Annotated in this window: 41 protein-coding genes; 33 read left to right on the plus strand and 8 right to left on the minus strand. The window is 39.4% G+C overall.

Translation table 11 applies throughout. The features are described from left to right. Nucleotides 1-262: 262 nt before the first annotated feature. On the plus strand, nucleotides 263-652 hold the full coding sequence (locus GN217_RS15585) for an FxsA family protein (protein WP_156857579.1): 390 nt from the start codon (nucleotides 263-265) through the stop codon (nucleotides 650-652). Here the strand turns inward: GN217_RS15585 and ytvI are convergent. Beyond that, complete coding sequence (gene ytvI / locus GN217_RS15590; RefSeq protein ID WP_198042684.1) at nucleotides 649-1,761, minus strand: sporulation integral membrane protein YtvI; 1,113 nt, start codon at nucleotides 1,759-1,761, stop codon at nucleotides 649-651. The genes GN217_RS15585 and ytvI overlap by 4 nt on opposite strands. Before the next feature lie 271 nt (nucleotides 1,762-2,032). Between ytvI and citZ the strand changes: the two genes are divergently transcribed. The 14 genes from citZ (at nucleotide 2,033) to GN217_RS15660 (ending at nucleotide 19,840) form a co-directional block, all read left to right on the plus strand. Beyond that, the gene (gene citZ / locus GN217_RS15595; protein WP_156857581.1) at nucleotides 2,033-3,151 is read left to right on the plus strand and encodes a citrate synthase; all 1,119 of its coding nucleotides are present in this window, start codon (nucleotides 2,033-2,035) and stop codon (nucleotides 3,149-3,151) included. Nucleotides 3,152-3,230: 79 nt separating this feature from the next. Further along, complete coding sequence (gene icd, locus GN217_RS15600; protein ID WP_156857582.1) at nucleotides 3,231-4,499, plus strand: NADP-dependent isocitrate dehydrogenase; 1,269 nt, start codon at nucleotides 3,231-3,233, stop codon at nucleotides 4,497-4,499. Between the two features lie 227 nt (nucleotides 4,500-4,726). Beyond that, nucleotides 4,727-5,422, plus strand: coding sequence for a response regulator transcription factor (locus GN217_RS15605; RefSeq protein WP_156857583.1), 696 nt, complete (start codon nucleotides 4,727-4,729; stop codon nucleotides 5,420-5,422). Further along, nucleotides 5,419-6,780 (plus strand): two-component system histidine kinase PnpS, encoded by a 1,362-nt coding sequence (gene pnpS, locus GN217_RS15610; protein WP_156857584.1) that lies wholly within the window; start codon nucleotides 5,419-5,421, stop codon nucleotides 6,778-6,780. The genes GN217_RS15605 and pnpS overlap by 4 nt, the downstream gene beginning before the upstream one ends. A 121-nt stretch (nucleotides 6,781-6,901) precedes the next feature. Next, a complete protein-coding gene (gene polA / locus GN217_RS15615) occupies nucleotides 6,902-9,538 on the plus strand; it encodes a DNA polymerase I (RefSeq protein ID WP_156857585.1) in 2,637 nt (878 codons plus the stop codon). Between the two features lie 13 nt (nucleotides 9,539-9,551). Beyond that, a complete protein-coding gene (mutM, locus tag GN217_RS15620) occupies nucleotides 9,552-10,379 on the plus strand; it encodes a DNA-formamidopyrimidine glycosylase (protein ID WP_156857616.1) in 828 nt (275 codons plus the stop codon). Between the two features lie 13 nt (nucleotides 10,380-10,392). Beyond that, nucleotides 10,393-11,001 carry a dephospho-CoA kinase gene (coaE, locus tag GN217_RS15625; RefSeq protein WP_156857586.1) on the plus strand — a complete coding sequence of 203 codons (609 nt, stop codon included), beginning with the start codon at nucleotides 10,393-10,395 and terminating at the stop codon, nucleotides 10,999-11,001. A 174-nt stretch (nucleotides 11,002-11,175) separates the two neighbouring features. After that, entirely contained in the window at nucleotides 11,176-12,210 is a 1,035-nt protein-coding gene (locus GN217_RS15630; RefSeq protein ID WP_156857587.1) for a glyceraldehyde-3-phosphate dehydrogenase, read from the plus strand. A 458-nt stretch (nucleotides 12,211-12,668) separates the two neighbouring features. Beyond that, entirely contained in the window at nucleotides 12,669-13,151 is a 483-nt protein-coding gene (gene nrdR / locus GN217_RS15635; RefSeq protein WP_156857588.1) for a transcriptional regulator NrdR, read from the plus strand. A 16-nt stretch (nucleotides 13,152-13,167) separates the two neighbouring features. Continuing rightward, nucleotides 13,168-14,523, plus strand: a complete 1,356-nt coding sequence (locus GN217_RS15640) for a replication initiation and membrane attachment family protein (RefSeq protein ID WP_156857589.1) — start codon at nucleotides 13,168-13,170, stop codon at nucleotides 14,521-14,523. 25 nt (nucleotides 14,524-14,548) lie between these two features. Next, nucleotides 14,549-15,475: a primosomal protein DnaI gene (gene dnaI / locus GN217_RS15645; protein ID WP_156857590.1), complete on the plus strand. Its 927-nt coding sequence runs from the start codon at nucleotides 14,549-14,551 to the stop codon at nucleotides 15,473-15,475. Between the two features lie 697 nt (nucleotides 15,476-16,172). After that, entirely contained in the window at nucleotides 16,173-17,024 is an 852-nt protein-coding gene (ytxC, locus tag GN217_RS15650; protein WP_156857617.1) for a sporulation protein YtxC, read from the plus strand. A 357-nt stretch (nucleotides 17,025-17,381) separates the two neighbouring features. Further along, nucleotides 17,382-19,328, plus strand: coding sequence for a threonine--tRNA ligase (gene thrS, locus GN217_RS15655; RefSeq protein ID WP_156857591.1), 1,947 nt, complete (start codon nucleotides 17,382-17,384; stop codon nucleotides 19,326-19,328). A gap of 203 nt (nucleotides 19,329-19,531) precedes the next feature. Continuing rightward, on the plus strand, nucleotides 19,532-19,840 hold the full coding sequence (locus tag GN217_RS15660; protein WP_156857592.1) for a YlaH-like family protein: 309 nt from the start codon (nucleotides 19,532-19,534) through the stop codon (nucleotides 19,838-19,840). A gap of 10 nt (nucleotides 19,841-19,850) precedes the next feature. On the opposite strand, the gene GN217_RS15665 is transcribed toward GN217_RS15660, so the two are convergent. Further along, complete coding sequence (locus tag GN217_RS15665; RefSeq protein WP_156857593.1) at nucleotides 19,851-20,054, minus strand: YlaI family protein; 204 nt, start codon at nucleotides 20,052-20,054, stop codon at nucleotides 19,851-19,853. Between the two features lie 161 nt (nucleotides 20,055-20,215). Here GN217_RS15665 and GN217_RS15670 point away from each other — a divergent pair, with 161 nt between their 5' ends. Beyond that, on the plus strand, nucleotides 20,216-20,515 hold the full coding sequence (locus GN217_RS15670; protein ID WP_156857594.1) for a hypothetical protein: 300 nt from the start codon (nucleotides 20,216-20,218) through the stop codon (nucleotides 20,513-20,515). 48 nt (nucleotides 20,516-20,563) lie between these two features. Here GN217_RS15670 and GN217_RS15675 read toward each other — a convergent pair whose 3' ends face one another. Further along, nucleotides 20,564-21,157, minus strand: a complete 594-nt coding sequence (locus GN217_RS15675) for a YhcN/YlaJ family sporulation lipoprotein (RefSeq protein ID WP_156857595.1) — start codon at nucleotides 21,155-21,157, stop codon at nucleotides 20,564-20,566. A gap of 655 nt (nucleotides 21,158-21,812) precedes the next feature. Beyond that, nucleotides 21,813-22,295 carry a hypothetical protein gene (locus tag GN217_RS15680; protein ID WP_156857596.1) on the minus strand — a complete coding sequence of 161 codons (483 nt, stop codon included), beginning with the start codon at nucleotides 22,293-22,295 and terminating at the stop codon, nucleotides 21,813-21,815. A gap of 224 nt (nucleotides 22,296-22,519) precedes the next feature. Here GN217_RS15680 and GN217_RS15685 point away from each other — a divergent pair, with 224 nt between their 5' ends. From GN217_RS15685 to pyc, 3 genes are all read left to right on the plus strand, one after another. Further along, nucleotides 22,520-22,804, plus strand: a complete 285-nt coding sequence (locus GN217_RS15685; RefSeq protein ID WP_156857597.1) for an Fpa/YlaN family protein — start codon at nucleotides 22,520-22,522, stop codon at nucleotides 22,802-22,804. Nucleotides 22,805-23,010: 206 nt separating this feature from the next. After that, on the plus strand, nucleotides 23,011-24,204 hold the full coding sequence (ftsW, locus tag GN217_RS15690; protein WP_156857598.1) for a putative lipid II flippase FtsW: 1,194 nt from the start codon (nucleotides 23,011-23,013) through the stop codon (nucleotides 24,202-24,204). After that, nucleotides 24,182-27,622, plus strand: a complete 3,441-nt coding sequence (pyc, locus tag GN217_RS15695; RefSeq protein ID WP_156857599.1) for a pyruvate carboxylase — start codon at nucleotides 24,182-24,184, stop codon at nucleotides 27,620-27,622. Before ftsW ends, pyc begins: the two co-directional genes overlap by 23 nt. Nucleotides 27,623-27,664: 42 nt before the next feature. On the opposite strand, the gene GN217_RS15700 is transcribed toward pyc, so the two are convergent. Beyond that, complete coding sequence (locus tag GN217_RS15700) at nucleotides 27,665-28,612, minus strand: COX15/CtaA family protein (RefSeq protein WP_156857600.1); 948 nt, start codon at nucleotides 28,610-28,612, stop codon at nucleotides 27,665-27,667. Between the two features lie 441 nt (nucleotides 28,613-29,053). Between GN217_RS15700 and cyoE the strand changes: the two genes are divergently transcribed. The 6 genes from cyoE (at nucleotide 29,054) to ctaG (ending at nucleotide 35,003) form a co-directional block, all read left to right on the plus strand. Next, the gene (gene cyoE, locus GN217_RS15705; protein ID WP_156857601.1) at nucleotides 29,054-29,995 is read left to right on the plus strand and encodes a heme o synthase; all 942 of its coding nucleotides are present in this window, start codon (nucleotides 29,054-29,056) and stop codon (nucleotides 29,993-29,995) included. A 68-nt stretch (nucleotides 29,996-30,063) separates the two neighbouring features. Beyond that, on the plus strand, nucleotides 30,064-31,119 hold the full coding sequence (gene coxB / locus GN217_RS15710) for a cytochrome c oxidase subunit II (RefSeq protein ID WP_156857602.1): 1,056 nt from the start codon (nucleotides 30,064-30,066) through the stop codon (nucleotides 31,117-31,119). Nucleotides 31,120-31,215: 96 nt separating this feature from the next. After that, the gene (locus tag GN217_RS15715) at nucleotides 31,216-33,012 is read left to right on the plus strand and encodes a cytochrome c oxidase subunit I (RefSeq protein ID WP_156857618.1); all 1,797 of its coding nucleotides are present in this window, start codon (nucleotides 31,216-31,218) and stop codon (nucleotides 33,010-33,012) included. Between the two features lies 1 nt (nucleotide 33,013). Further along, nucleotides 33,014-33,658 carry a cytochrome c oxidase subunit 3 gene (locus GN217_RS15720; RefSeq protein ID WP_156857603.1) on the plus strand — a complete coding sequence of 215 codons (645 nt, stop codon included), beginning with the start codon at nucleotides 33,014-33,016 and terminating at the stop codon, nucleotides 33,656-33,658. Nucleotide 33,659: 1 nt separating this feature from the next. Then, nucleotides 33,660-33,983 carry a cytochrome C oxidase subunit IV family protein gene (locus GN217_RS15725; protein ID WP_156857604.1) on the plus strand — a complete coding sequence of 108 codons (324 nt, stop codon included), beginning with the start codon at nucleotides 33,660-33,662 and terminating at the stop codon, nucleotides 33,981-33,983. A gap of 123 nt (nucleotides 33,984-34,106) precedes the next feature. Continuing rightward, nucleotides 34,107-35,003: a cytochrome c oxidase assembly factor CtaG gene (gene ctaG / locus GN217_RS15730; protein ID WP_156857605.1), complete on the plus strand. Its 897-nt coding sequence runs from the start codon at nucleotides 34,107-34,109 to the stop codon at nucleotides 35,001-35,003. 72 nt (nucleotides 35,004-35,075) lie between these two features. On the opposite strand, the gene GN217_RS15735 is transcribed toward ctaG, so the two are convergent. Beyond that, nucleotides 35,076-35,453, minus strand: a complete 378-nt coding sequence (locus GN217_RS15735) for a YugN family protein (protein WP_156857606.1) — start codon at nucleotides 35,451-35,453, stop codon at nucleotides 35,076-35,078. Nucleotides 35,454-35,629: 176 nt separating this feature from the next. Between GN217_RS15735 and GN217_RS15740 the strand changes: the two genes are divergently transcribed. From GN217_RS15740 to coaD, 7 genes are all read left to right on the plus strand, one after another. After that, entirely contained in the window at nucleotides 35,630-36,691 is a 1,062-nt protein-coding gene (locus tag GN217_RS15740) for a CAP domain-containing protein (protein ID WP_156857607.1), read from the plus strand. Nucleotides 36,692-37,059: 368 nt separating this feature from the next. After that, nucleotides 37,060-37,470, plus strand: coding sequence for a spore coat protein YlbD (ylbD, locus tag GN217_RS15745; protein ID WP_156857619.1), 411 nt, complete (start codon nucleotides 37,060-37,062; stop codon nucleotides 37,468-37,470). An 11-nt stretch (nucleotides 37,471-37,481) separates the two neighbouring features. Continuing rightward, a complete protein-coding gene (locus tag GN217_RS15750) occupies nucleotides 37,482-37,718 on the plus strand; it encodes a YlbE-like family protein (RefSeq protein ID WP_156857608.1) in 237 nt (78 codons plus the stop codon). A gap of 57 nt (nucleotides 37,719-37,775) precedes the next feature. Beyond that, entirely contained in the window at nucleotides 37,776-38,216 is a 441-nt protein-coding gene (locus GN217_RS15755; protein WP_156857609.1) for a YlbF/YmcA family competence regulator, read from the plus strand. A gap of 363 nt (nucleotides 38,217-38,579) precedes the next feature. Beyond that, nucleotides 38,580-38,855 carry a YlbG family protein gene (locus tag GN217_RS15760; protein WP_156857610.1) on the plus strand — a complete coding sequence of 92 codons (276 nt, stop codon included), beginning with the start codon at nucleotides 38,580-38,582 and terminating at the stop codon, nucleotides 38,853-38,855. A gap of 615 nt (nucleotides 38,856-39,470) precedes the next feature. Continuing rightward, nucleotides 39,471-40,025: a 16S rRNA (guanine(966)-N(2))-methyltransferase RsmD gene (gene rsmD / locus GN217_RS15765; RefSeq protein ID WP_232334464.1), complete on the plus strand. Its 555-nt coding sequence runs from the start codon at nucleotides 39,471-39,473 to the stop codon at nucleotides 40,023-40,025. A gap of 14 nt (nucleotides 40,026-40,039) precedes the next feature. Further along, nucleotides 40,040-40,525 carry a pantetheine-phosphate adenylyltransferase gene (coaD, locus tag GN217_RS15770; RefSeq protein WP_156857612.1) on the plus strand — a complete coding sequence of 162 codons (486 nt, stop codon included), beginning with the start codon at nucleotides 40,040-40,042 and terminating at the stop codon, nucleotides 40,523-40,525. A gap of 38 nt (nucleotides 40,526-40,563) precedes the next feature. Here coaD and ylbJ read toward each other — a convergent pair whose 3' ends face one another. Continuing rightward, nucleotides 40,564-41,781, minus strand: coding sequence for a sporulation integral membrane protein YlbJ (gene ylbJ / locus GN217_RS15775; RefSeq protein ID WP_156857613.1), 1,218 nt, complete (start codon nucleotides 41,779-41,781; stop codon nucleotides 40,564-40,566). A 188-nt stretch (nucleotides 41,782-41,969) separates the two neighbouring features. Here ylbJ and GN217_RS15780 point away from each other — a divergent pair, with 188 nt between their 5' ends. Beyond that, entirely contained in the window at nucleotides 41,970-42,992 is a 1,023-nt protein-coding gene (locus tag GN217_RS15780) for a SepM family pheromone-processing serine protease (RefSeq protein ID WP_156857614.1), read from the plus strand. A gap of 200 nt (nucleotides 42,993-43,192) precedes the next feature. Here the strand turns inward: GN217_RS15780 and GN217_RS15785 are convergent, their stop codons facing one another. After that, a complete protein-coding gene (locus GN217_RS15785) occupies nucleotides 43,193-44,413 on the minus strand; it encodes a nucleotidyltransferase (RefSeq protein WP_156857615.1) in 1,221 nt (406 codons plus the stop codon). Nucleotides 44,414-44,624: the final 211 nt, after the last annotated feature.

A 44,624-nucleotide genomic window follows, 5' to 3' on the forward strand; every position in this document is an offset into this window, starting at 1 on the left:
GGAGCAGTCCAGACACCTCGAGACTCCTGCAGGAGGAAAGGCATAGGTGAGACCCCGCAGTACGCAAAGCGTACGAGGAGGCTCACCAGCCGCCTGCGGAAAGCGAGAGGTGTCTGGACTGCGGACCCAGGAAAGAGAGTTGCACTTACGCTGAATGAAAGTATAAACGATTTTGGATAAGTTCCATAAGGATTGGCTGGAAGGTTAAGGCTGTGAAAGCTGGTTCTATATCATAAAGTTAGCATGAAAGGTTGTGAAGAATATGCGAAATTTTTTAATTGGCTTTCTTTTATTCAGCTTGCTCGAAATCGGTTTACTCGTTTGGGTAGGCAGCCATATTGGAGTCTGGTGGGTGTTGTTCCTAATTGTAGGCACAGCTGCACTTGGACTTATTTTTGGTAGAATACAAGGATTTGAAACATGGAATCGGGCGCTCCGTTCCATGGAGAGACAAGAAGTACCGACCTCCGAAGTTACGGATGGCCTCTGCATTATTATTGGAGCTATTTTGCTAATTACACCAGGCTTTATCTCAGATGTAATCGGGTTGATTCTACTTATACCATTCACAAGAAATTTTCTTAAACGCAAAATTGCGAACATCCTTAATAAAATGGTGCAAAAAGGGGTCATTATTTATAGGAGGTTCTAAGTTTTCCCATTGACATAATGGATCAGCCAGCGGAAAAATCCGGAATCATACATCCCTTTAAACAGTACGATAAAAATCGGTGCAAGGATCAATCCGGCAAGCCCAAACATTTTAAGTCCGATGAAAGCGGCAATTAGCCAGGCGAGTGGATGGATTGCTAAATTCACCGAATAGATTTTCGGTTCGATTAATTGTCTTACAACGATTACGATGCCGTAAACAACTGCAAGTCCAATCGTCAGACTATAATTTTCTGATAAAAAAGAATAGCCGATCCACGGAATGAATAAAAGGCCTGTCCCAACGAAAGGAATCAGCTCGACTAATATCATAAATAAGGCAATCGTTAAAGCATGCTCGACTCCGATGAATAATAATCCGAAGAAAATGATATGAAAAGAAATCGTAATTAGAATGATTTGTGCCTTCACATAACCTAATGTTGATCGTTTCATATAATAAACAAGATGCTGCAGCCATTCACTCCATTTTTTCGGAACATGCCCTGCAAAGAATTCTTTCACACGGGGGAAATCTGCTGATAATAGGAAACTTGCAAATAAGATGAAGAAAGCGATGGCTAGCGATTCCGGGATTATCGCAAGGTTCCGCGGCACGGACAATAATAATTGTTGGAAGAAAACGCCAACGAGACTACCGAAATGTTGAAATAAATTGCTGAAATAATCTTGAATGAAGAGCTGGTCACTTGGGGAAAGTTCATTAAAAAATCGAAAGATCTGTTCATAAAGTGGTAAGATTGTCGTTTGGAAGTAATATTCCACAATCGCACCAAACTGATGAAACCGTTCTGGCAAAATTTCCGCTAGATAAGCAATCCCTTCATAAATCTCCGTTACAACAAGAAACAGTATTCCCACCAACAGAAACAATAAAATAAATAGAATAACGATACTAGCAAGCGGGCGAGGGAATTTAGCCTTTTGTTGTAGAAATTTTACAGCTGGTTCCATGGAAGATGTTAGCAAAAGAACGAGCGTGATCGGGAGAATGATTGAAAATGAGTAGCGGATAAGAAAAAAACCACCGATACAAACTAGTAAAATGATGCAGATTTTAAATATTTTTGTTAATATTGACTTGTCCATAGAAATCCCCCAAATCATTCTTTCTTTAAGATACTATGCCAGCAGGTGAAAAAATAAAACTGCAAAACGAGGAATTTAATGGCGTTTTTAAGTATTTAAGCACTTTCAATTCACTTTAACCGGCAATTACTATATAATTAATCTGGGGAAGACAATATTATATCGAATCAGCAATAGATAGGGTTCGGAAGGACTAGCTAAGCAAAAGAAAGCCATTACATATAATATTGTCATGGAGTGTATGAATATATAGAAAAGGAGAGGTTTAAGTATGACAACTACAAAGGGGTTAGAAGGTGTAGTAGCAGCCGAATCATCAATTAGTTCTATTATTGATGACCAACTTACATATGTTGGTATTCCAATTGATGACCTAGCAGAAAATGTGATCTTTGAAGAAGTGGTTTATCTACTTTGGCATTTAAAACTACCAAATAAGTCAGAATTAGAAGAATTACGTAAAGAACTAGTCGAGCATATGAAAGTTCCTGAAGGCTTAATTAATCATTTTAAATCTTATGACTTGAAAGCTGTTCATCCAATGGCAGCGCTCCGAACGGCAATTTCTTACATGGCGCTCAGCGATCCGGATGCCGATCAAGTTGACGCGGAAGCAAATATGAAGAAAGCAATTCGTATCCAAGGGAACATGGGCGCAATTGTGACAGCGTTCGCAAGACTCCGTAAAGGGGAAGAACCTGTTCAGCCGAAACCGGAGTATACATTTGCTGAGAACTTTATTTACATGCTGAATGGCAGAGATCCGAAAGATATTGAAATAGAAGCAATTGACAAAGCGCTTGTTCTTCATGCTGACCATGAACTTAATGCATCGACATTTACAGCTCGTGTATGTGTGGCTACGCTATCTGACATGTATTCCGGTATCACAGCAGCAATTGGGGCACTAAAAGGACCACTTCACGGCGGAGCCAACGAAGCGGTAATGAAAATGCTAAGTGAAATCGGAGAAGTCGATAATGCACTGCCGTATATTAAAGAAAAACTTGCTAACAAAGAAAAGATTATGGGAATGGGCCACCGTGTCTACCGTAACGGGGACCCTCGTGCAAAGTATTTGAAAGAAATGTCCAAACAGCTCACCGGATTAATCGGCGAAGAGAAATGGTATAAGATGAGTGTTAAAATAGAAGATTATATTAAAGAAGAAAAAGGATTGCCTGCGAACGTTGACTTCTACAGTGCATCCGTTTATCACAGTTTAGGGATAGACCATGATTTATTCACTCCGATTTTTGCAGTAAGCCGTACATCTGGATGGCTTGCACATATTCTAGAACAATATGAAAATAACCGCCTGATTCGCCCACGTGCAGATTATGTTGGTCCGAAGCATGCGAAGTTTATCCCACTTGAAAATCGCGAGTAATTAAGTTATAGATAGTTAATAGGAATAGCTGGATATCTTTCCAGCTATTCTTGATGAATACATATAGGAGGTTGTTGTAATGACACAGGGAGAAAAGATTGTAGTAGAGAACGGTGAATTAAAAGTACCGAATCAGCCGATTGTTCCATTTATCGAAGGAGACGGAACTGGTCCAGATATATGGGCAGCAGCGAGCCGTGTAATTGATGCTTCTGTAGAGAAAGCATATAACGGAGAAAAGAAGATCGAATGGATGGAAGTATACGCTGGGGAAAAAGCATACAATAAGTTTGGCGAGTGGCTTCCTCAAGACACACTTGATAAAATAGACGAATATAAAATTGCAATTAAAGGGCCATTAACAACACCAATTGGCGGAGGATTCCGTTCCTTAAACGTTGCTTTGCGTCAAGAATTAGATTTATATACATGCTTACGCCCAGTTCGTCACTTTAGCGGTGTTCCTTCACCTGTAAAACGACCTGAAGATGTAGATATGGTTGTGTTCCGTGAGAATACAGAAGATATTTATGCAGGTATCGAGTGGGAAAAAGGCACGGACGATGTAAAGAAAATCATTGATTTCTTACAAAACGAAATGAGTGTTAAAAATATCCGTTTCCCGGAATCTTCCGGTATTGGAATCAAACCAGTTTCTGAAGAAGGGACAAAGCGCCTCGTTCGTTCTGCAATTGAGTATGCTATAAATGAAGGACGTAAGAGTGTAACGCTCGTCCACAAAGGTAATATTATGAAGTTTACAGAAGGTGCCTTCAAGCAGTGGGGTTATGAAGTAGCTGAAGAAGAGTTCGGCGATAAAGTATTCACTTGGGATGAATATGACCGCATTGTTGAGAAAGAAGGAAAGGATGCTGCAAACAAAGCGCAAGATGAAGCATTAGCTAGTGGCAAAATCTTGATTAAAGATGCAATTGCAGATATCTTCTTGCAACAAATTCTAACTCGCCCACGTGAATTTGATGTTGTAGCGACAATGAACCTGAACGGAGACTATGTTTCTGATGCGCTTGCTGCACAAGTAGGTGGAATCGGAATTGCTCCAGGAGCAAACATCAACTATGATACTGGCCACGCAATCTTTGAAGCAACACATGGTACAGCACCTAAGTATGCAGGCTTAGACAAGGTTAACCCTTCGTCCGTAATTCTATCCGCGGTTCTTATGTTAGAACACTTAGGATGGAGAGAAGCAGCAGACTTGATCACAGCTTCCATGGATAAAACAATCGAGTCCAAGGTTGTCACATATGACTTCGCACGTCTCATGGATGGCGCGACCGAAGTTAAATGTTCCGAGTTTGCTGATGAACTAATCAAAAACCTATAAAATTACTAATCCAAACCACCATTTTATATTTTCATAGAATGGTGGTTTTTTTGCGGACTCCTGGATAGGTAGTTATATTTTTATCATCATCCGCCCATACTAATTAAAGGTAAATTATGTTAAGATTTCTTAATAATATGTTATTTGATATACGGTATGCCGCTGGAGATGGTATGATAGAAACGTATAGACAGATAATTAGTTGGTGGAGGAGACGAGAAATCAAAATGAGTCAAAAAATTCTTATCGTGGATGATGAAAAACCTATCGTAACATTATTAAAGTATAATCTGGAAAAGTCTGGGTTCACTACCGATGAAGCCTATGACGGCCCGGAAGCAGTTCGTAAAGCTGAAACGCAAGAATTTGATTTAATTGTTCTTGATTTAATGCTCCCAGAAATGGACGGAATTGAAGTTTGTAAATATTTGCGGAATAATAAAATTGATACACCAATCCTTATGCTTACGGCAAAGGATGAAGAATTTGATAAAGTTCTCGGACTTGAGCTTGGGGCGGATGATTATTTAACAAAACCATTTAGCCCGAAAGAGGTTATCGCGAGAATCAAAGCAATTTTAAGACGCACTATGAAAATGAACCACAATCATTTCAGCTCTATTACAATTGGAAATTTGGTTATTTATCCGGAACGATATGAAGCAGAACTTCATGGAGAAATGATCTCGTTCACTAGAAAAGAATTTGAACTACTTTATTATCTTGCCAAAAATAAAGATAAAGTGATTTCACGTGATCAGTTATTGAGTGGTGTATGGGACTATGATTTTGTAGGAGATACTCGGATTGTCGATGTACACATCAGTCATTTACGAGATAAAATTGAACCAGATACAAAAAAACCGATTTATATTAAGACGATTCGGGGGCTAGGCTATAAAATGGAGGAGCCTGCTAAATGAATGGACCTTTTTCCAAAGTATTACTCTCTTACATTGTCGGTTTATTCATCATCGTTCTTATAGCAGGACTGATTATTTCCACCTTTGCCGAGAATATTATCTTCTTGATCGCAGTGCTTTTCATTGTGTTTTTTTCTGTTTGCCTTCTGTTTATCCGGATTTATAATAATTATATTTTACCAATTGAAAAGGCATCGAACACCATTAAAGAAATCGGTAAAGGGAATTACCAGGCAAGATTCCATTATACGAGAAATCCATTGCACAATGAGTTGAGCACCAATATTAATAAACTGGCTAGAGAATTGACAGAGTTTTCTCTTCAAGAACAAATCCAATCCGAACAGCTTTCGACCTTAATCGATAATATGGCAAGTGGTCTAGTGTTGCTGGATGAGAGAGGGTATATCCATCTTGTGAACCGTAAATTTATTGATTTGTTCGGTAAAACGGAGAAGGATTATGTCGGTTCATTGTATTATAATGTGTTGGAAGATGAGACGATCCAGGAGACAATCCAAAAGGTGTTCCTTTATGAGGGAAGAGTAAAAGATACGTTCAAGCATTATGTCGGGATTGAGAATATGTATTTTGAAATATCTGGAGCTCCGATCATTAATGAACGTAATATCCCTAAAGGAGTTGTACTCGTTCTTCATGATATAACAGAATTGAAGAAGCTCGAGAGCATGCGGAAAGACTTTGTCGCGAATGTCTCCCATGAACTCCGCACACCTATTACATCGATTAAGGGATTTTCAGAAACATTATTGGACGGTAATCTTGATGATAAGGAAGCGGTTAGTCAATTTTTGGAGATTATCTATCATGAGAGTAATCGAATTCAGATTTTAATCGAAGACCTGCTATCTTTATCGAGATTGGAAAGTGATAATTTCAAGCTCGTCCTGCATAAAATTAATGCTTCAGAATTGGTGGAATCGCTTATGCCAGCACTCACTTATAAGGCAGAGCGGAAAGATATCTCATTTACAACAGAAGTGGAAGATATTCAGTTCAAAGCAGATAAGGATCGCATTACCCAGGTGATCATTAACCTTGTGAACAACGCCCTGAACTATACACCGGCAAGAGGGGACGTTTCCCTGCGAATCTACAAAGAAGATGAGTTGGTGAAAATCGAAGTCTGTGATACAGGTATTGGTATCCCAGAGAAAGATATACCACGTGTATTCGAACGGTTTTACCGCGTGGACAAAGCGCGGGCAAGGGATTCTGGTGGAACTGGTCTTGGGCTTGCCATTGTAAAACATATCGTGGAAGTACATGAAGGGGAGATATTAATCGACAGTGAAGCGGATCAAGGTACAACGATTACAGTCTGTTTACCAGCATAAGCAACTAGCTTATGCTTTTTTTAAATCAACCAGCGCCAGTCTGGGAATTTCGTTATTTTTTCCTTTATTAGCTTAGAGTGATAAAATGAATATAATGAGAATGTAAATTGGAGGAATCCGGATGGGAAATAAATTAGTACTTATCGATGGAAACAGTATTATTTACCGAGCATTTTTTGCGCTGCCTTTATTAAATAATGATAAAGGTGTATATACAAATGCTGTGTATGGTTTTACGACGATGTTATTAAGAATTTTGGAAGAAGAAAAGCCAACACATATGCTAGTTGCTTTTGATGCAGGTAAGACAACCTTCCGTCATGACACGTATAAAGAATATAAAGGAGGGAGACAGAAGACCCCACCTGAATTGTCCGAGCAATTCCCAGTTCTTAAAGAGTTGCTTGAAGCTTTTCAAATTCCGCATTATGAACTGGAGCAGTATGAAGCAGATGATATTATTGGAACTTTTTCCAAATTAGGGGATAACGATGATTGGGAAGTAACCGTCATTTCGGGAGATAAAGACCTTCTGCAGCTTGTGTCTGATCACGTGACTGTTCATGTGACTAAAAAAGGAATAAGTGAGATTGATAAATACACTCCTGCCTTTCTTAAGGAGAAAATCGGTATCTCACCCGATCAAATAATTGATTTCAAAGCTTTGATGGGTGATAGTTCCGATAATATTCCTGGGGTGCCAGGTGTTGGTGAAAAAACAGCATTAAAATTGTTGAAACAATACCCGACATTAGAAGAAGTATATGAGAACATTGATGCAATCGGTGGAAAGAAATTAAAAGAAAACCTCACAACTCATAAAGATGAAGCGTTTATGAGTAGAGAACTCGTTACAATTGACCGGGAATCTCCTGTAAGTATTTCCATTGATGATATTCAGTTTAATGGGTTTGACAAGAACCAAGTAATGAATATCTTTAAAGAACTCGGATTCAACTCACTTCTAAACAGATTTTCCGGAGAAGGTGAAGAGGCGGAAGAATCAGTGGAAATGGCAAAGCTTGATTACGAGATTGTTTCGGAAGTGGATGAAACAATTTTTAATGGAGCCAGTGCATTAGTAGTTGAAATCATTGAAGAAAATTATCATCAGGCTCCGATTATCGGATTTGGCCTAGTCAATGAATCAGGTAATTATTTTATCCCAACAGATCTAGCCCTTGAATCAGTTGCATTCAAAACATGGGCAGAAGATCCGGCACAGAAAAAAGCGGTATTTGATGCGAAAGAAACAGTTGTTGCTCTGCTTAGAAATGATATTGAAATAAAGGGAATTACCTTTGACATGCTATTAGCATCTTATCTCTTGAACCCGGCGGAGAACAATCATGATATCCCGTCGATTGGAAGCAGGTATGGCTATACGGATGTCCTCTTTGATGAAGAAGTGTACGGGAAAGGTGCCAAGATGAAGGTGCCTGAAGAGAGGATTACTGCAGAACATATTACAAGAAAAGCTCTTTCCTTATTTAAATTACAGACTCGTATGACGGAGCAATTGAAAGAAAATGAACAATATGAATTGCTTGCTGAACTGGAGATGCCGCTTGCTTTAATTCTTGGTGAGATGGAACATCAAGGCGTATTAGTTGATACAGACCGCCTTAAAGAAATGGAAGCGGATTTGAAAGCAAGATTGGATACGTTAATTCGTGAAATCCATGAGCTTGCAGGTGAAGAGTTCAATATTAATTCACCGAAACAGCTTGGCCCAATTCTGTTCGATAAATTAGGGCTCCCTGTTATTAAGAAGACGAAAACGGGATACTCGACTGCCGCAGACGTACTTGAACAGCTTCAAATGGAACATGAGATCATTCCGAAAATCTTGTTATATCGTCAACTCGGAAAGTTACAATCGACTTATATTGAAGGTTTATTAAAAGTCGTGGACAAAGATACAAGCAAGATTCATACCCGCTTCAACCAGGCGCTTACTCAAACAGGAAGACTTAGTTCGGTGGATCCTAATTTACAAAATATCCCAATACGACTGGAGGAAGGAAGAAAGATCCGGCGTGCATTCGTACCTTCAGAGAAGGACTGGATTATCTTTGCTGCGGATTACTCACAAATTGAATTAAGAGTGCTCGCTCACTTTGCAAAAGATGAGAAGCTGGTTGATGCTTTCCAGCATGACATGGATATTCATACAAGAACCGCAATGGATGTATTCCATGTCGAGGAAGATGCGGTCACAGTTAATATGCGTAGACAAGCTAAAGCGGTAAACTTTGGAATCGTCTATGGAATTAGTGATTACGGTCTTTCACAAAACCTAGGCATAACTCGGAAAGAAGCGAAACAATTTATTGAACGTTATTTCGAAAGTTTCCCAGGTGTAAAGGATTATATGGACAGTATTGTTCAATCAGCGAAACAACAAGGGTATGTAACGACAATCATGAACCGGAGAAGATATTTACCAGAGATTACGAGCCGTAATTTCAACAGAAGAAGCTTTGCGGAGCGGACCGCAATGAATACGCCGATTCAAGGAAGTGCAGCAGATATCATCAAGCAGGCGATGATCGACCTTCATCATAAATTAAAAGAAGAGAAACTTGAAGCCCGCATGCTGCTTCAAGTCCATGACGAACTGATTTTAGAAGCACCGAAGTCGGAATTGGACCGATTAATTGAAATTGTGCCAGCAACAATGGAAGAGACGATTGAAATACTCGTACCACTCAAAGTGGATTATGAGTATGGGGAAAGCTGGTTTGACGCTAAATAAGGAGATAGAAGAAATGCCAGAGTTACCAGAGGTAGAAACGATAAAGCGAACACTTGAACATTTAACCATTGGGAAGACAATTGAAACAGTAGAAGTTCATTGGGGAAAGATTATCAAGCATCCCGATGATGTGGAACAATTTAAACATTTGCTAGTCGGCCAAACGGTTCAACGGTTGGGTCGGAGAGGGAAGTTCCTCTTATTTTATTTGGATGATTACTGCCTCGTTTCCCATTTACGTATGGAAGGAAAATATAGAGTCCTACCGGAAGAAACAGAGAAGGATAAACATACGCATGTTATTTTCACATTTACAAACGGGGAAGCACTGCATTATCATGATGTGCGCAAATTTGGTACGATGCATCTCTATCCGATTGGGGATGAGATGACACACGATCCACTCCGTAAATTAGGGCCGGAGCCATTCGATTCGTCCTTTAGTTTTCCCTATTTTAAAGAGAAGCTGAACAAGACGGAACGATTGATTAAAGCAGTATTGCTTGATCAATCAGTCGTAACAGGGTTGGGTAATATTTATGTGGACGAGACATTGTATAAAGCGGGCGTACACCCGATGAGAAGGGCGAACACATTAAAAGACAGTGAGATTGAAAAAATTAAAGATGCTGCAATCATCACCTTGACAGAAGCGGTAGAAGCGGGAGGCACAACGATCCGTTCCTACGTGAATTCTGAAGGGGAAATGGGCATGTTCCAGCAGAAGCTGTTTGTCTACGGCCAGGAAAATGAACAATGCACAGACTGCGGACAAAAAATAGTAAAAATAAAAGTGGCTGGCAGAGGAACACATTTATGTACCAAGTGCCAGCCTCTCTAAGGGGTGAGATTTTTTGAGTTTAGTCATCGGATTAACCGGAAGTATAGCGACAGGAAAAAGTACCGTTGCCAAGATGTTTCGACAACTTGGCATCCCAGTTATCGATGCTGATATATTGGCAAGAGAAGTAGTGGAGCCAGGAGAAGACGCTTATAAAGAAGTGATTGAAACCTTTGGAGAGGATATCCTGCTCGAAGATAAGACGCTTAACCGGAAACAGCTCGGTGAAATTGTGTTTACCGACGAGACGAAGCGGAAACAATTAAACGGCATCGTCCACCCTGCCATTCGGAAAAAAATGCTTGAGAAAAGGGATCACTTCATCCGTGAGGGTAATCAATGTGTTGTTCTGGATATTCCATTACTGTTTGAGAGTAAGCTTCAAGAATTTGTAGATAAGGTTCTCGTCGTGTATGCCGATCAAGAGATTCAGTTACAGCGTTTAATGGCGAGAAATGAGTTTACAGAAGAAGAAGCAATGCAACGCATCCAGTCGCAAATGCCAGTAAAGGAAAAAGCAAGTCTTGCTGACGCGGTAATTAATAATAATAGCACGAAGGAAGAAACATATGAACAGCTGCGGCAGTTGCTAGAAAAGTGGCAAATACTTGAAGTTAATTGACTTAGCAGTGCCGTAATAAAATGGATTGCATAAGATACGAATAAGGTAACCAACTTTCTTAATATTAAAACATCTGGATTATGATGAAAATAGCACACATTCCAAGTTTAATGTGTTATACTAATTGCAGTAATACATAATAAAGTATAACTTATTGGGAGGAATGGGGTAAAGATGGGTAAAATTCGTATTGCAATTAATGGGTTTGGACGTATCGGGAGAATGGTGTTCCGCCAGGCTATGGTGGATGAACAATTTGAAGTTGTAGCAGTCAATGCAAGCTACCCGCCCGAAACGTTAGCGCATTTAATTAAATATGATAGTGTTCATGGTATTTTTGAAGGGGAAGTGAAAGCGCTTGACAATGCGCTGCAAATTAACGGTAAAGAAGTTAAGCTTGTCAGTTCCAGGGAGCCGGATAAGTTGCCTTGGAATGAACTTGATATAGATGTTGTTATTGAAGCAACAGGGAAGTTTAAGACAAATGAAACAGCAGGATTACATCTTCAGGCAGGTGCGAAAAAAGTTGTCATTACGGCACCTGGTAAAGAAATCGATAAAACTATCGTTATCGGTGTAAATGATGAGGAATATAACGGAGATATCCACCATATTGTATCAAACGCATCATGTACAACTAACTGTTTAGCACCAGTCGTAAAAGTCCTTGATGACCGTTTCAAAATTGTTAACGGATTAATGACTACAGTCCATGCATTCACAAACGATCAGAAGAACTTGGATAATCCACATAAAGACCTTCGCCGTGCCCGTGGCTGTACACAATCCATTATTCCAACTTCTACAGGAGCCGCGAAAGCACTTGGCGAAGTATTACCACATTTGAATGGTAAATTGCATGGAATGGCTTTACGTGTTCCAACTCCAGACGTATCACTCGTTGACCTAGTTGTTGATGTAGAAGAAAGCGTTACGGTGGAAGAAGTGAATCGTGCCTTTAAAGAAGCGGCTGCAAGGGACTATAACGGTATCATTAGCTATACGGAGGATCCGCTTGTGTCAATCGACTTTACAACTACCGATTCATCAGCTATCGTTGACGGATTATCAACGATTGTAATGGAGGATAAAAAGATTAAAGTCCTTGCTTGGTATGATAATGAATGGGGCTACTCTGCACGCGTCCTTGATTTGGCGAAACTAGTTGGTGAATCACTATTGTACAAACAAACTGCTAAAATTTCATAAAGTGAAACTCATTCAGTGGGGGTATTACAGACCGTTAATGCCTGATAAATCAAATTGCTATAAAGATGCATTTTCCGTTCCGGGGGCAGCCGAACGAAGATGCATCTTTTTATTGTATAAGAAACTATAAAGTGAAACTTCATTCAGTGGGAAATTCCTTCCCTTCCCACTGAATGTTAGTTGAACCGAATCAGGTATTTACGGACTGTATACCCCCCACCTTCACATATTGGGCTTCCCTCCTGTTTAGATGTGGGGGTAATACAGACCGTTCATGCGTGATAATAAAAATGCTGTGATAACTTAGGTATCCAGGGCTAGCCATGTCCGGATTTTAATCGAATAGAAGATTTTACGGAAACATGTTAAAATAAAGGATATATTATTTTTTACATTTAGAAGTGTAGGCTTCTATCCTAATAAATGAAACTTGTTTGAAGGTAGAGAGGTGAGCGAAGTTGCGTTGTTCAAACTGTAATTATAAAAATACAAAAGTAACCGATTCCCGTCCGATAGAAGACGGAAGAGCGATTCGGCGCCGAAGAGAATGTGAACGATGTGGTCAGCGTTTCACAACATTTGAACGGATGGAGGAAGTTCCATTAATCGTCGTTAAAAAAGACGGTATGCGTCAAGAATTTTCTCGGGATAAGCTGACCCGCGGATTAATCCGTGCCTGTGAGAAACGACCAGTTCCGGTTGAAACGATGGAAGAGATTGCTCTTGAGGTTGAAAAAGGACTGAGGAATCTTGGTTCATCAGAAGTGGACTCGGAATTAATCGGGGAAATGGTGATGGAAAGACTCTCTAAGGTTGATGAAGTGGCCTATGTTCGCTTTGCTTCTGTCTATCGTCAATTCAAAGATGTTACTGTTTTTCTAGATGAATTGAAAGAATTGATTAATGTGGAAGAACAAGATGAAGCGGAAAAGGAAGAATAAAAAGGGTGAATATCCAGTGAAAAGCATAGGACAGCTATTACCTGTTGATGGTTATTTTGTTCGAATGGATAAAGCATTACCAGTTGATTATCTGCAATCATTAACACATTTGTACCAACCGCTTATTGGTACAGAGGCACTTATGCTTTATTTAACCCTAACGAATGAAGTATCCTTGCAGGAAGAAGGAATACCGCAAACACATCATACGTTAATGAATTACATGATGCTGCCACTAGATAGAATTTATGATGCCCGTTTAAAGCTGGAAGCTATCGGCTTATTACGTACGTTTAAACAAGAAATGGACGAGTTTACAATTTACACGTATAACTTGCAATGTCCGTTTGATTCAAAAAGTTTCTTTGAAGAAGCAATGTGTTCATCCCTGCTTTATCATCACCTTGGTGAGCAGAAATTCAACCAGCTAAAAGATCTTTTCGCAAAAGACAGTGTACCGGAAGCTGGCGAGAATATTACTGCAGATTTCCAGGAAGTATTTCAGACTACCCCTAAAGAAGGAATGGTTCAAGTGACTGTTCATGAAGATGAAGCAGTAGCCGTTGAGGAAGACGGGACAGTAGACTTCCAGTGGCTGGAACAGATGCTGAAGCAACGGATGATCCCTGTTTATCGTGTTCTGACGAAAGAAAACCGTAAGTTGATTGCTCATATGCTCATTCTCTATGAATTGGAAAGCTTTGAGATCGATAAAGCCGTTATTTGGTCATTAAATGAGGAGAATTATCTCGACAGGGAAGAATTTAAACAAGCTTGCCATGACATTTATCGAGCAAAAAGCAATAGTCAGCCAATCCGTCTTGTGGAAAAGAAAGAACTTAATAAGCAAGTAATCAAAGCGGAAGAACCGGAAAAGCCACTTACAAGAGAAGATTTATTAATTCGTGAGTTAGAAACAATTACGCCGAAACAATTACTGGAAGATTTATCAAGTGGAAGTTCTGCTTCCGCTCAAGATCTGAAGCTGATCAGCGATGTGATGACGAATCAAGGGCTTCCGCCAGCTGTTATGAATGTTCTCATCCATTATGTGCTATTGCAGACAAACATGAAATTGTCCAGAGCTTATCTCGAGAAGATTGCAAGTCACTGGTCTCGGGCGAAATTACAGACAGCGAGAGAAGCTATGGAATTTGCGAAGAAGGAAAAGGCCAGTTATGAAGAAGCGAAGGCAAAGCGGGAGCGGAATCATCAAGGTAATTACGGGCGTGCGTCAAATAATGATATTGTTCCAGATTGGTATAAGTCAGGGAAACATAAAGAGAAAAAAGAAGAGAAAGAATCCCCTGCAATGAACAAGGAGCAATGGAAGGTCGCAAAGTTGCTGCAACAATATTCAGAAGGAAATTAAACCAGTCTTTAAAAGGGTGATTTTAGTGAAACCAATACAATCGAACTTAAAAGCGTGGATGAACAAAAGCGAAAGTTTTAAAGAAAATTATCAAAAAATGAAACAAGAGTTGCTTCAAGATCCAGAAATCAAAGAATTCCTCGCTATTCACCCGGAATTGGGGCAAGAAGAGATTGATAAAAACCTGATTAAACTATATGAGTTCAAATCCCAATCAAAGCAATGCGATCACTGTGCTTCCTTTGGTGAATGTAAAAACATGATTCAAGGATATTCGCCTATTCTGCAAGTGACAGGGGATGAAATTCATATCCGTTATGAGAAATGCCATAGCAGATTACTCGCTGAAAAGGAACAGGAGCAGAATAAATTAATTCAAAGTCTATATATGCCAAAAGAGATTTTGCAAGCGAGATTTTCCGATATTGATAATGATTCATCCAGGACGCAAGTGCTCCTAAAGATATTCGACTTCCTGGAACAAGCAAAACATGAGATTCCGAAGAAGGGAATATACTTACATGGAATCTTCGGTGTAGGGAAAACCTTCCTGCTAGGAGCTCTTGCGAATGAATTGAAAAAATACAATATATCATCAACGATTATTTATATGCCGGAATTCGTAAGAGAAATGAAAGCATCATTGAAAGATGATTCCGTCAACGAGAAGATGGATCTATTTAAAACGACGGATATTCTCATGCTAGATGATATAGGTGCTGAAATGCATTCCGCATGGTTTCGGGATGAAATTTTAAGTTCCATTCTGCAATACCGGATGATGGAAGGACTTCCTGTCTTTTTCACGTCTAATTACAATTTGGAACAACTGCAAACACATCTTGCAACAACGCGAACAGGTGTTGAAACACTAAAGGCCGCAAGAATCATTGAACGAATCCAACAAGTAAGTGACATCATGCATGTTCAGGGCTATAACCGCAGAAAATAATGAACTTCCTTCTAGTAGAAACCGGACTTAATACTAGAAGGGAGTTTTTTGCATTTAATTATCTTACTTATACACCCCCTAAAATCAAACCCGCCGAACCATTTGCTTTCATACAGCGTAAGTATCTGTAACTCTCTTCTGGAGGTCCGCAGTCCAGACACCTCTCGCTTTCCGCAGGCGGCTGGTGAGCCTCCTCGGGCTGGCGCCCTGCGGGGTCTCACCAAGCCTATCCTCCTGCAGGAGTCTCGAGGTGTCTGGACTGCTCCCAGGAAAAGCCCAATTTATATCACTCTTTATTATTCCACAGATATAATTTCTATCGTGACATGGGACTAGAATAAATGCTTTCAATAATAATCATCTTACCAGTTCAGTTGCCCGATGGACGGTGACTCCTGCGGGAAAAGCACGAGTCTGGAGACCCCGCAGGGCGGTAGCCCGAGGAGGCTCCAGCTGTGCCCGCGGAAAGCATCCGTCCACCGGGCAACTGAACGGCGATTAGAGCGCCTTAATTAGTGAAAGAGCAGACACTTACGCTGTATGAAAGGGGTTGGAGCTTTTTAAATTATATTAAGATATGTAGAATTGATTGGGCCTGTAAAAGTCGAGTAATTAGTTTCAATAGTTTTATCATTTTTTTCACAACCAGTCCATATAATATAGCAGTTTGGTTGTAAATGAGGGTGATGTGAAAAAAATGGATATTTTCTTTGAGTCGGACAAGGAGGTCATATGTTTTTGCGAACGATTATTTCAGCAAAACAAACAGATCGCCGTATATTGGCAAGTCAATGCAAAGCGGGGAAATCAGCTTACGATCAACGAGGAACCATTAAATGAAATCATCTTCCAGTCGATCGCAGTATCTTTAGTTGATGTCTATGTCACGCATCGGTTAAGAAGTATTATCAATGAAATCATTCAAGATACTTATTATTTTTCTGATGGACATGAAATCGAACAAATTTATGAGCTTGCGGAATGGATTGTAACTGGAGAAGATAAGGATTGTAAAATGCTCCGTAAAAATAAGCATCCCATCCAATTATTACGTGCAATTTTCCTTATGCATATCCGCAATGCGCAAGATGTACATTTCGATTGGATTGTTCAGACGGGGATGAAGGCATTCAAGCAAGATCTCATCCATTATGTTGGACTGGCCATTGATGAATTCAAGCGCGAAGAAGAGCATCAATCATTTATTAATACGTTAAGGGAATACATCATTAAGAAAGAACCTGCTGTTCCACTTATCCACGTTGTTGGAGGAAATACATTTAGTTATTATCACTTTACCGGTAAACCGTATTCTAAAGTTGAGCTGCGTTCTATTATGAAAAAAGTTCCCCTTTATTTGTTCGGATTACCTGAGGATGAATGGAATCTTACACCATTGATTGCGCTTGCCCCGCGGAAAATAAAATTGTATGTGGACGACTCATCCAGCCCGCGGACACAAACGGTACTGAATATTTTTCAAGAAAGGGTTGATATTCAATCATTTAAGGATTTTCCGTATACCTATTTCACCTTTGGAAATAAATAGCGTATAGAAAAAAATATTCCGAGGCTTGATTTTCCAATAAACGGGCGTTATAATACAATTAATCATATAAATTCAGCAATGAAGAGGACATGATTATTTGTATACCTGTATAGATAAGAGAAGAAAGCCTTGGCTGAAAGCTTTCCGTATGCAGTCAAATAATTACCACCTCCGAGCACTGCCGTGGAACAACAGTAAATGGCAGCGTCTAATCTGCGTTAAAGATCTGAAGCGATTTTTTATGAATCGGAAACTGGGTGGAACCACGTTATAGAGATATACCGTCCCTTTGCATGAATGCAGAGAGACGGTTTTTTTATTGTATTTTAATAAATTGGATATAGGAGATGACTTGTGATGGCAGAAGAAATTACTTTAGTCTTCCCAGATGGGAATAAGAAGGACTTCCCTAAAGGTACGACAGGGGAAGAAGTTGCGGCATCGATTTCACCAGGATTAAGAAAGCAGGCATTAGCGATTAAGCTTGATGGTGAACCATGGGATTTACGGCGTCCGATTGAAAATGGGGGAGAGATTCAAATCATAACATACCGGGATGATGAGGGTATTGATATCTTGCGTCATTCAACAGCACACTTACTTGCTCAAGCAATCAAGCGTCTCTACGGTGACGTGAAATTCGGAGTTGGTCCAGTCATTGAAGAAGGATTTTATTATGACATCGATATGGAACATGCCCTAACTCCAGAGGATTTGCCGAAAATCGAAAAAGAAATGCAACGTATTGTGGATGAGAACTTGGAAGTTAAGCGCATCGAGGTTTCAAGGGAAGAAGCGAAAAAACGTTTTGCGGAGATAGGCGATAATCTAAAACTTGAATTGATCGATGATATCCCTAAAGGGGAGCAGGTGACGATATATGAGCAAGGTGAATTTTTCGATCTATGCCGTGGTGTTCATGTACCGAGCACGAGTAAAATTAAAGTATTTAAACTGCTTAGTATTTCCGGTGCATACTGGAGAGGTGACAGTCAGAATCAACAGCTTCAACGAATTTATGGAACTGCTTTTGAAAAGAAATCTCAGCTTAAAGAGTATCTGAAAATCTTAGAAGAGAGAAAAGAAAGAGATCACCGTAAACTCGGCAAAGAACTCGATTTATTCACTGTTTCTCAAAAAGTCGGTCAAGGACTGCCCTTATGGTTGCCAAAAGGTGCGACAATCCGGAGAATTATCGAGCGTTATATCGTTGACCTTGAGGAAAAATTAGGCTATGACCACGTATATACACCGGTTCTTGGCAGTAAGGAACTTTATGAAACAAGTGGCCATTGGGATCACTATCAAGAAGACATGTTTCCATCCATGGATATGGATAACGAAACATTAGTGCTCCGGCCGATGAACTGTCCGCATCATATGATGGTTTTTAAAAATCAATTATGGAGTTACCGTCAATTGCCAGTGCGGATTGCTGAACTTGGCTTAATGCACCGTTATGAGATGAGCGGGGCGTTAGCGGGTTTACAACGTGTTCGGGGTATGACGCTAAATGATGCTCATATATTTGCTCGTCCTGATCAACTGAAAGAAGAGTTCAAACGGGTTGTTGAATTAATCCAACATGTTTATAAAGATTTTGGTATTGAAGATTATAGCTTCAGATTGTCTTACCGTGATCCGGAAGATAAGGAAAAATATATTGATGATGACACAATGTGGGAAATGACACAACGTCAATTAAAAGAAACGATGGAAGAGCTGGAGCTTGATTATGTGGAAGCAGAAGGGGAAGCGGCTTTCTATGGACCGAAGCTTGATATTCAAGTAAAAACGGCACTCGGTAAAGAAGAGACACTTTCGACCGTACAGCTTGACGTATTGCTGCCAGAGCGCTTTGATTTAACTTATATCGGAGAAGACGGAAAAGAACACCGACCGGTTGTTATTCACCGCGGTGTCGTTTCTACAATGGAACGCTTTGTTGCATTCTTAATTGAAGAATACAAAGGTGCATTCCCAACATGGCTAGCTCCTGTACAAGTGAAAGTAATCCCGGTATCTCCACAAGTACATTTTGATTACGCAAAACAAGTTGCTGAATCATTAACGAGAGAAGGGATCCGGGTCGAGTTGGATGAGCGTGATGAGAAAATTGGCTACAAAATCCGTCAAGCCCAAACCGAAAAAGTCCCATTCTCTCTCGTACTTGGAGACAAGGAAGTTGAAAAAAACACTGTTACCTACCGCCGCTACGGAGAAAAAGCAACAACAACTCTCTCGGGGGCTGCATTTAAAGATCTGCTAAGAGAAGAAATTGCTAATAAATCGGACCACGAATAAGATATAATTTGTTGTAATAAACCTAGGTATAATCTCAATGTACGGATTTTTCATCATAGTTTGGGGTTATACTTTCGTTTTATTTTCGGTTAAATGGTAACCCTGTCCTTAGATTGTAATAAATTATTCTCCCTTTTACCTAGCATGAATTTAAAAGATTTAGTATGATGGAATGAGCGAATGTTATTGGGGGATTAATTGGTATGACAGGATCGTTTAGTTTCGTATTAGATTATATCTTAGACAATTATGGCACGGACAATATTTTTTGGACGATGTATTTCATTAACCTTATACTTTCAGCAATCGCCTATAAGCTTGGTTTTGCAAGAAAGTTATCGGTGGGAAAAAATATATTCGTCTACTTCATGCTCGTTCTCGGTAATTATATTACGACTATATTCAGCATCATGAAGCTGCCGATGACAGAAAGCCTTGTTGTCATCTGTATTGTACTTATAATTTATCGTACAAGACTTCATATGCAAAGAAAAGCAAAAAACGCCTCATAAGGGCGTTTTTTTAAATATATTCATCTTCTTCCTTATTCTCTTCATAAAGCCGGAATTTACCTGTTGCATGCCTTGCTTTTGTTTTTATTTCAATCCGCTCATAACATTCGTCACATAGGTACATATACGTCCGGCGGTTTCTTAAACGTTTCGCTTTAAATGAGTCGTCAGGAAGTTCATTAATTTCATCGCATATTGTACATTTAACTTGCATCCTTTCACCTCATATATCCTGATGATGAAACAAGTATACCATAATAGGTAAATGCTAGGAAAATCTTTTTTACCAAAATCTTTTTTATCGAATAAAGGTTTTATTCTTTTTTATGGGGGAATATAAAGATAACTTCACGTTTGGAAAGGAAGGTAAAGTTGATGAAGAAGCGTAATATTATTACAGCTGTGGGTGCAGGTGTTATCGGAGCAGGCGCAGCAAGCTACTTTCTGCTGAATGACTCACAAAAATCAAAGATAAAAGAATCGGTAAATAATCTTCTTAATAACCAGATGAATCCAAGTGAATCGACGTTTGAAAAAGCTGGTCATCCAGACCAGATGGATATGAGGGATAACGCTGATTTGGAAAATGCTAAAATGGTATCGGAAGGGTCGCAATTTGGAGTTCAGTACTACAACGAAAAAAACGAAAAACAAGAAAATACACCACTTCAATAAACAAGTATACGGAGGCGTCCTTGAAAACAAGAACGCCTCCACTTTTCGTTATTCTTTTCTATTATGTGACTGTTCGTTTTCTATTTCTTCCAATTCATTTTTATCTTCTTCATCAAGCATTTCTTTATTATCACCTTGCTCTTGTGGCAGGTCATCCATTACAGGGAATTCAGGCATTGCCCTCCCGACAATTGCAGAAAGTTCATCGACAATACCTTGGATAGGATAGCCGGCTTGGATTTGCTCGCCCATCCCGCGCACTCTAGCCATCAAGTCGGCATCCGCGACTACTACTGCCGTTTTCCCCCAAGGGTCGTGATACAAGGCTTCAGAAACGGAGTATTTGATCGTCCCGACTCGTGAACGATCCATGTCTTCCTCGACATCAATAGCAACGACTGTGTAAGGACCGGCAACTAAGGCAGATGCTTCGTTAACTCCTGGTACATTGTTTGCAACGTTTGACAGATGCTCGGCTATTTCCGTATTCGTCAGCTGCACATCATCCGTATCATTCCTATTCTCCACTTGCATGAACCGGTTATTTGGCTGCGTTTCCTCTTGTGCTGCATTGTCTTTACCTTGACAACCGTAAAGGGCAGCAAGACATAAAATAAGAAAGCCCCATTTACGAATATTCATTATTCATACCTCCTCATAAAGCTTTGTTTATTTTTAGCAGAATAAATTAAAATATTCGTAGGACTTCCTGTCATATGAAAATAATTACCAAAAAGATTGCTATTTAAATGAACCGCTGACACCGTTCGCTTTCATTCAGCGTAAGTTTTTGCACATTCATTAATTTTGGCGTTCTCATCGCCGTTCAGTTGCCCGGCGGACGGATGCTTTCCACGGGCACGGCCTCAGCCTCCTCGGAAGAAAACCGCTTCCTGCGGGGTCTTCGGACTCGTGCTATTCCCGTAGGAGTCACCGTCCGCCGGGCAACTGAACTGGTCTAAAGGATTATTTTAAAAAGAAATTATTCCGTTATGATAAGGATTGTACTTCTGGAATATTAAACAGTAATCCAAATCACGCTTTTCCTCGGAGCAGTCCAGACACCTCGAGACTCCTGCAGGAGGCCGGCTAAGAACGGTCACGTCCTGTGACCAACGCCGGCATTAGAACTTCCTGTTCGTCGAAAGGCATAGGTGAGACCCCGCAGGGCGGCAGCCCGAGGAGGCTCACCAGCCGCCTGCGGAAAGCGAGAGGTGTCTGGACTGCGGACCTCCAGAAGTAAGTTGCACTTACGCTGAATGAAAGTAATTCGCTGTTTTAGACTGCGGGACTTGGGTTAGTTGATGATGATTTCGGTAACTCCTTTAATTGGATCGTCTTTATTCGTGCCATCACCGAAATAAATATGTACAGGACCGTCTTCTTTTAGTGGTTTGCCCTCAAAAGAAAACAAAAAGTAACTATTTGCAAGTTCTTCCAAGTCGAGCGTTATCTCATTACCGTCTGCTTGTACGATTGTAGCGCCGGTTGCTTCCTCGTTCGCTCCTGCATTTTCAAAAAAAGGTTTAAAAGGTATAACGTAAGTCGACTTTAAAATTTCGTCCGCATCTTTGCGGGGAATGGGTTTATTATCATTTGTTGCTTGAACTACTTCCCGGTTAAATCGTTCCTCTGAACTGAATGTATGCTCCTGTTCTTCGCGCGTATCAAGCCTATCAGAAAATGCTTCATCAAATTTTATTCTTCTGTCATCAAAAATCCAGACACTTGGATCAAGTGTTATTGGAAACTTTACATTCCCCTTTATTGGAATAATCATTTCTTGTGCCCCCATCTTTTATTAATTACCCTATGAATCTTTTTATTCATACCCGGCAATCGATACGTTATAATTCTATCAAATTGATTCAATATTTTCACCTAATCGAGAAATTTACAAGAGAAGAGCAATTCTTTTCCGGGATATCCTTCAATTTTGTTTGCATTTTTTTTTAGCAACCGCTAATATATAAGAAAGAGTCTTTATTACTGGAGGGGATTATAATGGTTCCTGAGGTGACAGTTAATCATCGTGAAAAAGCCTACGCCCTTCTGAAGGCTGACGCTGACAAAATTTTACGATTAATAGAAGTTCAAATAGAAAATTTAACGATGCCACAGTGCCCGGTCTACGAAGAGGTGTTGGATACACAAATGTTCGGTCTCTCTAAAGAGATTGATTTTGCTGTTCGTTTGAACTTAATCAGCGAGAATGAAGGTAAAGCACTTCTGGAAAATTTGGAGAAGAAGCTTAATATTTTGCATGAAGCCTCACAAAATACGTTGTGAACGATTTGTGTATGTTGATTTTGCAGCAAAACTTTGCCTGAAAGAACTCGGCAAGGTTTTTTTGTTTTAGGTAAGTTAAAATAAAACTGTGGGTAAAAGAAAAACTTTTTATAAATAGTATGTACTATTTATTTAATTGTGTTATACTTTATAAAAAGTTTCTCGATATCCTTCCGCTAAAATCTATCAATCTGAGGAGAAGAAGGATGTTAAAAAAATTAAAATACTATGATTACACATTAATCATTACGCCATTGATATTAACAGCATTCGGCCTTGTGATGATCTATAGCGCCAGTATGGTGACCGCGGTAGTGGATGGGCTGGAGAGTACATATTATTTAAAACGGCAAGCAGTCTGGTTCGGTTTCGGCTTCATTGGATTTCTGGTTACTTGTATATTTCCTTATCAGTATTATCAGAAATTGATGAAGTTTATTGTTATAGGTGTTCTCATCATGCTAGTTAGTGTTATTTTATTTGGAACAAATGTAAATAACGCCCAATCGTGGCTTAAGATTGGACCAATGAGCTTACAACCTGCCGAGTTTGCCAAGATTGCGCTGATTATGTACCTTGCTTCCGTATATTCCAAGAAGCAAGCTTATATTGATAAATTTACGACCGGTGTACTCCCTCCGTTAATTTTAACCGGTGTATTCATCGGTTTAATTATTATCCAACCGGATATCGGTACATCTTCTATTATTTTCTTGATCGCCTGTTCTATAATCGTTAGTTCAGGTATCCGCTGGAAGCATTTAAGTATTTTAATAGCTTTTGGAATGGGACTTTTACTCCTTGTTGCACCGTCTATGGTGACAGATGAGAGGATTTCCCGCTTTACCGGAGCATACCAGCCATTTGAAACACCAGATTCAGATGGATACCAATTAATCCAATCTTATGTAGCGATTGGAGTTGGTGGGCTTACTGGAGAGGGACTTGGACAAAGTGTACAGAAATTGGGTTATTTAACACAGGCGTATACTGATTTTATCATGGCTATCATCGCCGAAGAACTTGGATTTATTGGTGTAGTTATCGTAATAGGCTTACTTGCTGTCATTGTACTTAGGGGCTTCTTTATTTCAAGAAAATGTACAGACAGCTTTGGTGCACTGCTTGCCATTGGTATTTCTTCGATGGTCGGAATCCAAGCTTTCATTAACCTAGGTGCTATTAGTGGGCTAATGCCGATTACTGGAGTTACCTTGCCATTTATTAGTTATGGTGGTACTTCATTGTTAGTATTGCTTATCTCCATGGGTGTTCTAAACAACATTGCAATGAATGTGAGAAGGAAGGAACATGAGACAGAGAGTCAACAAGATAATGCAGATAGAAAAATAAAACAACTAAACAGAGGTGGGAAACATGGTAAATTTAAAGCATATTAAGAAAGTCTTAGTAGCAAACCGAGGGGAAATAGCAATCAGGGTATTCCGGGCGTGTAATGAACTCGGAATACGAACGGTTGCTGTTTATTCAAAAGAAGACCTAGGTTCGCTTCACCGTTTTAAAGCAGATGAAGCATACTTAATCGGGGAAGATAAGAAGCCGATCGATGCGTACCTTGATATTGAAGGCATTATCGAACTTGCTAAAGAAAAAAATATCGATGCGATTCATCCGGGTTACGGTTTTTTATCCGAAAACATCGAATTCGCTAAACGTTGTGAAGAGGAAGGTATTATCTTCATTGGTCCGAAAAGCAAGCATTTGGACATGTTTGGGGATAAGGTGAAAGCTCGCGAACAGGCAGTGAACGCAGATATTCCTGTCATACCGGGAAGCGGAGCTGTACATAGTATAGAAGAAGTTCTTACCTTTGGTGAAAAATATGGTTACCCAATCATCATTAAAGCAACTCTTGGTGGTGGCGGTCGGGGAATGCGGGTCGTTAATAGCCCTGAAGAAGTTTCCGAGGCGTATGATCGCACGAAGTCTGAAGCGAAGACAGCATTTGGTGATGATGAGATTTATGTAGAAAAATTGTTAACGAATCCAAAACATATTGAAGTCCAGATTCTTGGAGATAGCCATGGTGATATCGTCCATCTTTATGAACGAGATTGTTCGATTCAGCGTAGACACCAAAAACTGATAGAAGTTGCTCCTAGTCTTACGTTATCAGATGAACTGCGCGAGGAAATTTGCGAGGCGGCAGTGAACCTAATGCGTAATGTAGATTACCTCAATGCCGGGACAGTCGAGTTCCTCGTTTCAGAAGGCGAGTTCTATTTCATTGAAGTAAATCCGCGTGTCCAAGTGGAACATACGATTACAGAGATGATTACTGGAATTGATATTGTGCAGACGCAAATCTTAATCGCGGATGGTTACGGCTTACATGGAGAAGAAATTCAAGTTCCAAAACAAGAAGATATTATTACGGATGGGTATGCGATCCAGTCAAGAGTCACAACAGAAGATCCGTTAAATAACTTTATGCCTGATACCGGAAAGATTCTTGCTTACCGGACAGGGGGCGGGTTTGGCGTAAGACTTGATGCAGGAAATGGTTTCTCAGGGGCAATCATTAGCCCGCATTATGATTCTCTACTAGTTAAGGTGTCGACATGGGCGAAATCATATGAACAAGCCATTAGGAAGATGGTACGTAACCTTAAAGAATTCCGAATTCGCGGAATAAAAACGAATGTACAGTTTTTGGAAAAAGTAATGCACCACAAACAATTTATCACGGGGGACTATGATACAACCTTTGTTGATAAAACACCGGAATTATTTGAATTCAGAAAATCAAGAGACCGTGCAACAAGAATGCTTACTTATATTGGGGATATCACAATCAATGGAGTAGACGGAGCAGCAAAAGTAGAAAAGCCGGAATTTTCTAAGCTGCTGATCCCTCAAGTCGATCATCACTCCCCATTCCCTGACGGCACAAAGCAAATATTAGATGAAAAAGGCCCTGAAGCGTTAGCGGACTGGGTGAAAGATCAGAAAGAAGTTCTCTTAACAGACACGACTTTCCGTGATGCCCACCAGTCATTACTAGCAACTCGGATTCGCACGAAGGATCTTGTACAAATCGCTGAACCAACAGCGAAAATTCAACCGAACTTATTTTCTGTTGAAATGTGGGGAGGAGCAACTTTTGACGTTGCCTATCGCTTCTTAAAAGAAGATCCTTGGGTACGCCTTGAGCAATTACGGGAACAAATGCCGAATGTTCTATTCCAGATGTTGCTGCGTGCAAGTAATGCAGTTGGTTATAAGAACTACCCGGATAATTTAATCCATGCATTTGTTGAGAAAAGTGCAGAAAAAGGTATAGATGTATTCCGTATTTTTGACAGTTTAAACTGGTTTGATGGGATGAAGCTCGCTATCGAATCGGTTCGGAACAATAATAAGATTGCAGAGGCTGCAATGTGCTACACCGGTAATATGCTAGATAAAGGTCGATCAAAGTACGACTTGGATTACTATGTGAGCTTGGCGAAACAGTTGGAAGATGCCGGTGCTCATATTCTAGCAATTAAAGATATGGCCGGACTATTGAAGCCTGAAGCAGCATATCAGTTAATTTCAACATTGAAAGAAAAGACAGATTTACCAATCCACTTACATACACACGATACAAGTGGAAATGGAATTTATATGTATGCACGAGCAGTAGATGCCGGCGTAGATATTGTTGATGTTGCGAATGGTCCGCTCGCAGGGATGACTTCGCAACCAAGTGGACAGACGCTTTATCATGCACTGGAAGGACATGTTCGTCAGCCTGAAATGAATATCGATGCAGTGGAAGAACTCTCGCATTATTGGGAAGGGATTCGGGAATATTATAGTGATTTTGAAAGCGGGATGAAGTCACCTCACACTGAAATCTATAACCATGAGATGCCTGGCGGGCAATATAGTAATTTACAGCAGCAGGCTAAAGCGGTTGGCCTTGGGGGCCGCTGGAATGAAGTAAAGAAAACATTCCGTCTCGTTAACGATATGTTTGGTGATATCGTTAAAGTAACACCATCTTCTAAAATAGTTGGTGATATGGCACTATTCATGGTACAGAATGATCTCTCGGAACAAGATGTGTATGATAAAGGGCACCAGATTGACTTTCCGGAATCTGTCATTGAGTTTGCGGCCGGATATATCGGCCAGCCTTATCAAGGTTTCCCGGAAAAACTACAGAAAGTCATTTTAAAGGATAAGGAACCGATTTCTGTCCGTCCTGGAGAATTGCTTGAGCCCGTTGACTTTGAAGCTTTAAAAGAAGAATTGGAGGAAAAGCTAGAGCAATCAGTTACTGATCAAGACGTGATTGCATATGCACTTTATCCGAAAGTATTTCTTGACTATAAAGATTTCACGGATACTTATGGTGATATGTCTGTTCTCGATACACCGACATTTTTCTATGGTATGAAGCTTGGTGAAGTGATTGATGTGACAATTGAAGAAGGGAAAACATTGATTATTAATCTTGTTTCCATTTCTGAGCCGAAACCCGATGGTACCCGTGTGATCTATTTTGAACTAAATGGTCAGACTCGTGAAATTCAAATTAAAGATAAAAGTATTCGTTCATCCGTTGCCTTTAGACCAAAAGTGGAGAAAGGGAATGAGAAGCATATTGGTGCAACGATGCCTGGTACAGTTTTAAGTGTGAACTGTAAGAAGGGCGATCAGGTGAAGAAAGGCGACCATCTGCTTACAACAGAAGCAATGAAGATGGAAACAAGTATTCAAGCGCCGTTTGGTGGAACCATTAAAGATGTCTATGTAAAAGACGGCTCCGTCATTGAAGTTGACGATATTTTAATCGAATTTGAATAAAACAAAAAACATCGCTCCCAATCAAGAGCGATGTTTTTTGTTCTAAGAAATAACTGTATTTGTGTGGTTAGGCTGTTCATGCATTTCTCTTGTTGCGCTCCGGTTTGATAACAGAAGATAGTAACTCAGCATCCCGAAATAACAAGAGATGAATAGAGCGTGTGCAAGTGTTGCGAATAGACTGAGCATCGTAAAGACACTTAATGCACCAGACAGAGCTTGTAATACAATAAGCGAAAGTGCAATCGCCCAACCTCCTACCATGACTTTAGAGTGTTTATATTCTTTAATAATTTTAACGAACAACACAATCGTCCAAAGGAACAAAATGATTGCGCTCAAACGATGCCCCATTTGTACCCATTGCTGGAAGTTATAACTCGCAATACCGCCGGGATTATTATTGTAGCAGAAGGGGAAATCTGGACAAACGAGACTGGACTCAGTATGTCGGACAAGCGCCCCTGTATAGACGACAGCGAGTGTATAAATCGTAAGCGCAATAAACTCGATTCGATGCTTTTTCTTAATGGTGAGCGATTCCGTATCCCACTTCTTGTCGGTCTCAAAAATAAGTAGCGTAAGCAGGAATACAGTAGCAAACGAAATTAGTGAAATTCCGAAATGTAATGCAAGCACAAAGTCTGATTGTCCCCATACAACAGCAGCTGCACCGATCAGTGCCTGTAAAATGAGAAAGACAACTGAACTGATAGAAAGGAATTTAACTTCACGGATATGACCGATTTTTCTCCATGCTAGAATTGCTAATAATACAACGATAATTCCCATTGAACCGGATACTAAGCGGTGACTGAGTTCGATAATCATCTCGAAGTTGAATTCAGATGGTATTAATTGTCCTTCACAAAGCGGCCAGCTATCTCCACAGCCATCTGCTGAACCTGTCTTTGTAACAAGTGCACCACCTAAAAGTACAAAGATCATCCCGATTGTCGCAACAACGGATAACCATTTTAAAAGTTTCATGTTATTTTTAAGCCTCACTTCTTCTTAGTATATGTATACACTTTATAACGTTTATAATAATATTTTACGGGAACAATATCAAAGAAATATACCCTTAGTTGAAATTCGTCATTAATTTGTAACAGTATTCAACATAAAAGCAGTATTTACCATTCAAATAGTAAAAAATACTTGCAATGTGGGGCGTAGTTTGCTAGAAATAGTATGAGGGCCGAGTGGGTTATACTTCCGGAAGAGAGAAATTCTAAAATAATGATTTGATTTAATTATCCAAAATCATTCAATCAATAATTATTTTATTTAAATAGTAATTATTGGTTGGATAGAATTTTATTTGATTCCATGATACAATAAAAGTAATTATCGGCTATATTTGTCATGTGTAAAACTAGCTATGGTAATGAAAATCTTGGCTTTTTCGAAAAAAGGGGGGAAATGAGAATGAACAAGGTGGAAACGCCGTATACAGACGTAGTAAGTGACACCGCAATTCCTGCCAAAAATATGAGAAGTATGGTGCAAGCTGTTAAAGCTCTTATCAAAATCGGAATTGTCAATTCAAATTTAATAACTGTAATTGCTGGTTTTTGGTTGGCTATATACATACATGGTCTGACGTTCAGTGAACATATCGGTACGCTGATTATGACCTTAATCGGTAGTGGTTTAGTAATCGCCGGTGGGGCTATCCTAAATAACTGGTATGATGTTGATATAGATCCGAAAATGACCCGGACAAAGACACGGCCAACTGTAACAGGGCTATTTTCGCTTAGAGCAGTCCTGATATCTGGTATCGTCACGACGATTATTGGGTTAGGGATTCTTTTTCTGTTTACAAATGCTTATGCCGCATTATTTGCCTTTATCGGTTGGTTTGTTTACATTGTGTTATATACGATGTGGACGAAACGGAAGTATACATTAAATACGATAGTGGGTTGTATTTCAGGAGCAATGCCGCCACTGATTGGTTGGTTTGCAATTACTCCAGAGCTACATATTGTTCCGATTGGACTATTTTTAATCATGTTTATATGGCAGACACCGCATTTCCTTGCTCTTGCTATGAAGAAGATGGACGAATATAAAGAGGCTGGTGTTCCAATGCTTCCGGTCGTCTATGGATTTAACATAACGAAGCGGCAAATTATTGTATACATTGCGTGTCTATTACCGTTGCCATTATTGCTTACATCACTCGGTACGACATTTGTCGTTATCGCTACCGCACTAAATATTGGATGGTTAATTCTAGCTGTTTCAGGATTATTTGTTAAAGACGATTTGAAATGGGCAAATAGAATATTTGTTTATTCTTTGAATTATCTCGTCATCCTGTTCCCGCTTATGGTTATTGTAACGCTCCCAATATTTAATTAACTATTGTCCTTAAATATAAAATTAATATATAAGGAAACAACAACAAGAAGAAAGAGAGGTATGAACACATGAAAAGATGGATGGGAAAATTTAAAGCACTCATGCTTTTTACTTTCTTAGCAATCCTATTAGCAGGGTGTGGAAAAGAGAATTTAACTTCCCTTAATCCTAAGGGCTATGGGGCAGATATAACATTAGATCTAATTCTTTATATTACATTCATCATGATTGGTGTTTTTGTAGTTGTAATGGTGATCTATACGATTGTATTGATCCGTTACCGTGAAAAGAAGGGTCAAGAGAATGAAATTCCAGTACAGGTGGAAGGGAATACGAAGTTAGAGATTGTGTGGACTGTAATTCCAATCATTCTTGTTATTATTATCTTGGTCCCTACAATTTACTTCACCTTTGATCTAGCAGATACGTCAGAGGCAAGTTCATCAATTAATATTGATGTAACAGGTAACCAGTATTGGTGGCATTTTGAGTATCAAGATGAAGAAGTCTCGACAAGTCAGGACTTGTATATCCCAACTGGAGAAAAAGTATACTTGAATATGGTTTCATCAGACGTAATTCACTCATTCTGGGTACCATCAATATCTGGAAAAATGGACGTTAACCCGGAAAACGTGAATACAATGTTCATTGAAGCTTATGAAGAAGGAGTTTACTGGGGTAAATGTGCCGAACTTTGTGGACCATCCCACTCGCTGATGGACTTCAAAGTAATTGCAGTAAGTCCAGAAGAGTATGAACAGTGGATCACAGACATGCAAAACTTTGATCCTGAAGAGGTACCGGACGATGCAGTTGCACAGGAAGGTCAAGACCTATTCCAAAATAACTGTATGGGATGTCACGCGCTTGGATCTGCACCATCTGGTGTTGGACCAAACTTGACTAACTTTGGTGACCGTACACACTTTGTAGGATATCTTGAACCAACAAAAGAGAATCTTGTTAAGTGGATTACAGATCCAGAGTCAATTAAGCCTGGTAACCTAATGACGGGTACGTATGATGTGACAGAAGAAGAAGCTGATAAGATAGCAGAGTATTTAATGCAGCTTCAGCCATCTGAAATAACCCCTGAGAGTGCTGGGGGCCTTATCGACTAATAATATTAATTAAGGGATGGAAGACACAAGAGGGAGGTTAAAGCTTTGAGTACTACTACTCAAAAAAGAAGCTTGGGAACCGTGATTTGGGATTACATGACCACCGTTGACCATAAAAAGGTCGGAGTATTATATTTGCTTTTCGGTGGGATATTCTTCCTAATGGCCGGATTACAAGCATTAATTATTCGAACTCAGTTAATGACACCAGAAAACGACTTTGTTTCTGCTGGCTTATATAATGAATTGATTACGATGCATGGAACGAACATGTTATTCCTTGCAGCGATGCCGTTGTTCTTCGGCTTAATGAACTATGTTATGCCACTTCAAATTGGAGCTCGTGATTTGGCATTTCCTTTCTTGAACGGTTTAGGTGTTTGGCTATTTATCTTTGGTGGACTCTTAATGAACTCTAGTTGGTTTTTTGGAGGAGCACCAGATGCAGGGTGGACAAACTACGCACCACTTTCCGTACAATCACCTGGTCATGGTATAAACTTCTATGTATTGGGACTGCAGCTAGCAGGTGCAGGAACAATTATGACAGGGATTAACTTTATAGCAACGATTGTATTAATGCGTGGACCAGGGATGACATATATGAGAATGCCGTTATTTACATGGACAACATTAGTAACAAGTATTCTTATTTTATTCGCTTTCCCAGCATTTACAATTGCACTATTCTTAATGCAGTTTGACCGTATGTTTGATTCTGCTTTCTTTGATATTGCTTTAGGTGGTAACTCGGTTATCTGGCAACACTTATTCTGGATAATGGGTCATCCTGAAGTTTATATTTTGGTTCTTCCCGCATTCGGGATATTTAGTGAAGTCATCCCGACATTCTCGAAGAAACGACTATTTGGTTATACCGCGATGGTTTTCGCTACATTCCTAATCGCATTTTTAGGATTCATGGTTTGGGCGCACCATATGTTTACTGTAGGCCTAGGACCAGTAGCTAACGCTCTTTTCGCGATTGGTACGATGGCGATTGCCGTGCCAACGGGAATCAAGATATTCAACTGGCTCCTCACAATGTGGGGCGGTAGTATTAAAATAACTACTCCGATGCTTTATGCACTTGGATTTATTCCATCTTTCACAATTGGTGGGATGACAGGTGTTATGCTTGGTTCAACAGTTGCGGACTATCAGTTCCATGACACGTATTTCGTAGTTGCGCACTTCCACTACGTTATAATTGGTGGATCAGTATTTGGTATACTAGCGGCAGTACACTATTGGTGGCCGTTGATGTTCAACCGGATGTTAAGTGAGAAGTTAGGAAAACTTGAATTTTGGCTGTTCTTTTCTGGTTTCCATTTAACATTCTTCATTCAGCATTTCTTAGGACTAATGGGTATGCCACGTCGCTACTGGGTATTCCTAGAGAATCAGGAACTGGATTTAGGAAACTTAATCAGTACGTTAGGTTCTTACTTGATGGGTCTAGCAGTAATTGTGTTATTAATTAATGTTGTGACCTCATACTTCAAAGGTCCAGCACCAAGAGACCCATGGGATGGAAGATCATTAGAGTGGTCAGTACCGAATCCAACGCCTTACTATAACTTTAAATACACACCATTAACTCGTGGATTAGATCCATTTTGGATTGAAAAAATGGAAGGTGATGGTAAGATAAAACCTGCTGAACCATTACATGACATTCATATGCCACATGGTTCAATACTTCCATTTCTAATCAGTCTTGGACTTACAGTTGCATCGTTTGGTTTTATTTACCAGTTAGATGGTCCACATGGCAGGATATTAATTTACATCGGTATGGCATTTGCTATCGGTTGTATGATTGTTCGGTCATTGAAAGATGACTACGGCTATAACATCCCCAAAGAAGAACTTGAAAAGGAGGATGATTAAGATGAGTCACCAGGAAGCAATTGGCAGGAATGCACATAAAATAGATCCAAATAATATTCCTGCAGAGCCTGCGAGGGTTACAGCAGAGGGTAAACATAAACACCTTGGTATATGGATTTTTCTTGGAAGTGAAACGGTTCTTTTTGCCAGTTTGTTCGGGACATATATCGCGCTTAAAAACTCTACTGCTGGCGGACCGACGACACAAGAATTATATGGTCTTGAACTTGTATTCTTAATGACACTTCTTTTACTTACAAGTTCTTTAACGAGTGTTTATGCAATTTACCATATGAAGAATAACAACTTTAAGAAAATGCAATTATGGATGGGTATCACTGGGTTACTAGGACTCGCATTCTTAGGTTGTGAAATTTATGAGTTCGCTCATTATATTACAGATTACGGCTTTACTTTCCGCTCTTCTGCGTTTGGTTCAGCTTTCTATGCGTTAGTCGGCTTCCACGGAGGACACGTTATTTTCGGTTTGAGCTGGTTAATCGTATTGATGGCACGTAATGCAAAACGCGGACTGGACACATATAACGCTCCGAAGTACAATACATTTGCATTGTACTGGCATTTTATTGACGTTGTATGGGTGTTCATCTTTACAGTCGTATATCTAATGGGGATGGTGGGTTAAAATGACAGAAAATACTACGCCTAACAAACTCGATTCTTACCGTAAACAAGAAAGTAAAGATGAGATGAAAATCCAAGTAATTAGCTTTGTTTCAATGATTGTATTTACCGTCATTGCATTCGCTCTTGTTGGAACGCAGTTAATGACTGGTTCGTATTTAAGTATCTTGCTAGTTGTCCTAGCAATTGTGCAGGCGATGTTCCAATTCTTATATTTTATGCATTTGAAAGATAAGGGCCATGGACCAGCTTCTGCATCAATCTACGGAGGAATGTTAATTGCATTTCTAACTATCCTTGGATTAGGAGTTATTACTTGGTGGTAAAATTTAAAAAGATCGGGAGAGTATTCCCGATCTTTTTTTGCGAATTTCGTCACATTTTTATTAAATTCTCACGAAAATATGGTATATAATAAGTGAATAAACCTTTTTATGGAGTGACTATATATGTGGTTAGAATTACAAATCTTCGGCTTTAGAGCTTTGTGGAGTCCATATTTCTTTACATTCTGTGTACTGCTAGGAGTTATTTATTATTTAGCAACTGGCCCTTACCGCCATAAATTTGGTGGAACAGAAAAGCCTACGGTTAAGCAACATGTTTTGATGTATACAGCGTTATTTCTTTTATATGTAGCTAAAGGTTCGCCAATTGATTTATTATCCCATATAATGTTTAGTGCGCATATGATACAGATGGTAGTATTTCTGCTTATCTTTCCAATCCTTGTCATTAAAGGACTTCCATTATGGGTTTGGGAAAGGGTTCTAAGAAACAATATCTTAGGTCCAATTATTCGACTACTCACAAAGCCGATTATTTCTTTGCTTTTATTTAATGGATTGTTTTCTATCTACCATATACCAGTTGTCTTTGATTTTTCAAAGTCGGCTCCAGTATGGCATTTCGTTATTCATAGTATTTTATTGATTGCTGCCTTTATCGTGTTTATTCCACTGTTATTACCATTTAAGGAAATAAATACGATGACTCCTTTATTGAAAGTCGGCTATATCTTTGCTAATGGTGTATTGATAACTCCGGCTTGTGTATTGATTATCTTTACAAAAACACCTGCTTATGAAGCTTATTTGGCAGGGGGTGCATGGTTACAATCATTAGCAATCTGTGTACCTGGTGATGTACTTGACGGAATTGAATTAGCTCTTTCCGGGCCTGAAATGTTTTCACCATTAAGTACGATAAACGACCAGCAATTCGGTGGTGTTATTATGAAAACACTTCAGGAAGTCGTTTATTTATCATTAATGATACGAGTATTCTTTGGTTGGTTCCGGGAGAAATCAAGAGACGTCGATCCAGTTAGTGTAGAAGTAAATTAAATTATATTAAATCACACAGTAGTGCGATTTTAAAAAAATCAGGTCAACTATTTTGATAGCTGACCTGATTTTTTAATTACCTTTTTCTTGAGCGAGTGGTTTTAATTCATTGGCTAAGTTTGTTAGCAATGTTTGCGCACGTTCCACGAGTGATTCTGGGAAGTTCTCTTCTTCACCATACTCGATTCCATGTGGATAGTAATGCTTACCGAGTAATGGAGTTAATAGCTTGATCACCGCATCTCTGCGATCTACATCTCCACTTGTCGCATAACCTTGAACACGGATATAATATGTAATATTTTTTTCATTGGAACCAATTTTGTAATCATATGTTACTCGTTCATAGTCCCACTGTCCAGCACGGATAAAGGCATGCTGCCCCGTAATTTTATCAAGCGGTTTCAAGTCCATTACTAAATCGTCAATTCCAGTGTTTTCAATTCTCATTTTTTTCACCCCTAATAATTGTCCACTTTATTTAATCATAGTATGAATAGAAATAATTTGCAATGAAAACCTGTTCGGTTAAAAAGGATTATAATTAGAATTAATAGGGAAAACATTGAATGTATCATACTATATCTTCATAGACTGTAATATATCATAATAGAGGGGCTGTATCGATGCGTATATTACGAAGTTTAGTACTACTTACTATCGTTGTTATTCTTGCTTTTTATTGGATAGAACAAGACGAACTGAATAGTCAAGAAAAAGTGGAGTCACAAGCAGTTGAAAAAGCCCTTATGCTGCAAGCAAAGTCAACACCTGTCCTTACAGCGAGTAAACAAGTGTTACAAGGGGATTTATACCATTGGATTGGAAAACCCATAGAAGAGCTCGAACAGGAGATGGGCGAGCCTGTACGAAAGGATTTGAGCGCTTACGGGTACATATGGTGGGTTTACACGAACGAAAGTGATTACTATATCCAATTCGGAATAGAAGATGACCATGTGCAAACCATTTATGCTATTGGGAATGGTTTATCATTAGAGCCGATTCAACTTGGGGCATCTTATGAATCAATTAGAGAAGAGTTTCCATTCAAGGAAGAAGTCGGTTATACAGACGGTTACGCTACTTATACATTCCGTATGACAGCAGAAGATATGATCCAGCGACCTTTAGTAAAGGTTTCCGACGATTTATTCATGCAATTTTACTTTGATACGTTTACAAATGAGTTGTCATCTGTTCGTCTTATGGAAGCGGACGTCTTATTACGCCATCAACCATATGAAGTTGTCTACCGCGGTCCGCTTCCAGCTAAACCAGATCTTACGGATAATGAATGGAGTCAAGTGGAAAAGGGGATGGAACAACAAATATTCAATATAAGTAACGTGTTAAGGAACCGTTTTGATAAATCTACATTGGAATGGGAAGAAGATGTAAGTGGTGTGGCATACAATCATAGTAAAGATATGAATGATAATAATTATTTTTCTCATTATAGTTTGAATGGGGATGGATTGAAAGAAAGGCTAGAAATTACAGGGTTACTTTATATATCTGCTGGGGAAAATATTGCAGCACAATACCCGGATGCCCCAGCTGCAGTTGAAGGTTGGTTAAATAGTGATGGCCACCGGGAAGCACTGCTTCAGGAAGAATATACTCACCTAGGAGTAGGAGTTTATCGCTTTTACTATACACAGAACTTTTTAGCAAAGCCGATGTAACTCGGCTTTTTCTTTTTGTCTCCATTAAACAGTATGCTTTTTTCAGCGTAAGTGACTTGCTCGTCCTCCAGACTGGCTCTCTAATCGCCGTTCAGTTGCCCGGTGGAGTGGATTAATATTAATGGAAAATATTCCACCATTATCTCACCATAAAGCTTACGAGGAGTAACCCGGCCGCCTGCGGACTTCCTGATGATAGGTGCACACCTAAGCTGACTGAAAGTATACGGCAGTTATTACATGGTGCAGGCGTTCTTAACTAGCTCAGATTGCAATAGTTGAGTTGATTATAAGCTTTTGAACAGTTCATGCCTATTTGCATATTTTAATAATATGCGAATATCTAATTGCAAATGAGGTGAGTGATGATGGCAGAAGAATCTAATGTGGAGCTTAAACGGTTCAAATCATTTATAAACAGCCACCCAAAATTAGTCCGTAAAATACGTAAAGATGGGAAAAGCTGGCAAGAAATCTATGAGCAATGGGTTCTGCTCGGTGAAGATGACATCCACTGGGAACAATATAAAGAAGAAACAGATGAAAAAAGTAAAAGCGGTGAAGAGAAGAAACAGACATTTTCTAAACTTGACTTAAAACCTGACTTTGTAAAGCAAATTTTAAAATATACAGAAACGGTAGATGTAAATAAGCTTCAAGAACAGGTACAGCAACTAAGTAATACAATTGCAACGGTACAAGAAATTGTCGATATATACAAAAAACCACCGGCACAAGAGAATAGAACTAGACAGCCTTTTGATTGGTTTAGAGACTAGGGGGGAAGAACATGGAACAGGCAGTTTACCTCTATTTACGTGAGCAGCCGAAATTGCTTGAGTTTATCAGACGACAACCAATCTGGTATCGATATTTACTTAGGGAGGGAGCAAAGTTACTTCCAGAACTTGAGAAGGAAGCTAAAGTGTTCTATGGTCAAACTTTCTCCGGCAGGTTAAATCGTGTGAGTGATCAAGTTCAAATGGCTTCCATGTTGATCAATGTTGCTAACATTTTAAAAGATTAGTGCCGTTTTATTTTCATAAATCCAATTAAATGTTAAAATCAGGGTGGAGGTGTTAAAATGATTGCGACAATGGAGTATGTAACAATTTTAGATGATGCGGAAGAGCTTGGAAAAGTAGTTTTCGATTCGGATGTAATGCGAGACTATCTTGAGAAAAAAGCATCATTAGAACAAGATAAAGAAGCGCAAAAGCTAGTAAAAGCTTTTAACGATATAAAAGAACATTATGATGATATACAACGATTCGGACGTTATCATCCTGATTATCAAGAAATAATGAAGAAAGTCCGCTCAACAAAACGGGCGATGGATATGCATGAAAGTGTTGCCGCTTTTAAAGTGGCTGAACGGAATGTGCAAAGTTTATTAGATGAAATTAGCGAAGTGATCGCCTTTAGCGTCAGCAATCAAATAAAAGTACCGAAAGATGGAGCACTTCTAACCGATAGTGGCTGTAGTTCTTGTGGAAGTGGCGGCAGTTGTGGCTGCGCGTCTTAATGATAAATTTACTTTTCATTATTTCCTTTTATCACGTATCAACGTTCTGTAATCTTCTCACCTCTAAACATGAGGGAAGCCCAACATGTTAAGGTGGGGGATAAACAGTTCGTAAATACCTGATTCTGTTCAACTAACATTCAGTGGGGAGGTAAGGAATTCCCCACTGAATGAAGTTTCACTTTATCACGTATTAACGTTCTGTAATACCCCCTCCTCAAAACATGAGGGAAACACAATATGTGAAGGTGGGGGATATACAGTCCGTAAATACCTGATTCTGTTCAACTAACATTCAGTGGGGAGGTAAGGAATTCCCCACTGAATGAAGTTTCACTTTATAAATATGGAGTAGGTGAAATCTTGATCCCAAAGCGACAAGGGTTGATTGTATGGTTCCAACATATGAAAAACCTGAAGCATATTAAACGATATGGTAATCTCATCCATGCCTCTAAAAAACATAAATATGCCGTAGTCTATGTTAATCAAGAGGATATTGAAACGATTGAGAAAAAGCTTCTCCGGCATTCCTTCGTATCCAAAGTAGACCGGTCGTACAAACCTTTTGTCCGCACAGACTACGAGAATACGAAGCCTGACGAAGCGAAAAAATTTGATTATAAAATGGGTATTTAAGAACAAAGGCGGAAGCGCCCGTTTAGCAACGTACAAACTGGAGCACTCTGGAATGAGATAAAGGAAACACAACGAACGATAGTGAGTTGATGTTGACTTATCGATTGGAGGAGTGTGAAGTTTGATAGTTGTTGGGCGCTGGAGCCGGACGTGGCTAACCCTGAATAACTAAGTTATCACAGCATTTTTATTTTATAGTACTACAACACGAAAAAAACCTGCAGAACAAACATCTGCAGGTTCTTTTTGTTTTCATGATGAAAACAAAAAGACAAAGGGAGAGGAGAAACCAGAGTAAAACCTACGGGGAAGAATAAGTATACTCTGTTTGAATCAACCAACTAACGTTTAGTTGAATCATTATGCTAGTATGTACAAACAAATAAAAATTATACAATATGAAAAAAATAACCTATCTATCCACCCCCTCGGAATAGAGGTTATTTAATTAATGATGTCTAGGTACATACGTTAAAGACTTTCGAACCCCGGCTAAAGTTATGTTATACTTGCAAGATACAAATTCACTAATTGTTAATCGTAAGTAAACATAAGTTTAATTATTTTTGGTTTTGTGGTAGGATAATGTCGAATCGTCGAATTGGAGTGACCGCCATGAGAGTAATAGCCGGAAAACGAAAAGGACAGGCATTAAAAGCTGTCCCCGGTAATGAAACTAGACCAACAACAGATAAAATCAAAGAAGCGATCTTCCAATCCATCGGCCCGTTTTTTGACGGGGGACGTGTATTGGATTTATTTGCCGGCAGTGGCTCCCTCGGAATCGAAGCGCTCAGCCGTGGAATGGACCAAGCGATCTTTGTTGATAAGCAAGGAAAAGCAATACATACAATCAAAGAAAACTTAAAAACGGTGAAAATGGCTAACCAAGCAGAAGTATATCGGGCTGATGCAAAGCGCGCCTTGAAGGCAGCAGCAAAGCGCGGAATTGTCTTTGACTTAATCCTGCTTGACCCGCCGTACGGAAAGGTAAATCTAATCTCTCTTATTCAAGAGATTATCGAATATGAGCTTATCAGGAAAAATGGTTTACTATACTGTGAACACGATCCACGTGATAAACTGCCGGAAGAAACAGCAAATTTGACGATACAAAAACAAGAAGTTTACAGCAGTACAATTGCAGTAACTATCTACCGTTTTAAATAGGAAGGGGTTAGATCATGACTAAGCTAGCTATTGTTCCTGGCAGTTTTGATCCATTTACAAATGGACATTTAGATATTGTTGAGCGAGGGGCAAAAATTTTTGATGAAATTCTTGTAACGGTTTTTAATAACCAAGCAAAATCACCGTTGTTCACTGTGGAGGAACGTGTGAATTTAATTAAAGAATCGACAAAACATTTGCCGAACGTAAAAGTAGATTCTTCCGACTTTCTACTTATGGACTATGCTACCGAAAAAAACGCAAATGCGGTCATTCGTGGTTTACGGGCAATTAGTGATTTTGAGTATGAAATGCAGATTACTTCGATGAACCGGAAATTAAATAAAGATATTGAAACGTTTTTTATAATGACTAATAATCAATTTTCCTTTTTGAGCTCGAGCATGATTAAAGAAGTTGCCCAGTATAATGGTAATATTACCGGGCTTGTACCGGAGATTGTTGAATTGGAATTAAAAAAGAAATTTAATTTTACATAATGCTTGAGGGCTAACATTCGGGTAAAGTGAACAGAATGTTAGCTCTCATTTTTACTATTCTTGATAAACAAGAGGAAACCTACCCATAGGAAAAGAATTGTAATAAATGGTCCAATATTTGTAAGCTGCTGAAGTGTATAGGAAAAGAAGGTATCTGTAGGTTGAGTTGCTACTGTAATTTCGCTATCCATTGTTTGGTAATCCAAATAAAGTGGCTTGTAGAATATAATGGTCAAGATACTTGCAATGATTCCGTGTAAAACGCGGGCAAATACATAAGGTGAAAAGCGTATGTCTGTTTTAGCAAGGATACTGGCGACTTGCGCTTGAACGGAAAAGCCATTAAAACCGAGTATGAAGCTCACGAGAATTACTTTCGGGAGTAAGGAGTCAGTTGTGATTTCGGATATCAATGTTGCGCCAAGCGTAATTTCAAAAAGTCCTGAAAAAAACGGAACTGCAAGTGTACCGGGAATGCCAAGCAAGAAGAATATACCTTCAAATAGTTTACTGAATAATATAGTGAAATTTACAAGGTGAAGCAGTTGAACGATAACGGAAAATAAAATAATAAATCCACCGACCATGACGAGAGTTTTAATTGATTGTAAAACTGCATCTCCAAGTATTTCTCCAAGCGGCCTAGGGTCTCTACTGCGTGTCCGGTGCATTTGTTTTACTGCTTGAATAAGAATCGGGCTATTATTTTTTTTCTTTGCCTTATTAATTATCGGCTTCTCTTCGCGTATTTTATAAAACCGCATGAGTATCCCGACAACCATGTTGCTTCCATAGTGAGCTGCCGCAAGTAACGCGCCAAGCGCAGCATTATGGAATAAACCGACTGAAATAGCTCCAAAAATAAATAATGGGCTCGAATTATTTGTGAAGGATACGAGCCTTTCTGCTTCAATTTGGGTTAATTGTTTCTCTTCTCTAAGTCTTGCCGCTATTTTCGCGCCTGTTGGGTACCCACTTGCCATTCCCATCATCCATCCGAAACTACCGGCACCTGGCACATTAAATAGCGGTCGCATGATCGGCTCAAATAAGACGCCGAGAAATTTAACAACACCGAAAGCAAGTAATAATTCTGCAGTAATAAAAAATGGCAGAAGAGAAGGGAAAACTACTTCTGCCCACATGTTCAACCCACGTAAGCTAGCGGCTAATGCTTCGTCGGGAAAATATATAAGTAATATCGTTAAACAAATCGTAATTGCTGCTAATAAAATAGTTTTCACAAATGGATTCAAGTTAAAGCCCCCTAATACACGAGCATGTTCTGTACAACCAATTTTAGAAGGTGTAAAATAAACACGAGAATAATTGCGCGAATTAAGTACAAGCTATATATTCTCTATCAATATACGCAGCTTAGGGCTTTGAATATGACTACTATTTACAGAATATAGTTATTCGAAAGGAAGGTGTTGACTGGAAGATGAAATTCTCAAAGAAAAAAATACTGTTTTATTTAATTTTTTTCATCGCTTTATACTTTTTTGCTACATATCAATTACCATATTATATTCAAAAACCTGGGAATACCGAGCCATTAAATCCAATTGTGGAAGTGGCTGATGCATACGAAAGTGAAGGAGAAATGTACTTAGTGACGGTTAGCGGACTACAGGCTACACCACTCCATTATACCCTTGCAAAAATACTTCCACATAACGAGATTAAACCTCTCCATGAAGTAATTCCAGAAGGGATAAGCACAGATGATTATATGCATGCACAACTTCAAGTGATGGAAAGCTCCCAGGAAGCCTCTCTCGTAGTCGCTTACGAGGCAGCTGGTCGTGATATTAAGATCGATTATGCAGGTGTGTATGTCGTAAGCGTTGTCGAGGATATGCCGTCTTTTGGAAAGCTTGAGATGGGAGATTTAATAACTCGAATTGATGGGATCGAAATCACTGAATCCACTGATTTAATCAATTATGTTGAGGAAAAGGCTGCTGGTGAAACAATTACGGTTGAATTATTGAGAGAAGATGAGCAACTAACGGAAGAAATAACGTTGGATTACTTTCCAGATGATGAGACTCGAGTAGGAATGGGAATCAGTTTGGTAACCGATCGGGAAGTGACGGTGAATCCTGAAGTCGAGTTCTCCAGTGGTCAAATTGGTGGTCCAAGTGCCGGGTTAATGTTCGCTTTAGAAATTTACGATCAATTGACCGAGGAAGATATTACAAAAGGTTATGAAATTGCCGGTACAGGAGAAATCGATTATGAAGGAAATGTATACCGAATCGGTGGAATAGACAAAAAGGTTGTCTCTGCTGACAGGGAGGGAATTGATATTTTCTTCGCCCCACATGAGGAAGGAAGAGAGGATTCCAATTATGTCGTTGCTAAAGAAAAAGCAGAAGATATCGGCACAGCGATGGAAATTGTACCAGTTGATACGTTTAATGATGCATTAGAGTATTTAGAAGCACTACCTGAAAAATAATAAAGCTTGCGGGCAGAGTAATTAATCGTAACGTTACCCTGCCTGCAAGCTTTTTTAATCACGCATTAATGGTCTGTAATACCCCCACCTTTAAACATGAAGGAAGCCCAACATGTGAAGGTGGGGGATATACAGTCCGTAAATCGTTCTAACATTCAGTAGGGGGAGGTACGGAAACCTCCACTGAATGAAGTTTCACTTTATCTAACGATTCGGATTGGCCCTTTTAATTCTTGGTTAAATAGCATTTTTCTGGTAGAGGGCTTAAGGATACTGTAATAGGAAAGGCTCGCTTTTTCTTCTAGTTGCATTAAGGGATGCATGTTTTTACGATAGCTAGATAGAACAGGAATTTTGATTGCTTTTTTTACATGGTTTAAATATTTTTGTCCTTGCTCGGTGATGCCGAGAACTCGGACATATGGAAGTTTAGAATCATCGGCCAAAAATGGGGCTAGTTCATCTTTAGTCGTATTCGTTAACAGATGAGTAAAGATCCGCTGAATTCTCGTCCATGTATACCGTTTGGTTTTGATTTTGCGGAACCAATCTTCCATATTTTCCACTTGGTTAGCAGTATTTTTCAAGCGATATTCGATTCCCTCTGTTACTCCGTGGATTTGCCGGAGTTCCTGGGGAGTCATTGTTTGCACCCGGTAATTCACAAGTTGAAAATAATGTTCCCATTGATGCCAATGAGAAGTTGTTTGTTTATATTGCTGGAGCATTTCAGCAGTGATCGCTGGAAGTGCTGCGCGAGCCTGTGATGTTACGTTCTGATGCTCAATGATTTCTTTTCGAATACTCGTCGCACTTGCAATTTCTCCCGTAATGTCAGGATCATGAAACTCATTGTTTAATCGTTTGATTGTATGGATATCCATCGGCAAATCCTGTTCAAGGATTGTATTTACATAACCCATGCCGAGAATGTTATTCGGCTGGGACAGATCGAATTGTTGATTTACAAGTCCAATTGCTTCATACGCTTTCATGCTCGCTTCTGGAAAAGACAGACCTTGATGTAAGCGTGCTTTTAACTCGATTTCATACTCTTTTTTCCGTTCTTTCTGTACCAGGTTAGCTGATATAAACGGTTCTGCAGTACCAGCTTCACTCCCGAAACAAATACTTGAAGCGCCTAGCTCATGAAGCAATTGTACAGCCCCTCTTGCAAAATAATCACTATTTTGCACCGCGTTAGCATATGGTAACTCTAATACGATGTCAACACCGGAGGAAAGGGCGGCTCTTGTCCGGTGAAATTTATCGATGATTGCAGGCTCCCCGCGTTGTAGGAAGTTACCGCTCATAACTGCAATTACGGAATCAGCCTGTGATACTTCTTTAGCTTTTTGGACATGATATGCATGACCATTGTGAAAGGGATTATATTCGACAACGACGCCACAAGCTTTCATTTATTTCAACTCCCAGCATTAATGTGCTATTATTGTAACAAATAAAGGAAGAGAATTTCAGCTAAAAGCAGAAAAAAGATTTTATGCTTCATTGTAAAATGAAATGCAACAGCTAAATAAATAGAAAGCCATCGTGAAACCACGTATAGTTAAAGTTGACCAAAACCATAAACATACGGAGGTAAATCACGATGACTCACTCTCATTCTAA

This window comes from Oceanobacillus sp. AG, from assembly GCF_009746545.1.
Lineage (GTDB): Bacteria > Bacillota > Bacilli > Bacillales > Amphibacillaceae > Oceanobacillus > Oceanobacillus indicireducens.

Bases quoted from the DNA above. Each gene is read 5' to 3' on its own strand.
- GN217_RS15585 (WP_156857579.1), top strand. From the start codon at position 263: ATGCGAAATTTTTTAATTGGCTTTCTTTTATTCAGCTTGCTCGAAATC.
- ytvI (WP_198042684.1), bottom strand. From the start codon at position 1,761: ATGGACAAGTCAATATTAACAAAAATATTTAAAATCTGCATCATTTTA.
- citZ (WP_156857581.1), top strand. From the start codon at position 2,033: ATGACAACTACAAAGGGGTTAGAAGGTGTAGTAGCAGCCGAATCATCA.
- icd (WP_156857582.1), top strand. From the start codon at position 3,231: ATGACACAGGGAGAAAAGATTGTAGTAGAGAACGGTGAATTAAAAGTA.
- GN217_RS15605 (WP_156857583.1), top strand. From the start codon at position 4,727: ATGAGTCAAAAAATTCTTATCGTGGATGATGAAAAACCTATCGTAACA.
- pnpS (WP_156857584.1), top strand. From the start codon at position 5,419: ATGAATGGACCTTTTTCCAAAGTATTACTCTCTTACATTGTCGGTTTA.
- polA (WP_156857585.1), top strand. From the start codon at position 6,902: ATGGGAAATAAATTAGTACTTATCGATGGAAACAGTATTATTTACCGA.
- mutM (WP_156857616.1), top strand. From the start codon at position 9,552: ATGCCAGAGTTACCAGAGGTAGAAACGATAAAGCGAACACTTGAACAT.
- GN217_RS15630 (WP_156857587.1), top strand. From the start codon at position 11,176: ATGGGTAAAATTCGTATTGCAATTAATGGGTTTGGACGTATCGGGAGA.
- ytxC (WP_156857617.1), top strand. From the start codon at position 16,173: ATGGATATTTTCTTTGAGTCGGACAAGGAGGTCATATGTTTTTGCGAA.
- thrS (WP_156857591.1), top strand. From the start codon at position 17,382: ATGGCAGAAGAAATTACTTTAGTCTTCCCAGATGGGAATAAGAAGGAC.
- GN217_RS15660 (WP_156857592.1), top strand. From the start codon at position 19,532: ATGACAGGATCGTTTAGTTTCGTATTAGATTATATCTTAGACAATTAT.
- GN217_RS15665 (WP_156857593.1), bottom strand. From the start codon at position 20,054: ATGCAAGTTAAATGTACAATATGCGATGAAATTAATGAACTTCCTGAC.
- GN217_RS15670 (WP_156857594.1), top strand. From the start codon at position 20,216: ATGAAGAAGCGTAATATTATTACAGCTGTGGGTGCAGGTGTTATCGGA.
- GN217_RS15675 (WP_156857595.1), bottom strand. From the start codon at position 21,157: ATGAATATTCGTAAATGGGGCTTTCTTATTTTATGTCTTGCTGCCCTT.
- GN217_RS15680 (WP_156857596.1), bottom strand. From the start codon at position 22,295: ATGATTATTCCAATAAAGGGGAATGTAAAGTTTCCAATAACACTTGAT.
- GN217_RS15685 (WP_156857597.1), top strand. From the start codon at position 22,520: ATGGTTCCTGAGGTGACAGTTAATCATCGTGAAAAAGCCTACGCCCTT.
- ftsW (WP_156857598.1), top strand. From the start codon at position 23,011: ATGTTAAAAAAATTAAAATACTATGATTACACATTAATCATTACGCCA.
- pyc (WP_156857599.1), top strand. From the start codon at position 24,182: ATGGTAAATTTAAAGCATATTAAGAAAGTCTTAGTAGCAAACCGAGGG.
- GN217_RS15700 (WP_156857600.1), bottom strand. From the start codon at position 28,612: ATGAAACTTTTAAAATGGTTATCCGTTGTTGCGACAATCGGGATGATC.
- cyoE (WP_156857601.1), top strand. From the start codon at position 29,054: ATGAACAAGGTGGAAACGCCGTATACAGACGTAGTAAGTGACACCGCA.
- coxB (WP_156857602.1), top strand. From the start codon at position 30,064: ATGAAAAGATGGATGGGAAAATTTAAAGCACTCATGCTTTTTACTTTC.
- GN217_RS15715 (WP_156857618.1), top strand. From the start codon at position 31,216: ATGACCACCGTTGACCATAAAAAGGTCGGAGTATTATATTTGCTTTTC.
- GN217_RS15720 (WP_156857603.1), top strand. From the start codon at position 33,014: ATGAGTCACCAGGAAGCAATTGGCAGGAATGCACATAAAATAGATCCA.
- GN217_RS15725 (WP_156857604.1), top strand. From the start codon at position 33,660: ATGACAGAAAATACTACGCCTAACAAACTCGATTCTTACCGTAAACAA.
- ctaG (WP_156857605.1), top strand. From the start codon at position 34,107: ATGTGGTTAGAATTACAAATCTTCGGCTTTAGAGCTTTGTGGAGTCCA.
- GN217_RS15735 (WP_156857606.1), bottom strand. From the start codon at position 35,453: ATGAGAATTGAAAACACTGGAATTGACGATTTAGTAATGGACTTGAAA.
- GN217_RS15740 (WP_156857607.1), top strand. From the start codon at position 35,630: ATGCGTATATTACGAAGTTTAGTACTACTTACTATCGTTGTTATTCTT.
- ylbD (WP_156857619.1), top strand. From the start codon at position 37,060: ATGGCAGAAGAATCTAATGTGGAGCTTAAACGGTTCAAATCATTTATA.
- GN217_RS15750 (WP_156857608.1), top strand. From the start codon at position 37,482: ATGGAACAGGCAGTTTACCTCTATTTACGTGAGCAGCCGAAATTGCTT.
- GN217_RS15755 (WP_156857609.1), top strand. From the start codon at position 37,776: ATGATTGCGACAATGGAGTATGTAACAATTTTAGATGATGCGGAAGAG.
- rsmD (WP_232334464.1), top strand. From the start codon at position 39,471: ATGAGAGTAATAGCCGGAAAACGAAAAGGACAGGCATTAAAAGCTGTC.
- coaD (WP_156857612.1), top strand. From the start codon at position 40,040: ATGACTAAGCTAGCTATTGTTCCTGGCAGTTTTGATCCATTTACAAAT.
- GN217_RS15780 (WP_156857614.1), top strand. From the start codon at position 41,970: ATGAAATTCTCAAAGAAAAAAATACTGTTTTATTTAATTTTTTTCATC.
- GN217_RS15785 (WP_156857615.1), bottom strand. From the start codon at position 44,413: ATGAAAGCTTGTGGCGTCGTTGTCGAATATAATCCCTTTCACAATGGT.